The following is a 49,231-nucleotide window of genomic DNA, read 5'->3' as shown; positions in this document are numbered from 1 at the left end:
CCGGACGCCCCACCGGCCCGCGGTCGCGAGTGCTCCTGAGGGGACGTGGCGGTATGTCTGCCCGGAGCACAGGTGCCCACGTGCCGAGGTGCATGACGACGGCCGCGCACCGGAATAGCGAGGACGGACATACCGCCGCGGCCCCGCCCCCAGGACGCCCAAGCGCACCCCCAAGCTCCCTGAGCCAGAGCCCACCCCGGAGCCGGCCCCCGCACCCGCTCCTGCCCCCGCCTCCGCCCCCGCCCTCGCCCTCGCCCCCGACGGGAGACACCCCTTCATGACCGAAGCCGCAGCCCTCCCCGGCCAGCCCCGCGGCAGCGTCCTCAGTGGCCCCGCCACCGACCGCGCAGTCAACGTGCTCGCGCCCAACCCCTCCGCGATGACCCTGGACGGCACCAACACCTGGATCATCGCCGAGCCGGACTCACCGCTCGCGGTCGTCATCGACCCGGGCCCACTGGACGACGCCCACCTGAGCCGGGTCATCGAGACCGCCGAGAGGGCCGGGAAGCGGGTCGCGCTGACGCTCCTGACCCACGGTCACCCGGACCACGCGGAGGGCGCCGCCCGCTTCGCCGAGCTGACCGGCACGCATGTGCGCGCCCTGGACCCCGCACTGCGCCTCGGCGACGAGGGCCTCGCCGCCGGTGACGTGATCACCACGGGCGGCCTGGAGATGCGCGTGGTCCCCACCCCGGGCCACACCGCGGACTCGCTGTGCTTCCATCTCCCGGCCGACCGGGCGGTCCTGACGGGTGACACGGTCCTCGGCCGCGGCACGACCGTCGTGGCGCACCCTGACGGCCGTCTGGGTGACTATCTGGACTCGCTGCGCCGTCTGAGGTCACTGACGGTCGACGACGGCGTCCACACCGTCCTGCCGGGCCACGGACCCGTACTCGAAGACGCCCAGGGGGCGGTCGAGTTCTACCTCGCGCACCGGGCCCACCGGCTCGCCCAGGTCGAGACGGCGGTCGAGAACGGCCACACGGAGGCGTCCGACGTCGTCGCGCACGTGTACGCGGACGTGGACCGCTCCCTGTGGCCCGCGGCCGAGCTCTCCGTAAGGGCGCAGTTGGAGTACCTACGGGAGCATGGCCTGATCTAGCCGTCCCGGTCGTCCCGGTCGTCCCCGCTACCCCCGCCGCCCCGAGCCGCCTTCGTGCCGTGCACGGAGGCGTACTCGGCGGCCAGCCAGGGCCCGGTCTCCTCGGTGTACGAGGCGAGCAGGGCGCGATCCGCGACGGGCTCGTACGCGACGGCCGCCGCGTCGCGGAGCCGCCCGCCCCACTCGGGGTAGTACCGCGCGAAGACGTCGGCCATCTCGGTCAGATCGCTCGTCCAGCCGTTCCAGCGCGGCATGACGAGCGTGAAGGCGGTGCGGACGAGGTGGCGTGCGACGACGCGGCAGACGGCGCGCAGCTCCTCCTCGTCCGCCGCGGCCGCGATCCGCTCGCGCCAGCGGGGCAGGAAGAGCGCCAGGTCGCCGTTGGTCTCGCGGGCGAGCAGTCCGTCGGGCCGGTAGCGAGGAAGGAATTCGGCCAGGTCCTCGCCGAGCAGCGGGGTGCAGAGGCAGGCGACGAACCAGCCGAGGTCGTACGTCTCCGGCTCGCTCAGCAGCCGCCGCCTGCTCGCCAGGAGTACGCCGACGCCGTCGATCTGCCCGAACTCCGCGTCCAGATCCGCCCCGACGGCGTCCGCGTCGGCCCGGTCGGCGTCCGTTCCTCGCGCAGGGCGATCAGCAGATCGAGGTCGGAACGGCCGGACCGTGCGGTGCCGCGTGGAACGGAGCCGTACAGGTAGGCGCTGTCCAGCCGCGCCCCGAACACCGCGAGCACCTGGTCGCGCGCCGCGGCGACGACGGGCCGGAACTCCGCCTGCACCTGCCCGAGGGACCCCTCCCGCTCGATGTAGCCCTGCGCGTCGAGCCCGGTCCCCGCCCTGGAGACGGCGCTGCTGGTGGTCATGGGGCAACTGTGCAGCGAGGAGACGGCGAGGTCACGCTGTTTCGACGGGGCAACCGGGGGAGGCGGAGCGCTTGGCCACGACGAATCGGTGAACGGCCGACGGGCCCCGCCTCTCCGAAGAGGCAGGGCCCGTCACCGTACAGACACAGCGTCAGCGCGACCGCTTGGCGAGCCGCTCCACGTCCAGGAGGATCACCGCGCGGGCCTCCAGGCGCAGCCAGCCGCGCCCCGCGAAGTCCGCGAGCGCCTTGTTGACCGTCTCGCGGGAGGCGCCGACCAGCTGGGCGAGCTCTTCCTGCGTGAGGTCGTGCACCACGTGGATGCCCTCCTCGGACTGCACGCCGAAGCGGCGCGACAGGTCGAGGAGCGCGCGGGCCACGCGGCCGGGCACGTCGGAGAAGACCAGGTCGGACATCTGGTCGTTGGTCTTGCGCAGGCGCCGGGCGACGGCGCGCAGCAGCGCGGAAGCCACCTCGGGGCGTGCGTTCAGCCAGGGCTGGAGGTCGCCGTGGCCGAGGCCGAGCAGCTTCACCTCGGTGAGGGCGGACGCCGTCGCCGTACGCGGGCCCGGGTCGAAGAGCGACAGCTCACCGATGAGCTCACCGGGGCCGAGCACCGCGAGCATGTTCTCGCGCCCGTCCGGTGAGGTGCGGTGCAGCTTCACCTTGCCCTCGGTGACCACGTAGAGGCGGTCTCCGGGGTCTCCCTCATGGAAAAGGGCGTCTCCGCGCGCGAGCGTCACCTCACTCATGGAGCCGCGAAGCTCCGCGGCCTGCTCGTCATCGAGCGCCGCGAAGAGCGGGGCGCGCCGCAGAACGTCGTCCACGAGTTCTCTCCTTGTCGACCTGCATCAGGGGACCGGTCCCCATTTTGCCGGACGGTGCAAAACAGTGTGATCAGTCACAAGGATGCCGCACCGGCGCGGCATGCTGTGCGGGAGGGGGCCAATTGGGGGCCGATCCATGGGGTCAGGGACGGATGTCAGTGTGGGGCCCTAGGCTGGCCGGGTGTCCAAAAAGCCGGTGAGAGCACAGGCCGAGGGGGCTGAGATGGCGGCCGCGTCCCATGATTCCGCTGTGGGCGAACATGCGTCCAGCGCGCCCGGCAAAGCGACAAATCAGACAGCCCTCGGACGACCTAAGGCACTCACGGTGAAGAAGACGACGCCAGCGAAGAAGACGGTGGCGAGCTCCGCGAAGAAGACGGCGGCGCCCCCTTCGAAGAAGTCCGCGGCCACGAAGTCCGCGGCTACGAAGTCCGCGGCCACGAAGTCCGCCGCCACGAAGTCCGCGGCTACGAAGTCCGCGGCTACGAAGTCCGCGACTACGAAGACGGCCGCTACGAAGTCAGCGGCAAAGAAGACGACGGCGAAGTCGACCGAGGCAACGCTCAAGAAGACCGCGTCCAAGAAGGCCGCATCCCAGCAGCCCACCCCCAAGAAGCCCGCCACTAAGCCCGAATCCCACGCCGCCCTCGTCCGCCGCGCCCGCCGCATCAACCGCGAGCTCGCCGAGGTCTATTCGTACGCCCACCCCGAGCTGGACTTCGAGAACCCGTTCGAGCTCCTGGTGGCCACCGTCCTGTCCGCGCAGACCACCGACCTGCGCGTGAACCAGACGACGCCGCGCCTGTTCGCCGCGTACCCGACCCCGGAGGACCTGGCCGCCGCCGTCCCCGAGGAGGTCGAGGAGCTGATCAGGCCGACCGGCTTCTTCCGTGCCAAGACCAAGTCGATCATGGGCCTCGCGAAGGCCCTGCGGGACGACTTCGGCGGCGAGGTCCCCGGCCGCCTCGACGACCTCGTCAAGCTCCCCGGAGTGGGCCGCAAGACCGCCTTCGTGGTCCTGGGGAACGCGTTCGGAGTCCCCGGCATCACCGTCGACACCCACTTCGGACGGCTGGTCCGCCGCTGGAAGTGGACCGAGGAGACGGACCCGGTGAAGGTCGAGGCGGCCATCGCGGAGCTCTTCCCGAAGAGCGAGTGGACGATGCTCTCGCACCGCGTGATCTTCCACGGCCGCCGCATCTGCCACTCCCGCAAGCCCGCCTGCGGAGCCTGCCCGATCGCCGAGCTCTGCCCGTCGTACGGAGAGGGCGAGACCGATCCGGAGAAGGCCAGGAAGCTCCTGAAGTACGAGATGGGCGGGCTGCCCGGCCAGCGCCTCAAGCCGCCGCCGGACTACCCCGGAAAGCCGGCGCCGCCGCTTGCCGCCGGGTGACATCGGGGGCGGGCGGAACGAACCGAGGGGCCAAGAGCGTTCTCCAAGACGGACGGGGGTGCCGATGACGCACGCGAGTGAGACGACGGACGCGACGACGAGCGATACGAACCACATGAGCAGCGGTTTCGAAGAGGCCGACGGAGGCCGCGGACACGACAGCGGGCCCGCAGCCCGGGACGAGGCGCGCGAGGGCACCGTCCCCGCCGCCCGCGCCACGGCCGGCCAGGACGCCAGGGACGCCCTCCTGAGCACCGCGGGCCTGCCCCCGTGGCTCGCCCCCGTCGTCCGCGCCACCGAGACCATCGAGCCGCGCCAGCTGAGCCGCTTCCTGCCCCCGGAGAGCGGCGCGGGCCGTCAGTCCGCCGTGCTCGTCCTCTTCGGAGAGGGCGCCAAGGGCCCCGAGCTGCTCCTGATGGAGCGCGCGGGCTCCCTGCGCTCGCATGCGGGACAGCCCTCCTTCCCCGGCGGCGCCCTCGACCCCGAGGACGGCGACCCGCAGGTGGAGGGCCCGCTGCGCGCGGCCCTGCGCGAGGCCGAGGAGGAGACGGGCCTCGACCCCCGGGGCGTCCAGCTCTTCGCCGAGCTGCCCCGCCTCTTCATCCCCGTGAGCGACTTCGTCGTCACGCCCGTGCTCGGCTGGTGGCGCGCCCCGAGCCCGGTCGGCGTCGTCGACCCGAACGAGACGGCCCGTGTCTTCACGGTCCCCGTGGCCGATCTCACGGATCCGGCGAACCGCGTGACGTCGGTCCACCCGAAGGGTCACCACGGTCCGGCCTTCCTCGTCGAGTCCGCTCTGGTCTGGGGTTTTACGGCCGGTGTGATCGATAGACTCCTGCACTTCGCGGGCTGGGAGCGCCCCTGGGACCGCAGCAGGCAGGTCCCGCTCGACTGGCGCGCATGACAAGGTTGCGGGGAATTGGCGACCGCGATGCGAGGCGAGGATTGAATCGGTGAACGTGCTGGACGTCCTGCTGTTGCTCGCCGCCGTGTGGTTCGCGGTCGTGGGCTATCGCCAGGGCTTCGTGGTCGGCATCCTCTCGGTGACCGGATTTCTCGGCGGCGGGATCATCGCCGTCTATCTGCTGCCGATCGTCTGGGACGCGCTCACGGACGACGACGCGACCGCGGTGAGTACGACCGCTTCGGTGGTGGCCGTCGTCATCGTGATCGTCTGTGCCTCGATCGGCCAGGCCTTCACCACCCACCTCGGCAACAAGCTGCGCAGATACATCACTTGGCAACCCGCCCGCGCCCTGGACGCCACGGGCGGCGCCCTGGTGAACGTGGTGGCGATGCTCCTCGTCGCCTGGCTGCTCGGCTCTCTGGTCGCGGGCGCGACCCTGCCGACGATCGGCAAGGAGCTGCGCAGCTCCAAGGTGCTGCTCGGCGTCGACCGCGCCCTGCCGGGCCAGGCCGACACCTGGTTCACGGACTTCCGCTCGGTCCTCGCGCGCAACGGCTTCCCGCAGGTCTTCAGCCCGTTCTCGAACGAGCCCATCAAGGACGTCCAGCCCCCGGACCCCAAGCTCGCCAAGAGCAAGGTCGCCACGACCGCCAAGCGCTCCATCGTGAAGGTCCGCGGTGAGGCGCGCGGTTGCGGCAAGGTCCTCGAAGGCACCGGCTTCGTCTTCGCGGACCGCCGCGTGATGACGAACGCGCACGTGGTCGGCGGCGTGGACGAGCCCACCGTCCAGATAGGCGACACGAACCAGACGTACGACGCGAAGGTCGTCCTCTACGACTGGGAGCGCGACATCGCCGTACTGGACGTGCCCACGCTGAAGGCACCGCCCCTGCAGTTCACGTCCAAGGACGCGAGCAGCGGCGCGGGCGCCATCGTCGCGGGCTTCCCCGAGGACGGCCCCTACGACGTCCGCCCCGCGCGCGTGCGCGGTCGCATCACGGCCAAGGGCCCGGACATCTACCACCGGGGCACCGTGCACCGCGACGTGTACTCGCTCTACGCGACCGTCCGCCAGGGCAACTCCGGCGGCCCGCTGCTCACGCCCGACGGCAAGGTCTACGGCGTGGTCTTCGCGAAGTCGCTCGACGACCCGGACACCGGTTACGCACTGACGGCGGACGAGGTGCGCGAGGACATCGAGCGCGGCCGCACCGCCAACCAGGAGGTCGACAGCCAGGGCTGCGCGCTCTAGCGGAGCTTCTGGCGGAGCCGTCTCCTGCGGGGGTGTGCCCTACGGCGGCGCACCCCGTGGGGGGTGCGCCCGAGGCCGGCGTCAGTCGCGTGTGTGCCGCAGCCGCGCGGAGACCCAGCGGGCCCTCCGGCGCAGGATGCGGGGAATGCCCACGACTTCTTGAGGGGGCCCGTGATGGCCCGGATCCTGTGGCCCGCCCCTCTCGTGGCTGTTCAGCGCTGTGGCCGAGCGGCGATTGCGTGCTACGTCACTGTAGTCGTGCGTCCAGCCCATACCCCGACGTGTGCCCGTGCCTCATGGTCGGTAATCGCGCCCAAGGGCCCCAATTGGCCTATGCGTCAGGCAATTGGCGTTCGTAGGACAGGCGTTCCCATGGACCCTCGGGAAAGTCCGTGGTAAGCGTCCGCGCGAGGCGGCCGACGGAGCGTCAGGCGGGCGCCCGGCGGCGTGTTCAGCGGTCCGGCTCGGGATCCTTCAGCCAGTTCACCAGCTCCGTGGAGAACGCCACCGGGTCCTCCTCGTGCGGGAAGTGCCCCAGACCGTCGAACAGGCGCCAGCGGTACGGGGCTTCGACGTACTCGCCGGATCCCGCCGCGCTCCTCGTACGCATCACGGGATCGAGCGACCCGTGCAGATGCAGCGTCGGCACCCGCACCGGGCGCTTCATGCGGCGGTTGAACTGGATGCCGTCGGGCCGGGCCATCGACCGCACCATCCAGCGGTACGGCTCGATCGAGCAGTGCGCCGTCGAGGGGATGCACATGGCCCGCTGGTAGGTCTCCACCGTCTCGTCGTCCGGCAGCCGAGGCCCGGACCAGTCGCGGACCAGACGGCCCACCAGGGCACCGTCGTCGGCGACCAGTTGACGCTCCGGCAGCCACGGCCGCTGGAAGCCCCAGACGTACGACCCGGCGGCGGTCTGCCTGCGGTCGGAGAGCATCGCCGAGCGCCAGCGCCGCGGGTGCGGCATCGAGGAGACGGCGAGGCGGCGCACCAGCTTGGGCCGCATCACGGCCGCCGTCCACGCGAGATAGCCGCCCAGGTCGTGGCCGACGAGCGCGGCGTCGGGCTCGCCGAGGGACCGTACGACGCCCGTGATGTCGAGCGCGAGGTTCGCCGGGTCGTAGCCGCGCGGCGTGCGGTCGCTGCCGCCCACGCCCCGCAGGTCCATCGCGACGGCCCGGAAGCCCGCGTCGGCGAGCGCCACCAGCTGGTGCCGCCAGCTCCACCAGAACTGCGGGAAGCCGTGCAGGAGGAGGACCAGCGGCCCGTCCCCCATCTCGGCGATGTGGAAGCGCGCCCCGTTGGCGGCCACGTCCCGGTGGGTCCAGGGCCCCTCGATGCGTACGACCGAGGCGGGGGATTGGGCCGATTGGGCGGCGGGGTCCGTCATGAGGACGAGCGTGCCACAGTCGCCTCCGCCTCACCGACTCGAACCTCGAGGGCACCCGCAGGGCTCACCGCGCGGGGGTGCGGCTTGACGTTCCCCAGTACGGCAGCCGTCTCCTTGGCCGAAGCGGCGACCTTCTGCGGGCCCTGGCCCTTCTTGGCCTTCTTCGCGAAGACGACACCGATCAGCGCGAGCAGCCCGGCCACCAGCACGTTGGCGGCGAAGGACAGCACGAAGCAGATCGCGAGGTTCCAGCCGCTCCAGGTGCGGATGCCGTACGCCAGCGCGAAACTCAGCATCGGCAGCGAGAAGATGAGGACCGCGCCCGCCGCGGCGAAGGCGGCGCCGCCCACCGCACCGCGCTTGACGTCCTGTCGCAGTTGGGCCTTGGCCAGCGCGATCTCGTCGTGCACCAGCGCGGACATCTCGCTGGTCGCCGTGGCGACCAGTTGGCCGAGGCTGCGCTCGGCGCCGACGGGGCCGTCGGGTGCGCTCATCGCGTTCTCCCCTTTTTCTCTTCTGATCTCTTCTGAGATATGTCTGCTCAGATCATGCCGGACCGTTGCCATCCTCGCGTTCCCCACCCGAGACTTCGGCAAGCCTCCGATGCTCCGCGGCCTTCTTCTCGTAGATGGCGGCCATCCGGAGGTGGTAGTCCGGCTTGTCCTGTTCGTAGATGTCGGGGATGCCGTCGAGGTCGTCGTCGCGCTCCTCGTCCTCCCACAGCTTGCGGTACTTGGCGTTCCGGACCTTCAGGAGGATGCCGGAGAACACGGCCGCGACGAGCGAGCCGATCAGGACGGCGGCCTTGATCTCGTCGGTGAGCAGCGGGTCCTCGGTGAAGGCGAGTTCGCCGATCAGCAGCGAGACGGTGAAGCCGATGCCGGCGAGCGAGGCGACGGCGAACACGTCCGGCCAGGCCAGGTCCTCGTTCAGCTCGGCCTTGGTGAAGCGCGCGGCGAGCCAGGTGCCGCCGAAGATGCCGACCGCCTTGCCGACGACGAGACCGAGCACCACACCGAGCGTCTCCGGCCGCGTGAACACATCGCCGATCGCGCCGCCCGAGACCATCACGCCCGCGCTGAACAGGGCGAACAGCGGTACGGCGAGGCCCGCGGAGAGGGGACGTACGAGGTGTTCGATGTGCTCGCCGGGGGAGTGCTCCTCGCTCTCGTCCTCCTTGTGGCAGCGCAGCATCAGGCCCATGGCGACGCCCGCGATGGTGGCGTGGACGCCGCTGTTGTACATCAGGCCCCAGATGACGAGCGCCAGCGGAACGTAGATGTACCAGCCGCGGACCCGCTTCCTGAGCAGCAGCCAGAAGACCGCAAGGCCGAGGACGGCGCCGCCGAGCGCGGCGAAGTTGAGGTCGCTGGTGAAGAAGACCGCGATGATCAGGATCGCGAAGAGGTCGTCGACGACGGCGAGGGTGAGCAGGAAGGCGCGCAGCGCGGACGGCAGCGAGGTGCCGATGACCGCGAGGACGGCGAGCGCGAAGGCGATGTCGGTCGCGGTCGGCACGGCCCAGCCGTCCGTCGAGCCGCCGCCGACGGTGTTGACCAGGACGTAGACGAGCGCGGGCACGGCCATGCCGCAGAGCGCCGCGACAACGGGGAGCGCGGCGGCCTTGGGGTCGCGCAGGTCGCCCGCGACCAGTTCGCGCTTGAGCTCGATGCCCGCGACGAAGAAGAAGACGGCGAGCAGGCCGTCGGCGGCCCAGTGCTGGATGGAGAGGTCGAGTCCGAGCGAGCCGGGTCCCAGATGGAAGCTCCGTACGGATTCGTACGAGCCGCCGGCTGTGTTGGCCCAGATCAGGGCGGTGACGGCGGCGATGAGCAGCAGGACGCCGCCGACGGTCTCGGTGCGCAGCGCGTTGGCGACGAAGGTCCGCTCAGGCAGGGAGAGGCGTCCGAGCACCTTGCGGTTGTTGCTGGGGGTGGGAGTGGGCGCGGCCACGTGAGTCGACCTCCGGTCGGGTAGGCAGGACAAAGCTCATGCCGACCAGACTTCCCGGCGCACCCAGATCTTTCTTGTCGCGTTGTTGACGCGATCCTTAGCGTACCTAACGTGCGACCGGACGTATCCAGTGATCTTCACCTTAAGCACAAAAAGGGCACCCGGCGCGCTTGGCGCCGGGTGCCCTTTCGTCGCTCGGGGAGGCTCGAAGGGCCTCGGGGGGCCTCGGAGAGCCGGGGGATCAGTCCTCGCTGGACGCCGCGGGCAGCTTCGTCTGGATCAGATCCATCACGGAGGAGTCCGTGAGCGTGGTGACGTCACCGAGCTCGCGGTTCTCCGCGACGTCCCGCAGCAGGCGCCGCATGATCTTCCCGGACCGGGTCTTCGGCAGCTCGGCCACCGGCAGGACCCGCTTCGGCTTGGCGATGGGGCCGAGCGTGGCGCCCACGTGGTTGCGCAGCTCCGCGACGAGCCCCTCGTCCTCGGCGTTCGCCGTGCCCCGCAGGATCACGAAGGCGACGATCGCCTGTCCGGTGGTCTCGTCCGCCGCGCCCACGACCGCCGCCTCGGCGACCGCCGGGTGCGAGACGAGCGCCGACTCGACCTCGGTGGTGGAGATGTTGTGCCCGGAGACGAGCATCACGTCGTCCACCCGGCCGAGTAGCCAGATGTCGCCGTCGTCGTCCTTCTTGGCACCGTCGCCGGCGAAGTACTTGCCCTCGAAACGCGACCAGTACGTGTCGATGAACCGCTGGTCGTCGCCCCAGATGGTGCGCAGCATCGACGGCCACGGCTCGGTCAGGACCAGGTAGCCGCCGCCACCGTCCGGCACCGCGTTCCCGTCGTCGTCGACGACGGTGGCGCTGATGCCCGGCAGGGCGCGCTGGGCGCTGCCCGGCTTGGTCTCGGTGACGCCCGGCAGCGGCGAGATCATCATCGCGCCGGTCTCGGTCTGCCACCAGGTGTCCACGATGGGGCACTTGTCCCCGCCGATGTTCTTCCGGTACCACATCCAGGCCTCGGGGTTGATCGGCTCACCGACAGAACCGAGCACCCGCAGGCTGCTGAGGTCGAACTTGGCGGGGATGTCGTCGCCCCACTTCATGAACGTGCGGATCGCGGTGGGTGCCGTGTAGAGGATCGTCACCCCGTACTTCTGGACGATCTCCCAGAAGCGGCCCTGGTGGGGGGTGTCGGGGGTGCCCTCGTACATCACCTGCGTCGCGCCGTTGGCCAGCGGGCCGTACGTGATGTACGAGTGCCCGGTGACCCAGCCGATGTCGGCCGTGCACCAGTAGACGTCGGTCTCCGGCTTGAGGTCGAAGACGGCGTGGTGGGTGTAGGCCGCCTGCGTCAGGTAGCCGCCGGAGGTGTGCAGGATGCCCTTCGGCTTCCCCGTGGTGCCCGAGGTGTAGAGGACGAAGAGCGGGTGCTCCGCGTCGAACGCCTCGGGGGTGTGCTCGGTGGACTGCCGCTGGGTGATCTCGTGCCACCACACGTCGCGGCCCTCGGTCCACGCCACGTCCTGCTTCGTGCGCTGGACGACGAGGACCTTCTCGACGCCGGCGACCCGGGTCACGGCCTCGTCCACGGCGGGCTTGAGCGCGGACGGCTTGCCCCGGCGGTAACCGCCGTCGGAGGTGATGACGACCTTGGCGTCGGCGTCCTCGATGCGCTTGGCGATGGCGTCGGCGGAGAAGCCGCCGAAGACCACCGAGTGGGCGGCGCCGATGCGGGCGCAGGCCAGCATCGCGACGACCGCCTCGGGGATCATCGGCAGGTAGACGGCGACCCGGTCGCCCTTCTGGACGCCCAGCTCGGTCAGGGCGTTGGCCGCCCGGCTGACCTCGTCCTTCAGCTCCGCGTAGGTGATGGCCCTGCTGTCGCCGGGCTCACCCTCGAAGTGGATCGCGACGCGCTCGCCGTGGCCCGCCTCGACGTGGCGGTCGACGCAGTTGTACGCGACGTTGAGCTTCCCGTCGGCGAACCACTTGGCGAACGGCGGGTTCGACCAGTCGAGCGTCTCGGTCGGCTCCGTGGCCCAGGTCAGCCGGCGGGCCTGCTCGGCCCAGAAGCCGAGCCGGTCAGCCTTGGCCTGCTCGTACGCCTCCGCCGTGACGTTGGCGGCGGCTGCCAACTCCGCCGGCGGCGCGAAGCGACGCTCCTCCTTCAAGAGGTTGGCCAGGCTTTCGTTGCTCACGACATCTCCCTTGCGCTGCTTTGCCGGGGGGCGCCCGTTGTGTCCGAAGCCACAGCTCATCAGACACAACTCGCGGTGACAAGGGCCTGCCGAAAATTGGTTTAGACCTTTACCCGAAGGGTGTCCGCTAGACCCTGATCCGTGCCGTGGGCGCCACCTGATCGAAGACCTCGTCCGGCAGTTGCTCCGCGTCGGTGCCCTCCGTCAGCAGATAGGCCTGCGCCTCTCCGACGTGGAAGTACATACCGTGCAGCTCAAGATCACCTTCGGCAAGTCGGCGCGCCACCGACTCGTGCGCCCTCAAGTGCTCCAGTTGCTGCACCACGTTGGTCAGACAGAGCTGCTCGACCGCGTCGGCGGGCGCGCGCCCGGAGAGTCGCGCCCATGCCCTCTCCTGCGCGCCCATCCGCTCCAGGCTCGGCAGACCGTGCCGCAGCCACCGCTTCAGCGGCGTCTGGGCGCCGCCGGGCGGGGTGTTGAGCAGCGCCTGCATCGCACCACACCCGGAGTGTCCGCACACGGTGATGGACCGCACCTTGAGCACGTCCACCGCGTACTCGATCGCGGCCCCCACCGAGTCGTCCCCGCTCTCGGCACCCGGCAGCGGCACCAGATTGCCCACATTGCGTACGACGAAGAGGTCGCCGGGACCGCTCGACGTGATCATCGAGGTGACCACCCGGGAGTCCGCGCAGGTCAGGAAGAGCTGCGCGGGCTGCTGCCCCTCCCGCGCGAGCCTGGCGAGCTCGCCGCGCACATGGGGCGCCGTGTTCCGCTGGAACGCGCTGATCCCCGTGGCCAGTTGATGCCCGCTGGGCCGGCCCGTGTGCCGCTCCTCCTCCTGCGGGCGGTCGCAGTGGTGGTTGCGCCAGGGCGTCCAGGGGCGGCAGCAGGAGTGCGAGGTGCTCGCGGGCTCGGCGATCCTCGTCCCCGCGCGCCCGGTGATCTCGACGCTCCCGCCGTGCGCGATGTGCGCGTCCTGCCAGCACTGGAGCGATTCGTACGCGGCGTGGTCCATGAACGAGCCGTCCAGCTCCACGATGGCGTCGGCCTCCTGCGGCACCAGGTGCAGCGTCCTGCTCAGCCGGGGCACCGCGAGGAACGTCAACTGTCCGCGCACGCGCACATGGTGGACTCCCTCCTGCTCTTCGTGCGTGATCCGGGTACGGGCGAGGCGGTGCATGGCGACGGTCACGGCGACGGCGACGCCGAGACCCACGCCTTCGAGGACCCCGAGGAGGACCACGCCGAGGGTGGTGACGGCGTACACGAGGATCTCGCGGTGACGGGTGATCGTGCGGATGTGGTTCAGGCTGACCATCTGGATGCCGACGGCCATGACGAGGGCGGCGAGGGCCGCGAGCGGGATCAGCTCGAGGACGGGGACCAGGAGCAGCGCGGCCACTACTACCCAAACGCCGTGCAGCATCGTGGAGTTCCTGCTGACGGCGCCCGCGCGCACATTGGCCACGCTGCGCACGGCGACCCCGGCGACGGGCAGTCCGCCGAGCGCGCCGGAGACGATGTTGGCGGTGCCCTGGCCGAGCAGCTCGCGGTTGAGGTCGGAGCGGCGCACGCCCGCGTTCAGCTCGGGGCGCTTGGAGAGCAGCTTGTCGACGGCGACGGCGCCGAGCAGCGACTGCACGCTGCACACGAGGGTGATGGTGAGGACGGCCGCGACGAGCCCGAGCGCGGGCCCTTCGGGCAGCCCCGCGAGCGCGTGACTGCGCCACGAGGGCAGGTCGACCTTGTCGACGGGGAGGTGCGCGAACGAGGCGACGACGGTGGCGACGGCCACCGAGACGAGGGCGGCGGGCACGACGCGGGCGGCCCGGCCCACGCGCCCGGGAATCCGCGGCCAGAGCAGCAGGATCGCCAGCGTGAGGACGCTGATGGAGAGCGCCGCCGGATGCAGGTCGGCGAGTTGGGCGGGCAGCGCGCGGAGGTTGTCGAGCACGGCGCTCTGCGGGGTGCCGCCGAGCACGATGTGCAGCTGGGCGACGGCGATGGCGACTCCGATGCCTGCCAGCATGCCGTGCACCACGGCGGGGCTGACGGCGAGCGCGGTGCGGGCCACCCGCAGGCAGCCGAGGGCGAGTTGGGCGAGCCCGGCGAGCACGGTGATGGCGCAGGTGGTCCGCCATCCGTACCGGTGGATGAGGTCGGCGGTGACCACGGTGAGTCCGGCGGCGGGGCCGCTGACCTGGAGGGCGGAGCCGCCGAGCCGTCCCGCGACCAGACCGCCGACGGCGGCGGCGACGAGGCCCGCCTGGAGCGGGGCGCCGGTGGCCAGGGCGATGCCCAGGGAGAGCGGCAGGGCGATCAGGAAGACGGCGATCGACGCGGAGAGGTCGGCGCCCGCGATGCGGAACTTCTTGCGGGGCGGCGGGGCGTGCGGATTGTTGTCGCTCGGCGTGTGGGCCGAGTCGGTGGTGCGAGTGGGGACGCAGGCAGACATGTTTCCCGTCTCCTCCGGGGCAGCGCGGTCGCGGAACAAGGGGTCCTCCGGAGGTTTCCGGAGGGCGGGTCGCGGCCGTGGGTCACGGCGTGCAGCGGCGGGATATCTCAACGCTCGGTAAACGAACCGTAATGCAGAGTAAAGGTCGTGGATGGATTTTAAGGGCAAATAGGGTAATCAATCACCTCAACGAGTGAATAAAAACTTTCGTCGGCTTGTCGGAACGTGTCATTTCGGACTCCGTGCGAGTTTGCAGGCGATCTGTCCCGACTTGCACGGAAAGAAGGTGGGCGGAACATGGCCGCCACCCGGAGGATCGCCGCGAGCCTCACCGCCCTCGTGGCCTGCATCGCGGCACTGGCCGGCTGTGCCGGCCGCGACACCGGTGCCGAGGAAGGCGCTCACGGCGCGAAGAAGGCCCCGGGCGCCCCGGCGCCCAAGGCCCCGGTCCGCATGATCGGTGACGGCTCCACGGCGTTCACCGGCCAGCAGCCGCACCTGCCGAGACCCGAGCGCCTCAAGCCGGGCCAGAAACCACCTCAGTTCGTGGTCTTCTCCTGGGACGGCGCGGGTGAGGACAGCCAGAAGCTGTTCTCCCACTTCCGCAAGGTCGCCCAGCGGAACAACGCCACGATGACCTACTTCCTCAGCGGCGTGTACATGCTTCCCGAGGCGAAGCGGAAGCTCTACAAGCCGCCGCAGCACCTGGCGGGCAGCTCGGACATCGGCTTCAACGACCGCAAGGGAATCAAGGACACCGTGGACCAGCTCCGCGGCGCCTGGCTCGAGGGCAACGAGGTCGGCACCCACTTCAACGGCCACTTCTGCGGCGCGGGACGCGGCGTCGGCGAGTGGTCCGTCGAGGACTGGAAGAGCGAGATCAACCAGGCCAAGTCCTTTGTGAAGGGCTGGAAGACGAACACGGGCATGAAGAAGGCGCAGCCGCTTCCCTTTGACTACGACAAGGAACTGGTCGGCGCCCGCACCCCCTGCCTCGAAGGCCAGAAGAACTTCATGCGCGCCGCCCGGGAGCTGGGCTTCCGCTACGACACCAGCGGGGTCAACAACCAGCTGTGGCCCAAGAAGAAGGAAGGGCTCTGGGACCTGTCGATGCAGCTCGTCCCGGTCCCTGGGCGGCAGTTCGAGACGCTCACCATGGACTACAACTTCATGGTCAACCAGTCCGGTTCGACCTCCCACGGTGATCCCGCCAAGCACGAGTACTGGGGTGACCAGATGCGCGACGGCCTCCTCCAGGGCTTCGACCGCGCCTACAAGGGCAACCGTGCGCCGCTGATCATCGGCAACCACTTCGAGTCCTGGAACGGCGGCACGTACATGCGCGCCGTCGAGGAGACCATCGAGTCGGTCTGCACCAAGCCCGAGGTGCGCTGCGTCTCCTTCCGCCAGCTCTCGGACTGGCTGGACGCGCAGGACCCGAAGACCCTGGAGAAGCTGACGAAGCTCCCGGTCGGCAAGGCCCCGAAGGAGGGCTGGCCCGCCTTCCTTTCGGCCCGACCCGCACCGGCCCCGAAGGGCGTCCCGGGCGCCCCGGCGGTCAAGCCGTAGCACCCGGCGACACCGTCGAGCGGCGGCTCACGCCGAAGCGGTGATCCGCTCGCGCAGGACGAACGCGGGGTCGACCTGGTCCGCCAGGTCGGCCCCCGTCCGCTCGTTGCCCCAGCTCTGCGCGTTCTTCAGGTGGAAGTGGACCATCTGGCGGGTGTAGCGCTCCCAGTCCCTGCGCTCGTACGAGGCGTCCACGGCGGCCTGAAGCGCTTGCAGGGAGCGGTGGTTGTCCTCCTCCAGGAGCTCGAAGCGGGGCGGGCGGCCCTTCTCCATGGCGCGCACCCAGTCCGAGTGCCCGACGGTCACCAGGAGGTCGTCGCCCACCTGTTCGCGCAGGAAGTCCAGGTCGTCCTCGCCCTGCACCTTGTTGCCCACGACCTTGAGGTCGACGCCGAAGTCGCGTGCGTACTCCTTGTACTGGCGATAGACGGAGACCCCCTTCTTGGTCGGCTCGGCCACCAGGAACGTCATGTCGAAGCGCGTGAACATGCCGGAGGCGAAGGAGTCCGAGCCGGCGGTCATGTCCACGACCGCGTACTCGTCGCGGCCGTCCACCAGGTGGTTCAGGCACAGCTCCACCGCTCCGGTCTTGGAGTGGTAGCAGGCGACACCGAGGTCGGCTTCGGTGAAGGGCCCGGTGACCATCAAACGCACGGTGCCACCGTCGAGTTCCACCGGTCGTGCGCACGCGTCGTAGACGGGGTTGTCCTCGCGCACCCGGAGCAGCCGCGAGCCCTCTCCCGGGGGCGTCGTCTTGATCATCGTGTCGGCGGAGGCGATCCGGGGGTTGGAACCCCGCAGGTAGTCCTTGATGAGCGGCAGGCGCGCGCCCATGGCAGGCAGCTCGGCGGCCGCCGCGTCGTCGAGGCCGAGCGCGGGGCCCAGGTGCTGGTTGATGTCGGCGTCGACCGCGATGACCGGCGCACCGGTGGCGGCGAGGTGTCGGATGAAGAGCGAGGACAGCGTGGTCTTGCCGCTGCCGCCCTTCCCTACGAAAGCGATTTTCATGACCACAAAGCGTAGCCGCTCGACTACGTGCCGTACTCGGTCCGCGTGAAGAAGACCACTCCATCGTGGAGCGGCGCCCCGGAGTACGTAGGGTCGTACTCATGAGTACGACAGCTGATCCGGGAGACCCGCTCGCGACCCTCGCCGGGCTGCCCGGCGTGGCCGACTCCGTGGACTCCGTGCGCAAGGCCGTGGACCGGGTCTACGGACACCGGATCATGCGGCGCCGCAGCAACGAGCTCACCTCCGAGGCGGCGCTGCGCGGAGCCCGCGGCTCCGCGGCGCTCTCCGGCGCGGAGTGGGCCCTGGAGGAGGTCCGCAGGCGCACTGACTTCAGCGTCGAGGGCGAGGCCAGGACCGTCGGCGCGGCCCTGCGTCTGACCGCCGAGTCGGGCCAACTCCTGTCCATCTGGCGGCAGTCGCCGCTGCGCGTCCTCGCGCGCCTGCACCTGGTCGCGGCGGCCGACGCCGACGAGGCGGCGGGTCGGCCGCGCCTCGCGGGCGAGCTCGTCGACGAGCCGCTGGTCGAGCTGGCGCTGCCGGACGCGGACGAGGTGGCGGGCCGCCTCGAGGGCCTCTCGCAGCTGGTCATCGCGGGCAGCTCGGCGCCGGCCCTGGTGATGGCGGCCGTGGTCCACGGCGAGTTGCTCAGCCTGCGGCCCTTCGGTTCGCACAACGGCCTGGTCGCGCGGGCCGCCGAGCGCATCGTCCTGGTGGGCAGCGGCCTCGACCCGAAGTCGATCTGCCCGGCGGAGGCCGGGCACGCGGAGCAGGGCCGGGCGGCCTACGTGGCGGCGCTCGACGGCTACGCGTCCGGCACTCCGGAGGGCATGGCGGCCTGGATCGCGCACTGCGGCAAGGCGGTTGAGCTGGGCGTCAGGGAATCGACGGCGGTCTGCGAGGCGCTCCAGCGCGGCGCGGCGTAGGTACACGCGCGCGTGCGGTCGGCCGCGCGGCGGCCTCAGGGTCCGGAAAAGGGTTGCGGCGGTACGGAAATCCGTACCGCCGCTGGCATGTCCACCGGGTTACCAAGCGTCCTCGAAGTGTTGCCCATCAGGTCGGGAACGTAGCCCGTCACCTGGTGCGGCTGGCCCGTAATCGACGGGTCGACGTCGCGTGGGTGCTCGGTGTTCATGCTTCGGTCCGTGGGGCCTTGGTTGCGTTTAAAGGTAATCCTCTCGGATGTCCTTGGTCTCGCGGGCCGTTGACTCCTTTGTACTCCTGTCCTGGAGGAAGCGGAAGTCCTGGCTGCACTTCTTTACTTTTAGGTTCAAACAGGTGCGAAACGGACGGGCGGTTTCGGCCTGATCAGCCGGCGGTCGCGCGGCGGCGCGTCGCGAACCACACGAGGCCCGCCGTGGCCGCCGCCGCACCGACCGCGGCCGCCGCCACCAGGGCGGGGCGCGGCGGCGCGGGCAGGCGCTGCTTCAGGCGTACGGGCCGGTGGAAGTCGAGGATCGGCCACGCGCGCGTGAGGGCCTCCTTGCGCAGCGCCCGGTCCGGATTGACCGCGAAGGGGTGCCCGACGGACTGGAGCATCGGCAGGTCGGTCGCCGAGTCGCTGTAGGCGAAGCACCGGTCGAGGTCGTACCCCTCGGACCGGGCGAGCTCCTTGATCGCTTCGGCCTTCGTCGGGCCGTACGCGTAGTACTCCACCTCGCCGGTGAAGCAGCCGTCGTCGCCGACCACCATGCGGGTCGCGACCACCCGGTCCGCACCGAGGAGTTCACCGATCGGCTCGACGACCTCGGCGCCCGACGTGGAGACGATGACGACGTCGCGGCCCGCGGTGTGGTGCTCCTCGATGAGGGACGCGGCCTCGTCGTAGATGATCGGGTCGATCAGGTCGTGCAGGGTCTCCGCGACGATCTCCTTGACCTGTTGCACGTTCCATCCGCGGCACAGCGCGGACAGGTACTCGCGCATCCGCTCCATCTGGTCGTGGTCGGCTCCGCCTGCCAGGAAGACGAACTGCGCGTACGCGGTGCGCAGTACCGCTCTGCGGTTGATCAGGCCGCCTTGGTAGAACGACTTGCTGAAGGTGAGCGTGCTCGACTTCGCAATGACCGTCTTGTCCAGGTCAAAGAACGCGGCAGTGCGAGGCAAGGAGTGGTTTTCCACGAGCTCGAGCATAGGCGCCCACCATTCGGCGTAAGCTGAGGCGCGTGGGTTTGCCTGAGAAGGCTCTCGGGTACACCATGGAAGTCACGGATCGTTCGCGACCGTGCTAACCCGGTCTGGCTCCTCCCCCCCCCGAGTCGGACCGTGGGGACGACCCCCGCTCTCCCCCCCGGCGGGGGTCGTCGCATGTCCGGATGGGTTTTTGACCCTCCGATGATCCCTCAATCGGCCTACCGGCCAAGCTGATCGCCCTCGCGGCGCTCTCGTGCTCTGCCCTAGATCCGTCACTGTACGTAGTCGAGAGGCTGCGCTGCGGAAGTCGCCGGGATGTCACTGGTATGGGTGACGGGGATATTCACAGCCATCGCCTTGTCCACAGTTATTGACCAAGATCCACACGATTTTCCGGACCGCTGCACGCTGATTCCACCCGTTCCACTCGCGAAGTTCATGGCCGGATTGCTTTGTCCGGTTCTTCGCGGATGCGGGACGCGGCATTCACAGGGGCTTGCGGTCAGAGGGGGATGAGGATCATGGGTGGAGTCATTTCACAGGACAGGGCGGCGTCGTCCGACGGGCGGCAGAGCGGACCGCTGATCGTCACGGAGGACGTGGAGCTCCTCGACGACCTGCTGCGGCTGTGCGCCGCCGCGGGGGCCAGGCCCGAGGTGCACCACGGCGGGCCCAAGGGCAGAGAAGGCTGGGACTCGGCGCCGCTCGTGCTCGTCGGGGACGACGCGGCGGACCGGGTGCGCGGGGCGCCGCGCCGCCGCGGGGTCGTGCTCGTCGGGCGGGACCAGGACGACCCGGGGGTCTGGCAGCGGGCCGTGGAGATCGGCGCCGACCATGTGCTGCTCCTGCCCGACGGCGAGCAGTGGCTCGTGGACCGCATCGCCGATGTGGCCGAAGGCGTCGGCAGGCCCGCGCTCACCATCGGGGTCATCGGCGGGCGCGGCGGGGCCGGGGCATCCACCCTGGCGTGCGCCCTCGCGGTCACCGCGGCGCGAGCCGGGCACCGCACGATGCTCGTGGACGCCGACCCGCTGGGCGGTGGGCTCGACGTCCTGCTGGGCGGCGAGACCGCCGAAGGGCTGCGGTGGCCCGCCTTCGCCGCCTCGCGGGGCAGGGTCGGCGGCGGCGCCCTTGAGGAGTCCCTGCCGGAGCTGCACGCGCTGCGGGTACTGAGCTGGGTTGTTTCTGCTTAGCTGCAGTGTCGCTTTGAGAGTGAACCCGATGGTCAGCGGTTGTTTGTGGGTACGCGGAATGAGTGTCCCGCCGGGTAGCGTCCAGCGGCATGAAACAAGTGTTCTACGCGTCTTCGGGTTGGGAAACCTGGGGGTTGGAGTTCAAGCCGGTCATCCCCGAGGGCATGTCGTTGATCTTCGACGAGGACCTGCTATTCGAGGATGACCAAGGGCTGCGGCCCTCGGCTGTCGTGAACCGCTGGGCCTGCGAGTTGCCGACCAGCAAGGTCCCGTCGGACAACTCGTGGCCGTCGTACGTCCGGGCCGTACGCGAATGGATGGAGTTCGGCGACGAATACGGAGTGGTCCTGTTCGAGGGCCGAGACCGGCTCAAGGCCCTTCTGAGCGCCTACTCGGTCCACCGCGCGCGAGGCCCCATTGAGGCCCGGTTCAGAGCATCGACGTGGAACCAGCACATGGCCATTCTTGGCAAGTTCTACCTCTGGGCGATCCGCAACGGCTACACCACCGATCTGCCGTTCACCTACGAGCACGCCACTGGTCTCTTCGAGGGCCAGCAGAAGGAGATGAAGGTCAACCAGTCCCGTCGTCGGCAGGCGAAGGGGCACGTGACGATCAAGTACCTGGAGGACGACTTCGCCGATCTCTTCCTCAAGGGACTGGCCCGGCTGGAGCCCGACGGTTCGGAGGAGCGCGGGTACCGGGGGAGGGAGATGGCCCGCAATGCCGCGGTGGGACGGTTCGTGTTCGCCTCAGGGCCCCGCAAGCAGGAGTTCACCTACCTCCTGGCCTGCGAAGTCCCGGCCCTGCCGAAAAGACGAACTGAGATACCGACACCTGTTCCGCTGCCGTGGGCCATCACCAAGGGCGGCAAGTACCGCACCACGTGGGTCGATTACGGCACGTTGGCCGAGCTCCACAACTACCTGGCCTTCGAGCGGGCGACCGCGGTGGCGGGCTCGACCTGGATGCCGCCGGCACGCTGGGGAGAGCCGCTGATCGTCACCGATTCCGACGTCCGGGGCGGTCGGGTCAACGGCGTCCGGATGCAGTGGGAGGACCTGGGCCCCGGCGAACGCCGCCGACTTGTGGCCCCTGGCGGCGGGTCGATGCTCCTGTCGGTCTGCGGCCCTGGTCGGCCGTTCACCGCGTGGAACACGGTCTTCGAGCGGGCCTCGGACCGGATCCGGGAACGCTACGAACCGCGCTTTCCTCATGTTCATCCACACCGAGGGCGCCACACCTTCGCGATGCAGACGATGGCGAAGCTCGTGTCGGGCTACTACGCACGCCTGGCCCAGAAGGTCCAGCCCGGTGACACCGATGCCGCCCTGGCTCTCTACCTCACCAGCCATGAACCGCTGCTGATTCTGCGCGATTTGCTCGGTCACTCCAGTGCCCTGACCACGGAAAAGTACCTGAACCGCCTGGACACGACTCGGATCTTCGCCGACCTGCATGCGCCAGAGGACCGCTCGGCGGTGCGCTCACGGCAGGCGGAACGTGAGGCAGAGGCAGAGTTCGACGACGAAGGTGACATCTGATGCCGGCGACCGTGATCGAGGAACCGCCGGGCATCACCGCAATCTTCAGCGACGGGACCGACTGCACCCGCTGGGTGAACAGCACGGTTCACGGCGAGAAGGTCTCCACCCGCAATCCGGTGCTGGCCCGCGAACTGCTGCACGGCCTCGCCGACCTCGTGCACCCGCACGGCGATGTCGACCAAGAGAACACGCTGGCCGGTTACCTGACAGGGATCAGAGCCTTCACCAACGGTCTGGCCGAGCTGGGCTTCACCGGCGGTGCGTCGGAGCTGACCCGCGGCCGGCTGGCCGCACATTGGATGAGCGGGAAACACCGCCCGGTGCAGGAAGGCCGGGCACGGGCGATGCTCCGACGCCTGGATGATCTCCACGGGCTGCTGGCTCCTGACGTCCGTGAGCTGGTCGACGGCCGCCGCTTCGTCTCCGACCGCCGTCGCGAACGGAAGTCCCTGCAGCCCTACAGCGAGGCCGAGTGGTCGCGTCTGACGGAGGTCTGCAGGTCTGCGGTCAAGGAGTCGTACGCGGGACACCGGCTCGCGGTGAAGACAGCGGAGTCGGGGCAGGACCCCCGCCGGGGCGGGTGGACGGACGAGAACCTGCTCTGGATCTACGCCCGGCTGGGACCGGTCGAGGCGGCCCCGTTCGCCACCTGGTCCTCCGACCACCCCTCGGGCCTGCCGAAGGCGAGGTTTCGGTGGCGTCCCAGGTGGGAGGCGGCCAAGCTGTTCCCCACGGTCAACACCATGCTCGGCTACCGGCTGCTGTTCGGGGTCTACACCGGCATCGTGCCCGACGGCCTGGACGACCTCGGTCTGGGCGACGTCGACTGGGCCGGCGACCAGACCGTCCTACTGAACTACGTCAAGGGCCGTACGGCCGAGGAGAGCCGGACACTGACGTCGCGTGCGACCCGTTTGCTGCAGCAGTGGACCGACCACACGTCACTTTCCCGCCGCTTCGCTCCGCCGCAGGTGCGCGACGCACTCTGGGTCCGCTACATCCCAGCCGCCAGAGGCCCCTGGATCACTGGCCCCGCAGCGGACGAGACGGTCCGCCAGTGGGTGGCCGACCAGGGTCTGAAGGGAGACAACGGTGAGCCGCTGGCCTTGAACATGCACCGCATCCGCACCACCTACGACTCCCTGCGAGACCGCCGTGCGTGGTCGGGCAGCCGACGCGTGACCATGGATCCCAACCGCAGTCCCCAGGTTGAAGGGGATCACTACCTGCGGGCGGACACCCCGACGCAGCGGGCCCTGGTCGACGAGATCATCGCCGAAGCCCAGAACGACATGCTCCGCAAGGCCCAGGCCCCGGTGGTCCTGTCCGGTGAGGACGTCGCCGAGCTGGTCCGCGACTACCCCCAGAAGGTCGCCTCACTCGGCCTGGACGATGCGGCCCTGGCCGAACTGGTCGGCGGTTCACGGGATGTGTTCACCGCCGCCTGCGGCGACCAGCTGTCGGGCCTGCACGGCCCGAAGGGCAAGCCTTGCCCGGCCCGCCCGTGGGTCTGCCTTCTGTGTCCGCTGGCCCTGTTCACCCCGCGCCACCTGCCCAACCTGCTCCGTCTGCGGTCGTTCTTCGCCCGCCAGTGGGACCAGATGCCCCAGGCGGAGTTCATGGGCGTTTTCGGCCGCTACGACCAACGCCTGAACGAGATCCTCACCCCGGACGCCCACTTCACCTCCAAGGCCCTGCTCGCCGCAGCGACGCAGGTCACCGAGAGCGATGCCGAACTGCCGCTGCGGCCGGAAGAAGGAACCCGATGACGACGGTGACCACGACACCGACATCCACTGACACCGGTCAGATCAACAGCCCGCTGACCGGGCTCGATGTCTGCGAGGCAGCCGGGCTGCGGGTGAGACCGGGCGGGACACGGCCGAGGGTGGGACAGCCGGTCTGGGCCTTCACTGATGTTGAGGACCTGCCGGTCAGCCTCAAGCCGAGTGAACGCAAAATGGACTTCTCCACGATCAGAGACCCGCGCTGGCGGGTCGTGGCGGAGGAGTTCGTCTTCGCGCGGCTGGCCCCGCAGCACGAAGCCGTACGCGAACTGCCGCAGGCCTTCCGCTACCCCATCGCGATCAAGACCTGCCACGGCCGCTTCAAGGCTCTGGCCGAGTGGTTCAACTGGCTCACCGAGCGCGGAGTCACCTCCCTGGGCGACGTCACCCAGATGCACTGCCAGGCCTACTACCTGCACCGAAGCGACATCCGGGACCGCAAGGGGAAGATCCTTCGGCCCGCCAGCCCCGAAACCCGGCTGGCCGCAGTCCAGGCCATGCAGGAACCCGCCCTCTACAGTGCCCTGTTCAGCGCTGACCGGTTCGCTGACGGTTTCGTTCCCTGGCCGGGCCGAAGTCCGTTCGAGATAGCCGGCTGCACATCGGGCGGACCAAACGTGACCGATCCGATGCGGCAGGAAGCACTGCAACCGTGGCTGGCCGCCGCCCTCTACATCGTCGAAACGCTCGGACCGCACGTTCTTGAACTGGTCAAAGCGGTCCGCAACGAGGAGACCTCCGTCCGTCGGACCGGCGTCACAACGTGGCAGACCCGGCTCAGCACAGTGATCCACGCCCATATCGCCAGTGGCATCCCCCTGACGGCACTTGACCCCGCCGAGGTCCCCCGACGCCTGGCCGAGGGATGGACCGAAGACGATCCACTGCTGCATGTGAGCCTGCAGGCTCTGTCGCACGAGGCAGGCGAGACCTCCTTTCCCTACCGCTGGATCCCCACCCTGCGCCCGCTGTTGGAGCGAGCGGTCACCGCCGTTGGCGTCGGCCCCCGCTGGGGACGCAGCGCCGCCGCCGTGACCCGCGCCGACGGCGGCGACGAAGTGCCATGGACCCAAGGGCTCACCAGCCTTGCGGATGTGAAATTCCTGGTGCAGCGCGTACGCACAGCCTGCATCCTCGTGACCGCCCTGCTAACCGGAATGCGGGCAAGTGAACTGATGGAGATCCCGACGGATGCCTGCCTGCCGCCAACGGACCTGGGGTCTGGTCGGATGCGCTACCGGCTCAAAACAAAGCTGATCAAGGGACAGGAGCTCGGCGGTGTCTGGGACGAATGGGTCACGGTCGTCAACGCTCACCGCGCGGTCGAGCTCGCTGTCGCGCTCAAGGACCCCCAGGACGCGTCCTCACTCACCTTCGGCCGATTCAAGCTCACCGGACGGTGCGCGAGGCTGCGGGCCTGGGTCAACGGCCCAGAGGGGCAGCGGCTGGGACTGGCCCCGATCCCCGACGACCCGATCAACCTGCGGATCACCCGCCGTACCCTGGCCATGGAACTTGCCCACCGTCCTGGTGGGTTGCTGGCCGCGAAGATCCACCTCAAGCATGTGTCTGTGGTGACCACCGAGGGTTACGCGGCACGACCCGGCGGCGCACAAGCCGAGTTCCTGGCCGACGTCTCTGCCGAAGAGCAGCTCCGCAACCAGGACTTGACGCTGGTGGCCTTCCGCGACTCTCAGAAGGGAATCATGCCGACCGGCTCTGGAGCACGAGACCTGATCGAATTCTTCGCCTCCGTCGACGAGGAACTGCAGCGGATGGAGGCATCCGCGCCGGGGATCAAGCCTGGGGACCAGGAAGTCATTAATCTGCTGTCCAAACGGGCGAAGACGCTGCACTTGGGCATCGCCAACTACTGCTGGTTCATCGATCCGTCCAAGGCCCTGTGCTTGATCCTCGCCGGGACACCAGGGGCGGACAAGCCGCTGGCCGGCATGTGTGACTCCGTCCGCTGCCCGCAGGCCACCCACCATCTGAGCCACCGTCCGGTCTGGGCCAGCAGCGCGGAGAACAAGAAGGTCTTCATCGGCAACATCCGGCGCGGTCAGCAGACGGAGAAGGCCCGTCTGCAAGCCGACTTGGACCGCGACCTGCGAGTTCTGGCCGAGATCGACGCGGCAAGCGGAACGGTGGCCTGACATGGGACGGATCAGCGAAGAGACCCGGAGCCAGAAAGAAGAAGCGATCCGGGCCGCGACGGAACGGTTGCTCCGAGGCGAACTGCCGCCCGGCGGCAAGTGCGACCTCAGCACCCTGGCGGCCGAGGCGGGAGTGACCCGCACCGCGTTCTACCCGAAGAAGAATCGCGACGGAACTGTTCGCCACGGCCCATACCAGCATCTTGCTGAGGAGTTCGAGCGGCGCCTGAAGTTGCTTCAGGATGCTGGGACCGTCGTCGATCCCAGAGCCGCGCAGATTCGTCGGCTCAAGGACAAGAACGCCAAACTCGAAGAACGCCTGAAGGACCAGAACACCGAGATCGATGAACTCAAGGAGTTCCAACAACTGGCGCTGTCCCGGATCGCTGCCCAACACCTCGAGATCGAACGCCTGCGTGCCGAGAAGGTAGTTGGCGGCAAGATCGCTGCCCTGCCTCCGAGAAGGTCGCCGGTGACTGGAACGATTGGTTCCTGCAGCTGACCGCTATCCAAGGGCGCGGCCTTTCCTTGGCAGGAGCCGTCGGCGGTTCGGTCTAGGAACACGCGGTTCCGGCAGTCCTTGAGCTTGGGGATGATCAGGTCGAGCGGCTGCTTTGTCTACAACGCCTTGACAATCTATCTAGCGGCTCGGCTGCCTCCTTTTCTCCATATCCTCAATTGTCCTCGATCTGTGCACGCAGAACTTCTTCCTCCTCCTCACGTCTGCGATCTCGGAAAGTGTCCGAGGCGAGATTCATCCACAGGTCCTCATGGGTGCTGCCGTCGGCGTACGTAAAGGTCGCGGCCGGCCCCATGGGGATGTCTTCGTAGAGGTGGGCGAAGTAGCCGAGGAGGTAGCCGTCGAGGGCGAAGCCACAGACGCTGCACAGGAAGTGCCGGGTGACGATCACAACCTCGGGTTCTTCGGCGGTGAAGTCGGTGTCGAGATCACCGCCGACCCAGCCTTGGTTGGAACATGCGGGGCAATCGCGCATCGCTGCCGCCTGCCCTGCGACCATGCTGTGTATTTGCGCGCTGGCTATGGCCCTGCGTCGCTCCTCGGTGTCGCTTGCACCGAACCGCGTCACGTATGTCTTGTTGGCGCGGATCTTCAACGCCTCGATCCGGATGAGGTCCGCGCGGCGCTTCTCCTCGAGGATCTTGTCGTGGAGAGGCTGGAACTCTCCCCAATACTCAGCAGCGTCCTCCTCGAGCGCGACGAGAACGGCATCGACAACCTTGATCCCATTGCTGAGAAGGTCCTCAATCTTGGCGGTGTCGTGTACTCCGATGTGAGCGACGCCGTTGCGGGCATCAGCGATCACGCGGAACTGAGCCTCTGTCACTGTCAGCTCACTCTTGTCGAGGATCTTGCTGACCCGCGAGAAGGCTTCGACGGCACCGATGGTTTTGATCAGGGACAGTTCCTTCTTGGCAAGGTCACCCCGGTCAGCTGCGTGCAGCAGACTTGGGAGGTCGCGTCCGTCGGCGACGAGCGAGGGGTGGATGGAGCATAGGTGCGCCTTGAGGGCATGCTCAATGGCAACACCTGCGTGAAGGACAACCACGTCAGCTTGTTGTTCGGCGGCACCGAGGTCTGCGAGGGCCAAGTGCATGAGGCGCCGGCTGGAGGCCAGGAGGTCGCTCTTGTTCACGTCTTCTTCCATGGTTGTGATTTGACTACGCAGGGAAACCCGGCCTGGCCACGCGATCCTTGGCTGTAGAGGTTTCTTCTGCCCTCTGAAACTACATTCTCTGGTTCTTGCTAAAGCATGGGTGTCGGGTCCTGCTGGGCCGTCCTTCTCAGTCGCTCCTGATGTAGGCGTGCGGGTTTTTCGGCAGTCTTTAGCCAGCTGTGCCTAGCGGACGGAGGTGGAAGGGAAGGAAGGCGATCTTGATTTCGCGGGACGGGTCGCCGTCGATATGGAAGACGAAGTCGTGACGAGTCCCGAACTCGTCAGTGCGTCCGCGCCGTTTAAAGTTGGGATGGGCTTCCAGTCGCTCTAGAGCTTTGGTGACGATGTCCGAGAAGGCATTGCCTCGGACGAACAACAGCACTGCCGCCTTGGTGTCGCGCCAGGTCAGATAGCCAAGTAGCTGGTCCAGTGTGTTGGTGATGGTCTTCGGACCTTTCCAGAACTTGCACTCGCCGATGAACACGTGCCTATCGTCGACCCGGATGAGGATGTCGGTCTTACCTTTGAAGTTGAACACCTCGCCTGCGGCCGCGCCCTCGAACTGGGAGTTCAGCGCCAAGAGCAATAGGTCGCGGATCTCCTCTTCGTCGAGTTTGCACACCAGCGAGGGTGAGCGCTCCAGCTGGTTGCGAGCGTTGGTCAGAACCCGCAGAGCGTCCTCGTAGTCGGTGTCGGCCAGAGTGGGCTCGGGCTGGAAGGCGGCACCCGTGGAGGACTCGGTGGGCTCGATCTTGATTGTCTTACGGGTCAGCGGGACTTCGTAAGTCTTGGCATCTCTGCGCTTGCGGATCGGGAACCCGAGTGATGCAGCAAGGTCTCTGCCGGCAAGAAGGTCCTGCTTGCGGGCCTGCACTCGCTCAGGGATCAGTCGTTCGACGCGCTTGTTATAGCTGTTGACGTTGTCTCGTGCCCAGCCCAGGCACTTCGTGATCTCGGCGATCTTCTCGTCCAGTGCCCGGCGTACCCGTTCGTGATTGTCACTCTGGCCGGACCAGAGCAACTTGATCTCTGCGTCGGTCACGGTTCCCTCGGGCGCGGGTTCCATGCAGGGGTTGGGTCGGAGGGTGAAGACGACGCGGTCTCCCGTGTAGGGGATCAGTAGCTGGATCTTGTTCTGCACGATCCTGAAGGAGCCGTTGATCGCCTCGACGCTGTTGTAGACCTGCTTCAGCGGCTCGATCTCGATGCCCTCGTGGTCGAGGGTGGGCACCACGATGCGGAAGCTGTCCATCAGCTCCTCGACGATGTCGGTCTCCGGCATGGTCAAGAGCTGTTCGGGGTCACGGTCCTCGACCGTCTGATTGATCTCTCGGAGGTTCTTGTGCATGAAGTCGCGAAGATCCCCGTGGCTGAAGAGCTTGCCGTTCCCGTGCATCTTCCAAGTCTGCGACATGGCACTGACAAGGAGGGATCCCCATCTGCCCTCGCGTAAACGGATCGTGCCCCTTAAGGGACGAAGCGGTATCTATCGCTGCGGGAGATGGCCATGGCGACTGAGAAGGCGCGTGAAGAAGTCGGTGAGCATCGCCTTCCCCGCTGCGTGGTCGCGCAACTCGTGTCCGCCAATACGGAAGACTTCGTAACCCTGCAGTGTGAGCTGGCGATCCTCCGCCACCATCGGGGCGTAGCGAGCTGGGTCAGCCACCCAGGCGGGGCCAGGCCGGTGCGGCGACATCGCATCGACCTGTCGAGCGTAGTGCTGGATGCCGTCGACTTCGATGACCGCCCGAGCGCGCTGATTCATCAGTAGCAGGAAGTCCATCCGCTGGCGGGTAAGCCGACCAACACCGTCCAGCTCGGCCAAGCTGTACGGGTCGTAGTGAAGATAGACCTGGGGGATGAGTGCCGGGAGTTCGAAGCCGAGCTCGGTGTAGGAGTCGAACACCAGAAGCTCGGCACCGTTGTCGCCCAACGAACGGCGTAGCCGCTCCCGCAGCGAGACACGAGCACGCGTTGGATCGTTCGCATACTCCGGATGCTGGTGAACCCACCAGGCCACCAGGTCAGACCAGCTCAAACCGCGGTCTTCCAGAGGTCGGTCGTACACCAGGCAGTACTTCTCGTTCTTCACGATGCGGATGGTGTTGCTGATTGAATCCGGCAGCACGATCTGCGGCTTGGGGCCATCGGCGGCGAAGATGAGGTTCTTCATTTCCCCGTCGACTCCGCGGGCACCTAGCGTGTTGACCAGGGTCTGCAGGTCCTCGTCGCCATACTCGCTGATCACCCGCCGCGCGATGTCCACAAGCTCGGACAAGGGCTTTCTCTGCAGCCGAGAGCGCACATACACCCGCTTGCTGTTGAACGGATCCTCACCAGCCCTCTGGGGCTCCAGTCCCAGGTACTCGCACGCAGCCGCGAGCTCGTAGGACTTCACCACGTGAAGCGCCCCCGCTATGGCTTCACGAAGAGCAGCCGGAGTGACCGCAGGTGTAGGCGACATCACATCATGATGGACCTGGTCTGCCGTGCCGGTACAGAGGGCAACTGCCGCTTGCAACAACGTTCCTGAGCCGCTCGACCAACCCGGCTGTACCTGTCAGAACCGGCTGCCAGACTACGAGGATGCACATGGATGCCGACGAAGAAGCCAACCTGGTACTGGGGCAGACAGCGATCTTGCTGGATCGCAAGGGAGACCGTGAAGCCGCTCAGCTACTCGCGGACGTCAGTTACCTCGACTTCGAGAATACGGGTGACTCCTACCAGGCCTCCGGTGGCATCCAGACCTACATCATGGCTGCCGTGCTGTACGTAGATGATCACTTGATGTCAGCGTTCACCGACGAGATCCAGGGGCGCATCGCGACTGTCCTGCTCGACGTCGCCCTACGCAACGGCTACACGGCAACCGACCGCATGCATGTCAAACAGGTCCTGCCGACCATCCCGAGCGACTGGCGGAAAGGCCTGAAGGAGCGAGCCCAGGAGCGGCCCACCAACCAGGCCCGCCGGGAGCGGCTGGCGCCCAACCATCCCGTAGAAGATGGTCTCTCGCTTGGCAGCCGCCAAGAGCAGCAGGTCTACCGGGCGCTCAGGCGAATCCAGGCCACGACTCCACCCGACCGCACTGTAGCGATCGCGCCGCTCCCGGGAGTGCGGCTGCAGGCTGGCCACACCTGGACGCCAGACATCATCGTGCTTGGGAACGGGCGGGCAGTCGTTTTTGAAGTGGACGGGCCCCACCACCGAGACCGCCGCCGGTACGCCGATGACAGAAACCGAGACCTTCAGTGGCAGCGCTGCGGGATCCAGGTTGTTCGCCTACCAGTAGAGGATCTACAGGAAGGCGAGCAGCTCATGAACCGACTCAAGGAAGAGTTGGCACGGCACCTTTGGCCTCGGTGATCGGAGTTGAGGGGCCTCACCTTCTGATGGAGGCCTGCTCTCGTGAGATATGGCTTGTGCCTTCAGAGAGGCAAGTCCTCCTGATGCACTATGACTTTCGTCACTTGGTACGCTCCCGGCGAGCTTTCTAAGCGACACCACGCACCGAATGAGCGTGACACGAGCTGGCGCTTCGCTCGTCGCCCAAAGAGACGTGACCTGCGAGGGACACGATCTTTGCGGAAAGAAGCTGGGACAGGGGCGACATGGTGGCCGTCGCCCCGGAAGCCGTACGAGCGGTCCTCGCAGCCGCCCGCAGGCGCGGTGGAGTGGTGGTCGTGGATCTCCCGCGCCGGGTGGACGAGGCGGTCGCGGAGGCGCTCGACCAGGTGGACCTGGGGCTTCTCGTGGTGCCCGGGGAACTGCGCGCCGTGGCCGGGGCCCGGCGGGTGGCGTCGGTCGCGGGGATGGTGCTGCGCGATCTGCGCGTGGTCGTCGCCGGGGGCGCGGGATCCGGTCGATTCGGTGGGCACGGCGGCTCCGGAGGCTTCGAGGCCGAGGAGGTCGCGCGGCTGCTCGGCCTCCCGCTGGTCGGCGAAGTCCCGTGGGAGCCCGACTTGTTGGGCGCACAGTGCGGCGGGATGCCGCCCGGGGGCGCCGCGCGCGGCCCGCTCGCGCGGTTCTGCGCGGCCTTCTGGGACCGGGTGCCGGTGGACAGCGCGGCGGGAGGCGCCGCATGAGCACGGTGGTCGGCGCCCGGATGCTGGACGGGGTCAGGCAGTGGCTCGCGGAGAGCGGCGCGGAGCCCACCCCGGCGCGGGTGGCCGAGGCGCTCAGGGCACAGGGCAAGGTGCTCGGTGACGCCGAAGTCCTCGGGGCGGCGGCGCGGTTGCGCTCGGAGCTGGTGGGCGCGGGACCTCTTGAGCCGCTGCTCGCGGACGAGTCGGTGACCGACGTGCTGGTCTCCGCGCCCGACCGCGTGTGGGTGGACCGGGGCGGCGGCCTGGAGCTCACCGAGGTCACCTTCCGGGACGCGGCCGCGGTGCGCAGGCTCGCCCAGCGTCTCGCGGCCGTGGCGGGGCGCAGGCTCGACGACGCGAGGCCCTGGGCGGACGCCAGGCTCCCGGACGGGACACGGCTGCACGCGGTCCTGCCGCCGGTCGCCGTGGGGTCGACCTGCCTCTCGCTGCGGGTCGTGCGCCCCCGCGCCTTCACCCTCGCGGAACTGGTCGCGGCGGGCACGGTGCCGCCCGGCGGCGACCGGGTGCTGCGGGCGCTGCTGGACGCCCGCTTGTCGTTCCTGATCAGCGGGGGCACGGGCAGCGGCAAGACGACCCTGCTGAGCGCGCTGCTCGGCCTGGTCGGACCCAAGGAGCGGATCGTGCTCGCCGAGGACTCGGCGGAGCTGCGGCCGGACCACCCCCACGTGGTGCGCCTCGAGTCCAGGCCCGCCAATCAGGAGGGCGTCGGTCTCGTCGGACTGGACGACCTGGTCCGCCAGGCGCTGCGGATGCGGCCCGACCGATTGGTGGTCGGGGAGGTGCGCGGCCCGGAGGTGACCCATCTCCTTGCCGCGCTGAACACGGGCCACGAGGGCGGCTGCGGCACGGTGCACGCCAACGCGGCGGGGGATGTGCCGGCCCGCCTGGAGGCCCTGGGGACGGCCGCGGGGCTCGATCGGGCAGCGCTGCACAGCCAGTTGGCGGCGGCCCTCTCCGTAGTGATCCATCTCGTACGCGACCGTGCGGGCCGGCGCCGGATCGCCGAGGTACATGTCCTGGAGCGGGCCGCTTCGGGCCTGGTGGTGACCGTGCCCGCGCTGCGGTGGGGCGAGGGGGAGTTCACCAAGGAGTCGGGTTGGTCGCGGCTGAACTCGCTGCTCGGCGGCGGGGCTTGGGGTGATGCCGCGTGAGTGCGCCGACGTGGGCGGCGGGCCTGTGCGCGGGGAGCGCGGTCTGGCTGCTGGGAGCGCGGGACCTGGAGGCCCGGCGGGCACGGGCGGTGCTCGGGAGCGGTGGACAGGGGCGGGCCGGTGACTGGTCCTGGCGGCGGGCCGTCGCGGCCGGCCGGGGGCGGGTGCGGCACGAATGGTGGTGCCTGGCCGCCGGGTTGGCTCTCTCGGTGATGGGTGACTCGGTGGTGCCGCTGGTCCTGGGGGCGGCCGGAGTGCCGCTGGCGCGGCGCGCGCGAAGGGCCGCGGGAGCACGGTCGGCGCGGGAGCGCCGAGGCGACGCGGTGATCGAGTTGTGCGGCGTGCTCGCGGGTGAGGTGCGGGCGGGGCGGCAGCCGGGGGAAGCGCTGCGGGTGGCGCTGGGAGAGGTGAAGGGGGCTGATGGCGGAGGCGCTGGGGGTGGTGCGGCGCGGAGTGCGGTGTTGGCGGCGGCGCGGTTCGGCGGGGACGTTCCGGGGGCGCTGCGGGACGCGGCGAGGGCGCCCGGTGCCGAGGGGCTGCTCGGGCTCGCCGCGTGCTGGCGGGTGGCGGTGGACCGCGGTGCGGGCCTCGCGACGGGGCTTGAGCGCCTGGAGGCGGCGCTGCGATCGGAGCGTGATCAACGGGGCGACTTGCGGGCCCAGTTGGCGGGCGCGCGGTCGACGGCCGTGATGCTCGCGGGCCTGCCCCTGCTCGGACTGCTGATGGGCACCGCGCTCGGCGCGGACCCGCTGAAGGTGCTGCTGCATACGGGAGCGGGCCTCGGCTGCCTGGTGGTGGGCGGAGTGCTTGAGGGCGTCGGGGTGTGGTGGGCGCTGCGGATCGTACGAGGGGCGGAGGGGCGATGAGTGATGTCCACGGGCTGGGGATGGCTGTGTGGAGTGCGGTGGCCGTGGTCTGGCTGGTGCTGACGGTGGCCGCGGCGCGGCGTGAGAGGGCGCTGCGGAGGCGGGCCGAGGAGGCGTTGGGGGCGGCGATGAGGTCCCCGGCGCGACGGCGGAGGCAGGGGTGGGAGCGGTGGCTGAGGCGGCGGGGCGAGGCGCGCGGATGGCTTGCGGTGGCCGGGGCGGTGAGTGCGGGATACGTGCTGGTGGGCGGGGTTCCGGGGGTTCTGGTGGGGGTGGCCGTCGGGTACGGGGTGTGGCGTTGGCGGCGGGGACGTGCGGCCGGGGCTGACGCCGATGGGCGTTCCGATGGCGCCGAGGCTGCACGACAACTCCCACTCGCTGCTGACTTGTTGGCGGCCTGCGTCGCCGCAGGGGCGAGCCCCGTGGTGGCCGCGCAAGCCGTCGGGGAGTCGCTCGGTGGGCCGGTGGGGGTGTGCCTGGCACGGGGAGCGGCCGAGGTGAGGTTCGGTGCCGAACCAGCCGACGCGTGGCGGAAGTTGGGCGCGATACCGGGCGCCGGGGCGCTGGCGCGGCTCCTGGAGCGGATGGGTGAGTCCGGCGCTCCGGCCGCGGAACCGGTGGCGCGCGTCGCCGCGGACGCGCGGGCCGAGCGGGGACGCACGGCGACGGCAGAGGCGCGGCGAGCGGCGGTGCTGATGACGGCCCCGGTGGGCCTGTGTTTCTTGCCTGCGTTCGTGACCGTCGGGGTGCTGCCGGTGGTGATCGGTCTCGCGGACGGACTGCTGAGCGTCGACTGAGGGTCGGCGCCGAGACATTCAGACAACTGGGTTGATCTTCATGGGGGTTGAGATGTGGGGACAGGTGTGGGTGCGAGCGGGGCTTCGGTGGGCTCGTGTGACGCGTACGGGGCGGTCGGGGCGGTCGGCAGGGCCGGCGCGGTCGGTTCATCCGGCTCGCCCGGCTCGTTCGGTGGGGCGGGATGCCGGGATGGTCACTTCCGAGTACGCGATGGGGCTGATCGCGGCGGTGGGGTTCGCCGGGCTGCTCTACAAGGTGGTGACGAGCGGGCAGGTCAGGGCGGCGTTGCAGGCGGTGGTGGAGAAGGCGCTCGATGTCCAGTTCTGAGCGTTCCGGCGGTGCTGGGCGGCGGTGGCGGCCGGGTGCCAGGGGTCGGCTCGGGGACGGCGGGTTCGTGACGGCGGAGGCGGCCGTGGTGCTGCCCACGATGGTGCTGTTCACGATGGCGCTGGTCTGGGTGTTGCTGGCCGCGTCCGCGCAGATCCAGTGCGTCGACGCGGCCAGGGCGGGGGCCCGAGCCGTGGCCCGGCAGGACCCCGAGGACGCGGCGGTGACGGCGGCACGGCAGGCGGCACCGCGCGAGGCGAGCGTGTCCGTCCGGCGCGACGGCGACCTGGTGCGCGTGGAGGTCGCGGCGGACTCACCGGGCCCCGGGGCACTCGGCATCGGGCTGCGCCTGCGGTCGGAGGCGGTGGCGTTGGCGGAGGAGACGGTGGGGGTGGGGGAGTGAGGGGCGGACGTACGAGAGGCGGGCCGTTGTGGGGTGCGAGAGGGCGTGGGGCAGGTCGGGACCGGGGTGCGGCCACCGTGTGGGTGGTCGTCGTGATGGCGGTGCTCTGCGTGGTCTGCGCCGCGGTGCTGGCGATGTCGCAGGTGATCGTGGCCCGACACCGGGCCGGTGGCGCGGCGGACTTGGCGGCGCTCGCGGCGGCGGACCGCTGGGGCGAGGGCCGGGACGGGGCGTGTGACGCGGCGGGGCGGGTGGCGCGGGCGCAGGCGACGCGGATGGTGCGGTGCGTCGTACGTGGACAGGTCTCCGAGGTCAGGGTGTCGGCGCGAGCGGGGCCGTTCACCGCGAAGGTGGATTCTCGGGCGGGGCCTGCGGGGCCTGCGGGGCCTGCGGGGCCTGCGGGGCCTGCGGGGTCCGTCGGGCCGGGTGGGCCGGATGGGATGGTCGGCTCCGTGGAGCCGGTGCGCCCGGGTGCGCGTGGTGGCTGACGCGCCGGGGCGGCCCGCGCCTCGCGTCCTACTCGGTCGCCTGGTCCACCGGGTCCGCCGACGCGCCCTCGGTGCTCGCTGTGCCCGATGGGTCAGTCGGGTCCGCCGAGTCGGGTGCGTCCGGGGCGTCCGGTGCGTCCTTGAGAAGCGTCGTGAGGAGGCGGACGGCGCCCCGCTTGTGGAGCGGGTCGTTGCCGTTGCCGCACTTGGGGGACTGGATGCAGGACGGGCAGCCCGCCTCGCATTCGCAGGAGGCGATCGCCTGGAGGGTGGCGGTCAGCCATGCGCGGGCCGTGTGGAAGGCCCGTTCGGCGAAGCCCGCGCCGCCGGGATGGCCGTCGTAGACGAAGACCGTGGGAAGGAGGGTGTCCGGGTGGAGCGGGACCGATACGCCGCCGATGTCCCAGCGGTCGCACGTCGCGAACAGCGGCAGCATGCCGATGGACGCGTGCTCGGCGGCGTGCAGGGCGCCGCCGAGGATCTCGGGATTGACGCGGGCGGCGTCCAGTTGGTCCTCGGTGACGGTCCACCAGACCGCGCGGGTGCGCAGCGTACGAGGGGGCAGGTCGAGCTTGGTCTCGCCGAGCACCTCGCCCGTGATGAGTTTCCTGCGGAGGAAGGAGACGACCTGGTTGGTGACTTCGACGGAGCCGTAGCAGAGGCGTCCCGCGCCCCAGGGGACCTCGACGTCCGTCTCCAGGATGGAGATCGCCGTGGTGTCGCGCGCGGTCGTGGAGTACGGCGGTACGGCCTCTTCGACCAGGGCGGCCGAGTCCTCCAGGTCGAGGTGGCGCACGAGATACGTGCGGCCTTGGTGGAGGTGGACAGCGCCCTCGTGGACGGTCGTGTGGGCGGCGGAAGCGTCGACCGTACCGAGCAGGCGGCCCGTGCCCTCCTCGACGATCTGGACCGGCTTGCCGCCCTCGCCGCGGATGTCGGTGAGGTCGGCGGCCCGCTCGCGGCGGGTCCAGTGCCAGGCCTTGGTGCGGCGGCGCAGCAGCTTCGCGGCCTCCAACTGCGGGAGCAGTTCATCGGCCGCCGGGCCGAAGAGGAGCAAGTCGTCGTCCGTGAGCGGGAGTTCCGCGGCGGCGGCGCACAAGTGGGGTGCGAGGACGTAGGGGTTGTCGGGGTCCAGGACCGTGGATTCCACGGGCTGTTCGAACAGGGCCTCGGGGTGGTGGACGAGATAGGTGTCCAGTGGGTCGTCGCGGGCGACGAGTACGGCGAGGGCGCCCTGTCCGGAGCGGCCCGCCCGGCCCGCCTGCTGCCAGAGCGAGGCGCGGGTGCCCGGGTAGCCGGCGATGAGTACGGCGTCCAACCCCGAGACGTCGACGCCCAGTTCGAGGGCGGTGGTGGCGGCGAGGCCGAGGAGTTCGCCGGAGTGCAGGGCGCGTTCGAGGGCGCGGCGTTCCTCGGGCAGATAGCCGCCTCGGTAGGCGGCGACGCGGTGCGTCAGGGAGCGGTCGACCTCGGCGAGCCGCTCCTGGGCGATCACCGCGATCAGTTCGGCGCCGCGCCGGGAGCGTACGAAGGCGACCGAGCGGACGCCCTGCACGGTGAGGTCGGTCAGCAGGTCCGCCGTCTCGGCGGTGGCGGTGCGGCGGACGGGGGCGCCCTTCTCGCCGTGGAGTTCGGTGAGCGGGGGCTCCCAGAGGGCGAAGACGAGGTCGCCGCGGGGCGAGGCGTCGTCGGCGACCTCGTGCACGGGAAGCCCGGTGAGGCGCTGCGCCGAGAGGGCGGGCTCGGCGGAGGTCGCGGAGGCGAGGAGGAAGACGGGCTCGGAGCCGTAGCGGGCGCAGAGGCGGCGCAGTCGGCGCAGGACCTGGGCGACGTGGGAGCCGAAGACGCCGCGGTAGGTGTGGCACTCGTCGATGACGACGTAGCGCAGGGCGCGCAGGAAGGAGGACCAGCGCGGGTGGGAGGGAAGTATCCCGCGGTGCAGCATGTCCGGGTTGGTCAGGACGTAGTTGGCGTACTGGCGCACCCACTCGCGTTCCTCGACGGGGGTGTCGCCGTCGTACACGGCGGGCCTGACCGCGTTGCCGAGCGGCTCCGCGAGTTCGCGGACGGCCCGGCGCTGATCGGCGGCGAGGGCCTTGGTCGGGGCCAGGTACAGGGCGGTCGTGCCGCGTCCGTTGGGGGCCTCGGAGCCGTCGAGCAGGGCGGAGAGCACGGGGGCGAGATAGGCCAGGGACTTGCCGGACGCGGTGCCGGTGGCGACGACCACGGATTCCCCGTCGAGGGCGTGCTCGGCGGCGCGTGCCTGATGGGCCCAGGGGTGCTCGATGCCCGCGGTCTGGACTGCGGAAATGACCTCGGAGCGGATGCGGTCGGGCCAGACTGCATACCGGGCCGCACGTGGGGGCAAGTGCTCCGTATGAGTGACGCGCGAAGCACGGCTCGGCCCCGCGGTGAGCCGGTCCAGGACCGTCCGCGGGGGCGTGTGTGCCGGGGCGCCCGAAGAGGGTCCTCCGGGAGGGGAAATTTTGGCCATCGGCACCGAGTGTGTCACTGGCGGGATGGACAATGGTCCGAAGGCGTCGTGCTCGCCCGCCGGTAAGTGATTGAATGCCATCGCGGCTGGCGATCCGTCCTGGGGGCTCTGCCGAGGTGTCCCGAGGGATGACCGCTCGATAGCAAGGTGCTGGAGGATCCGTGGACCTGTCCCTGTCGACCCGTACCGTCGGCGATCGTACGGTCGTCGAGGTCGGTGGCGAAATCGACGTATATACCGCGCCCAAGCTGCGCGAGCAGCTGGTCGAGCTGGTGAACGACGGCAGTTTCCATCTTGTCGTCGACATGGAGGGCGTGGACTTCCTCGACTCCACCGGACTCGGCGTGCTGGTCGGCGGCCTGAAGCGAGTGCGTGCCCATGAGGGCTCGCTGCGCCTGGTCTGCAACCAGGAGCGCATTCTGAAGATCTTCCGTATCACCGGCCTCACCAAGGTGTTCCCCATTCACACCTCGGTCGAGGAAGCGGTGGCGGCCACCGACTGAGGGCCGGCCGGCGTCAGGCCGGCCGACCGAGAGCCGGACGCCCCGGGCCCAGGCCCGGGGCGGCAGTACAGCAGGGGACCGGGCCTGCGGCCCGGCCCCCTGACAGCACGCGCGTATGTCGAGGGGGATGCATGGCCACCGTTGAACTCCGCTTCAGCGCGCTGCCCGAGCACGTCAGGACCGCCCGCCTCGTGGCGGCCGCGGTCGCGCGCAGGGCCGGGGTGGACGAGGCCGTTCTCGACGAGGTCAGGCTCGCGGTCGGCGAGGCCTGTACGCGTGCCGTCGGACTCCATCAGAGCAGCGGTGTCACGGAGCCGGTGCGGGTCGCGCTGATCGAGGACGAGAAGCAGTTCTCCATCGAGGTCGGCGACGAGGCGCCACGTGCCGCTCCGGGCGACCGGGCGCCGGGTGCGTCCGCGGGCGCCGGGGTGGATCTGGAGGCCGAGGGCGAGGACGAGATGGGTCTCGCCGTCATCAGCGGCCTCGTGGACGACGTGGAGGTCACCGCGGGCGCGTCCGGTGGCTTGATCCGGATGAGCTGGCCGACCGCTCCCGTACCGCTTCTGCCCTGACATCCGACGACTTCCGCGCCGATCCGTCCGGCGGTTCGGCCCCGGCGGCGCGACACTTCCGTCCGGCTCTCCCGGAGCTTTCGCAGGCCGACAGAGGCCCTGTCACCACCACGGTGAACAGGGCCTTTTCTTTTCTGATCATTTTGCGGCCTAGATCGACGATCTTTCGTCAACGCTTTTGAGGCATTACCGCTTTCGGGGTCAATCCATGCCGACGATCATTTGCTGAGTAGCAATCTCCGGTCAATTCCGTTTGTGGCGCTCTGTTTTGATCAGGTTCCGCTCCCTACAATCCGTCCACATCTTGAGCTCAGCCCCAGCGTCAAGGAGGACGAATGGCGGGGCTTTCTACCCCTCATCAGATCGACCACCCCTCAACCTTCGCAGCCGCAGTACTGACCGACGACAACCGCCTCATCGTGATGGTCATCGCGGTCGTCGCGCTCGCGGCGCTCGTGGTCGCCGGTGTCCTGGTGCGCCAGGTGCTCGCGGCCGGCGAGGGCACCGACAGCATGAAGAAGATCGCGGCAGCGGTCCAGGAAGGCGCCAATGCCTATCTGGGACGGCAGTTGCGCACTCTCGGCGTATTCGCCGTCGTGGTGTTCTTCCTGCTCATGCTGCTGCCCGCGGACGACTGGAATCAGCGCGCCGGAAGATCGATCTTCTTCTTGATCGGTGCGGCGTTCTCGGCGACCACCGGCTATATCGGTATGTGGCTCGCCGTGCGCAGCAATGTGCGCGTGGCGGCCGCCGCCCGGGAGGCCACTCCGGCGGAAGGTGAGCCCGAAAAGGATCTCACCGACGTCTCGCACAAGGCCATGAAGATCGCTTTCCGCACGGGCGGCGTCGTCGGCATGTTCACGGTGGGGCTCGGTCTTCTGGGCGCCTCCTGTGTGGTGCTCGTCTACGCGGCCGACGCACCGAAGGTGCTGGAAGGTTTCGGCCTGGGTGCCGCGCTGATCGCGATGTTCATGCGTGTGGGCGGCGGCATCTTCACCAAGGCCGCCGACGTCGGCGCCGACCTGGTCGGCAAGGTCGAGCAGGGCATTCCGGAGGACGATCCGCGCAATGCCGCGACCATCGCCGACAACGTGGGCGACAACGTCGGCGACTGTGCAGGTATGGCCGCCGACCTCTTCGAGTCGTACGCCGTCACGCTGGTCGCCGCGCTGATCCTCGGCAAGGTGGCCTTCGGCGACTCCGGGCTCGCGTTCCCGCTGCTCGTCCCGGCCATCGGCGTCGTCACGGCGATGATCGGCATCTTCGCGGTGGCGCCCCGGCGCTCCGACCGCAGCGGCATGAGCGCCATCAACCGCGGCTTCTTCATCTCCGCGGTCATCTCGCTGGCGCTCGTGGCCGTGGCCGTCTTCGTCTACCTCCCGTCCTCGTACGCGGATCTGGACGGCGTCACGGACGCGGCGATCAAGGGCCACGACGGCGATCCGCGGATCCTCGCGCTCGTCGCCGTCGCCATCGGCATCGTGATGGCGGCGCTGATCCAGCAGCTCACCGGCTACTTCACCGAGACCAGCCGGCGTCCCGTGAAGGACATCGGCAAGACCTCGCTCACCGGTCCTGCCACCGTCGTGCTCGCCGGTATCTCGGTGGGTCTCGAATCGGCCGTCTACACCGCGCTGTTGATCGGGCTCGGCGTGTACGGGGCGTTCCTGCTCGGCGGTACGTCGATCATGCTCGCCCTGTTCGCGGTGGCGCTCGCCGGGACCGGCCTGCTCACGACCGTCGGTGTCATCGTGGCGATGGACACTTTCGGCCCCGTTTCCGACAACGCTCAGGGCATCGCCGAGATGTCCGGCGACGTCGAGGGTTCGGGCGCGCAGGTGCTCACCGACCTGGACGCCGTCGGCAACACCACCAAGGCCATCACCAAGGGCATCGCCATCGCGACCGCGGTCCTCGCGGCGTCGGCGCTGTTCGGGTCGTACCGCGATGCCATCGCGACCGCGGCCAAGGACGTCGGCGAGAAACTGGGCGACGGCGCTCCGATGAACCTGGTGATGGACATCTCACAGCCCAACAACCTGGTGGGCCTGATCCTCGGCGCCGCGGTCGTCTTCCTCTTCTCGGGGCTCGCGATCAACGCGGTGTCGCGGTCGGCCGGTGCCGTGGTCTATGAGGTGCGGCGGCAGTTCCGCGAGCACCCCGGGATCATGGACTACTCCGAGGAACCGGAGTACGGGCGCGTCGTCGACATCTGCACCAAGGACGCGCTGCGCGAGCTGGCCACGCCGGGTCTGCTCGCCGTGCTCACGCCGATCGCGGTCGGCTTCTCGCTGGGCGTCGGCGCGCTCGGCTCGTTCCTCGCGGGCGCGATCGGCACCGGCACCCTGATGGCGGTCTTCCTCGCCAACTCCGGTGGCGCCTGGGACAACGCGAAGAAGCTCGTGGAGGACGGGCACCACGGCGGCAAGGGCAGCGAGGCCCATGCCGCGGTCGTCATCGGCGACACCGTGGGCGACCCGTTCAAGGACACCGCGGGCCCGGCGATCAACCCCCTGCTGAAGGTGATGAACCTCGTGGCGCTGCTCATCGCGCCCGCGGTCGTCAAGTTCAGCTACGGGGACGACGCCAGTGTCGGGATGCGGGTGCTGATCGCGGTGCTCTCCATCGCGGTCATCGTCGGCGCGGTCTACATCTCCAAGAGGCGGGGCATCGCCGTCGGGGACGAGGGCAACAACGAGCGGGTGGCCAAACCGGCCGACCCGGCCGTCGTGTCGTAACTCCGGGTCGGGCTCTGCCCAACACACGGCCCGGAGCGTGCATCGACACGCGGGCCAACGTGCGGGCGGACGGCGCTTTTTGACGCGCCGTCCGCCCGTTGGCGTGCCCGGGGTGCGCCGTGAGCCTTCTCTCGCGCTCCGCACCCTTCTGTCCCTTGGTGCAAATGGCTGCAATAGCGGTTGTATGGGACCCCCGACATGCGGTTGTCGCCCAGTTGGCGTGTAAGTTCCGGGGCCGAGAGCCATGGAAGGGACCAATCCGGTGAACAAGAAGCTTGCAGCCGCACTGTCCGGCGGTGCGGTACTGGTACTCGCGTTGTCCGGGTGCAGCGACGACGGCGACAAGAAGTTGGACGACTGGGCCAAGAAGGTCTGTGACTCCGTCCAGCCGCAGTCGAAGAAGATCGCGGACGCCAACGCCGCGATCCAGAAGGAGACCTCGGACAACAGCGCGCCCGCCGACGTCCAGAAGACGGACTCCAAGGCGTTCCAGGACATGTCCGACGCCTACAAGGCGATGGGTGCCGCCGTGAAGGGCGCGGGTGCGCCGCCGGTCGACGGGGGCCAGAAGAAGACGGACGACGCCGTCAAGGAACTCAACGCCATCTCCAAGTCGTACGAAGGCCTCAAGAAGCAGGTCGACGATCTCGACACCAAGGACCAGGCGGACTTCGCGGACGGCCTCAAGAACATCGCGGGCGACCTCGACAAGCTGAGCAAGAGCGGGAACGAGGCGCTGGAGAAGCTTCAGGAAGGGGAGGTCGGCAAGGCGATGGGCGACCAGGACAGCTGCAAGAGCGCGTCCGCCGCGCCGTCGGCCAAGAGCTGATCCCCTTATTGACGTTGCCTCGGCGCCGGGGGGTACTGACCCTCCGCGTCGGGGCTGTGTCGTCTTTTGCCGTCGGCCCGCACCATGGGCACAGCGGCGCGGAACGCCTGCCCGCACCATGGGCACAGCGGCGCGGAACGCCGGCCCGCAGCAGTAGGGCGCCACAATGGGGGCGTGAGTAACGCCAGTCTCCCTCTGCCCTCGTCCGACCGCGTCGATGTCGCCGCCGCCCTGCGCGGTGCGCTGATCGCTGCCGACTTCACCGCCGACGGGCTGCTCGACCTGCTCGGCGCGCCCGCGTATGCCGCGCTCGCCCGCAGCGAGACCGTGCCCGCGCTACGGGCCACCCGTGACGGCGGGGCGCTCGCGGCGCTCGTACGCCTCTTTCTGTTGCAGGAATCCGTGCCCCACGCGCGCGTGGCCGACGTTCTGCCCGTCGACGCCCTCCTGGAGAGCGGGTGGCTGGCCGAGGACGGTGGTGCGCTGCGCGCCGCCGTGGACGTACGGCCGTACGGCGGTCCGAGCGGTGAGGACTGGTTCATCGTCTCCGACCTGGGCTGCGCCGTCGGTGGCGCGGGCGGCATCGGGAGCCACGAGGAAGGCGTCGTGCTCGGCGTCGGCGGCGCGTCCACGACGCTCGCCGGGATCACCGTGCGCACGCCCGTCGCGAGCGCCCTCGACCTCGGCACCGGGTCCGGCATCCAGGCGCTGCACGCCGCGCAGCACGCCACGCGCGTGACCGCGACCGATCTCAATCCCCGCGCGCTGCACTTCACCCGGCTCACGCTCGCCCTTTCCGGGGCCCCGGAGGCGGACCTGCGGGAGGGCTCGCTCTTCGAACCGGTGGGCGAGGAAACGTACGACCTGATCGTGTCGAACCCGCCCTTCGTCATCTCGCCGGGGGCGCGGCTCACCTACCGCGACGGCGGGATGGGCGGGGACGATCTGTGCCGCTCGCTCGTTCAGGAGGCGGGGGAGCGACTGAACGAAGGGGGATACGCGCAGTTCCTCGCCAACTGGCAGCACGTGGAGGGCGAGGACTGGCAGGACCGGCTGCGGTCCTGGGTGCCGCGCGGCTGCGACGCCTGGATCGTGCAGCGCGAGGTGCAGGACATCACGCAGTACGCCGAGCTGTGGCTGCGCGACGCGGGGGACCACCGCACGGACCCCGCGGCGTACGCGGCGCGGTACGACGCGTGGCTGGACGAGTTCGAGGCGCGGGGCACGCGTGCCGTCGGGTTCGGCTGGATCACCCTCAGGAAGACCGGATCCGCCGATCCCTCCGTCACGGTCGAGGAGTGGCCGCACCCCGTCGAGCAGCCGCTCGGCGAGGCGGTGCGGGAGTTCTTCGAGCGGCAGGAGTACCTGCGCACGCACGACGACGCCGCGCTGCTCGCCGCGCACTTCAAGCTGGCCGACGAGGTCGTGCAGGAGCAGGTGGGGCTGCCGGGTGCCGAGGACCCGGAGCACGTGGTGCTGCGTCAGCACCGCGGGATGCGGCGGGCCACCAAGGTGGACACCGTGGGCGCCGGGTTCGCCGGGGTGTGCGACGGGTCGCTGAGCGCCGGACGGATCCTGGACGCGATCGCCCAACTGGTCGGCGAGGACCCGGTGTTGCTCCGCGACCGCACGCCCGCGCAGATCAGGCTGCTGGTGGGACAGGGGTTCCTGTTGCCGGTGGGGGAGTAGCGCTGCCGGTTTCGGGATGGGAAACCGGCCAACATCCGCGCCGGATCGGGGATTTCGGCCTGATCCGGTCCCCGGCGGCGATCCCCTAACGGGTGACGCGGCGGGGCCGGAGCCGGAGCCGGAGCCAGGGCCCGGGTGCGGACCTGAGGGTCTGAAGCCCCGAGGTCCCTCAGGGGTGCCGTCCTGAGGGGCGACCGGTGTGGGCCGCCCTGCGTTCACCCGGATTTCGCGCTCCCGATTCCCGTGCGTGTCAGCCTCCAGGCCGGGAGACCGGTACGGGAATCCGGTACGGGGAGGCAAGGACATGGAGAGCGCACCAGCGATCTTCGCCGGAACGGTGTTCGCGCTGTTCGGCGCGGTACTGCTGCTGTGGACGGGAGTCCGCGTCGCGCACCGCGCGCCGGTCGCCGAGGGTGTGAACCCCGTCGCGTCGGCGACCTTCGCGGCCGCCGCCGGGATGGGCGCTCTGGCGCTCGGTGTGTGGTGCTTCACTCGGCTGTGACGGCTGTGACGGCTGTGACGGCTGTGACGGCTGTGACGTTGGTGGCGGAAGTGACATCAGTGGCGTCGGCGACGGCAGTGACATCCGCGACCGTAGTGACATCGGTGACATCCGCGGCGCCCACGATGTACGGGATGCTGGCGACGTAAGGGCGAGACCCGGTCGGATGCCGACGCGGAGGCCCGGCCTCCGTGGACGCGCACCGCGTGGCCGGTACGCGACCGGCGCACGGACGGTCAGCAACCGGCGCACAGGCGGCGCACGACCGCCGCGGACCAGCGGATTCCCCGGGCGACGGCACGCCATCCGCCACACGCCACAGTTCGTCCGAACCGCCGCGCTCCCCTCTTACCGGTCCGGTCCGCCCCTCTTTACCGGCCACCGGACCCCTCGATTCCCCCCTCACCGGACTCCGCTCTTCCGCGCTGCGGAAGACCTCACCCACCAGCGCCCGCGCCGGTCCGGGCGCGCCGCGGCGGTGGTACGGCGGCGGTAGTACGGAGACGCGACGGCCCCCGGCCCGTTCCCCGCGCCGAAACAGCAGGTCGACACTCCGGGCGGCAGGAATGGCGGTAGTCGGGTTACCGTTCGAGTGGCCGTTGCGGGCTTTTCCCGTTTGACACGGGGGCGGGATGTACCGTCACACTCCGCAGCGTCAGCGCAACGCAAGCCGTGCGAGCGCTGCCACCGCACAGCCACGAGCACTGCCACCGCGCACTGCCACCGAGCGTCGACCGGAGAGAAGAGCGAAGTTGTCCCCGACCAGCGAGACCGCACAGGGCGGCCGCCGACTCGTCATCGTCGAGTCGCCTGCCAAGGCGAAGACGATCAAGAGCTACCTCGGCCCCGGCTACGTAGTCGAGGCCAGCGTCGGGCACATCCGTGACCTCCCCAACGGCGCCGCGGAGGTGCCCGAGAAGTACACCGGCGAGGTGCGCCGCCTCGGTGTGGACGTCGAGCACGACTTCCAGCCGATCTATGTCGTGAACGCCGACAAGAAGGCGCAGGTCAAGAAGCTCAAGGACCTCCTGAAGGACTCCGACGAACTCTTCCTCGCCACCGATGAGGACCGCGAGGGCGAAGCCATCGCGTGGCACCTCCTCGAGGTCCTGAAGCCCAAGGTCCCGGTCCACCGGATGGTCTTCCACGAGATCACCAAGGACGCGATCCGCGCCGCCGTCGCCAACCCGCGCGAGCTCAACAAGCGCATGGTCGACGCCCAGGAGACCCGCCGCATCCTCGACCGCCTGTACGGCTACGAGGTCTCGCCGGTGCTGTGGAAGAAGGTCATGCCGCGTCTGTCGGCGGGCCGCGTGCAGTCGGTGGCCACCCGCCTCGTCGTCGAGCGTGAGCGCGAGCGCATCGCCTTCCGTTCCGCCGAGTACTGGGACCTGACCGGCACGTTCGGCACCGGCCGCGCCGGTGACGCCTCCGACCCCTCGCAGCTGGTCGCCCGTCTCACCACGGTCGACGGCAAGCGCGTGGCGCAGGGCCGCGACTTCAACTCGGTGGGCCAGCTGAAGCCCAACAGCGCGGGCACGCTGCACCTGGACGAGGCCAACGCCCGCGCCCTGGCCGCCGCGCTCCAGGACACCGACTTCTCCGTACGTTCGGTCGAGTCCAAGCCCTACCGCCGCTCGCCGTACGCACCTTTCCGTACGACGACGATGCAGCAGGAGGCCTCGCGCAAGCTGGGCTTCGGCGCCAAGGCGACCATGCAGGTGGCCCAGAAGCTGTACGAGAACGGCTTCATCACCTATATGCGTACGGACTCCACGACGCTGTCCGACACGGCGGTCAACGCCGCCCGCGCCCAGGTCACCCAGCTCTACGGCAGCGACTACCTGCCGGAGAAGCCGCGTGTGTACGCCGGGAAGGTCAAGAACGCGCAGGAGGCGCACGAGGCGATCCGTCCGTCGGGTGATCGTTTCCGCACGCCCGCCGAGACCGGCCTGACCGGTGACCAGTTCCGGCTCTACGAGCTGATCTGGAAGCGGACCGTCGCCTCCCAGATGAAGGACGCGACGGGCAACTCCGTCACGGTCAAGATCGGTGGCCGTGCCGCCGACGGCCGCGACGCCGAGTTCAGCGCGTCCGGCAAGACCATCACCTTCCACGGCTTCCTCAAGGCGTACGTCGAAGGCGCCGACGACCCGAACGCCGAGCTGGACGACCGCGAGCGCAGGCTCCCGCAGGTCAACCAGGGTGACGCGCTCACCGCCGAAGAGATCTCGGTCGACGGTCACGCGACCAAGCCTCCGGCCCGCTACACCGAGGCCTCGCTGATCAAGGAGCTCGAAGAGCGCGAGATCGGCCGCCCCTCGACGTACTCGTCGATCATCGGCACGATCCTGGACCGCGGCTACGTCTTCAAGAAGGGCACGGCCCTGGTGCCGTCCTTCCTGTCGTTCGCCGTGGTCAACCTCCTGGAGAAGCACTTCGGCCGGCTAGTCGACTACGACTTCACCGCCAAGATGGAGGACGACCTCGACCGCATCGCACGCGGTGAGGCGCAGGCCGTGCCGTGGCTCAAGCGCTTCTACTTCGGCGAGGGCGAGGGCTCCGGCGGCGCCGCAGACGCGGGCAACGGAGACGGCGACCACCTCGGTGGCCTCAAGGAGCTCGTCACCGACCTGGGCGCGATCGACGCCCGCGAGGTGTCGTCGTTCCCGGTCGGCAGCGACATCGTGCTGCGCGTCGGGCGCTACGGCCCCTACATCGAGCGCGGCGAGCGCGACTCCGAGAACCACCAGCGCGCGGACGTCCCCGACGACCTGGCCCCTGACGAGCTCACCGTCGAGTACGCGGAAGAGCTGCTCGCCAAGCCGAGCGGTGACTTCGAGCTCGGCGCCGACCCCGAGACCGGCCGCCAGATCATCGCCAAGGACGGGCGCTACGGCCCGTACGTCACCGAGGTGCTCCCCGAGGGCACCCCGAAGACCGGCAAGAACGCGGTCAAGCCGCGAACGGCGTCGCTCTTCAAGTCCATGTCGCTCGACACGGTCACCCTCGCCGACGCCCTCAAGCTGATGTCCCTGCCGCGCGTGGTGGGTGCCGACGCCGAGGGCGTGGAGATCACCGCGCAGAACGGCCGGTACGGCCCGTACCTGAAGAAGGGCACCGACTCGCGCTCCCTGGAGAACGAGGAGCAGCTCTTCAACATCACGCTGGAACAGGCTCTGGAGATCTACTCCCAGCCGAAGCAGCGTGGCCGGGCCGCCGCCAAGCCGCCGCTCAAGGAGCTCGGCGAGGACCCGGTCAGCGGAAAGCCGGTGGTCGTCAAGGACGGTCGCTTCGGCGCGTACGTCACCGACGGCGAGACGAACGCGACGCTGCGCGCGGCCGACTCCGTCGAGGACATCACTGCGGAGCGGGGCTACGAGCTGCTCGCGGAGAAGCGCGCGAAGGGCCCGGCGAAGAAGACCGCCAAGAAGGCTCCCGCGAAGAAGACCGCCGCCAAGAAGACGGCGGCCAAGAAAACCGCTGCCAAGAAGACGACGGCCGCGAAGAAGACGACTACGAAGAAGGCCGCCACGAAGAAGACGGCCGCGGCGAAGACCGCTTCGTCCGACTCCGAGTAGCTCCGAGCACCACGGCGGATCACGCTCTACGTAGTACGGCAGGTTCCGCTTGGCGTCGGCTTCGTCCGGTGCCGAGCGGTACGTCCAGAACGCCGGTACGCCGAGAGCGTGAGACGCACCCCGAAGGGGCGCCCGTTTGTTCGGGCGCCCCTTCGGGGTGTCACACCTTCCGGATAGGCTGGACGGATGACGCGTGCCGAGCAGCCAACGGCCGGAACCCCGGCCCCCGACGACGCCCTGGTCGCAGATTCCCGAGAGCGTGCCGTTCGCGCCTTGCTGCGCGTACCGCAACTGAAGCGACTGTGGAGCGCCCAGCTCGTCGGCAGTGTCGGCGACGCGCTCGCACTGCTCGTTCTGGTGATCCTCACGCTCCAGGCGGCCATCTCCGAGGCGGCCTTCGGCGGCGGCTACCGGGGCGTGGCCCTCGCCGTCACCGCCGTCTTCGGTGCGCGCGTCCTCGCGACCCTGCTCTTCGGAGCGGTGCTTCTGGGCCCGCTCACCTCCCTCACCTCACCGGACGGCCCGCTCGACCGGCGCTGGACCATGGTCGGGGCCGACGCCGTGCGGGCCGCGCTCCTGATCGTCGCGCCGCTGTGGATCGACTGGACCCCGGACAACGCCCTCGCGATGATCCTGGTGACCTCCTTCGTGATCGGCGTCGCCGAGCGCTTCTGGACCGTCGCCAGGGAGAGCGCCGCACCCGCGCTGCTGCCCGCGCCGCCCCTGGAGGGCGCGACGGTGCGGCCGCTGCCGGACCACATGG

The 49,231-nt window shown here is 69.5% G+C and carries 39 protein-coding genes and 3 pseudogenes (1 of these 42 cut by a window edge); 27 read left to right on the top strand and 15 right to left on the bottom strand.

Translation table 11 applies throughout. From position 1 onward, the window contains the following. Window positions 1-277: 277 nt before the first annotated feature. Window positions 278-1,108 carry an MBL fold metallo-hydrolase gene (locus ACIO9J_RS25550; RefSeq protein ID WP_402003975.1) on the top strand — a complete coding sequence of 277 codons (831 nt, stop codon included), beginning with the start codon at window positions 278-280 and terminating at the stop codon, window positions 1,106-1,108. On the opposite strand, the pseudogene ACIO9J_RS25545 reads toward ACIO9J_RS25550, so the two are convergent. Further along, window positions 1,105-1,967, bottom strand: a pseudogene (locus ACIO9J_RS25545) (nucleotidyltransferase domain-containing protein). The gene ACIO9J_RS25550 and the pseudogene ACIO9J_RS25545 sit on opposite strands and share 4 nt — an antisense overlap. Before the next feature lie 151 nt (window positions 1,968-2,118). Then, complete coding sequence (locus tag ACIO9J_RS25540) at window positions 2,119-2,793, bottom strand: Crp/Fnr family transcriptional regulator (protein WP_055553109.1); 675 nt, start codon at window positions 2,791-2,793, stop codon at window positions 2,119-2,121. 325 nt (window positions 2,794-3,118) lie between these two features. On the opposite strand from ACIO9J_RS25540, the gene nth reads away from it, so the two are divergent. From nth to ACIO9J_RS25525, 3 genes are all read left to right on the top strand, one after another. Continuing rightward, the gene (gene nth / locus ACIO9J_RS25535) at window positions 3,119-4,186 is read left to right on the top strand and encodes an endonuclease III (protein ID WP_402003971.1); all 1,068 of its coding nucleotides are present in this window, start codon (window positions 3,119-3,121) and stop codon (window positions 4,184-4,186) included. 115 nt (window positions 4,187-4,301) lie between these two features. Beyond that, window positions 4,302-5,090, top strand: a complete 789-nt coding sequence (locus ACIO9J_RS25530; RefSeq protein WP_402005386.1) for an NUDIX hydrolase — start codon at window positions 4,302-4,304, stop codon at window positions 5,088-5,090. A 49-nt stretch (window positions 5,091-5,139) separates the two neighbouring features. Then, entirely contained in the window at window positions 5,140-6,345 is a 1,206-nt protein-coding gene (locus ACIO9J_RS25525; protein WP_402003968.1) for a MarP family serine protease, read from the top strand. Window positions 6,346-6,426: 81 nt separating this feature from the next. On the opposite strand, the gene ACIO9J_RS25520 is transcribed toward ACIO9J_RS25525, so the two are convergent. The 6 genes from ACIO9J_RS25520 to ACIO9J_RS25495 all read right to left on the bottom strand — a co-directional run bounded on the left by ACIO9J_RS25520 (window position 6,427) and on the right by ACIO9J_RS25495 (window position 14,349). Next, window positions 6,427-6,618 carry a hypothetical protein gene (locus ACIO9J_RS25520; RefSeq protein ID WP_402003965.1) on the bottom strand — a complete coding sequence of 64 codons (192 nt, stop codon included), beginning with the start codon at window positions 6,616-6,618 and terminating at the stop codon, window positions 6,427-6,429. Window positions 6,619-6,796: 178 nt separating this feature from the next. Beyond that, complete coding sequence (locus tag ACIO9J_RS25515) at window positions 6,797-7,738, bottom strand: alpha/beta fold hydrolase (protein ID WP_402003962.1); 942 nt, start codon at window positions 7,736-7,738, stop codon at window positions 6,797-6,799. Then, on the bottom strand, window positions 7,735-8,232 hold the full coding sequence (locus tag ACIO9J_RS25510) for a phage holin family protein (RefSeq protein ID WP_402003959.1): 498 nt from the start codon (window positions 8,230-8,232) through the stop codon (window positions 7,735-7,737). The genes ACIO9J_RS25515 and ACIO9J_RS25510 overlap by 4 nt, the downstream gene beginning before the upstream one ends. 52 nt (window positions 8,233-8,284) lie before the next feature. Further along, the gene (gene nhaA, locus ACIO9J_RS25505; protein ID WP_402003956.1) at window positions 8,285-9,691 is read right to left on the bottom strand and encodes a Na+/H+ antiporter NhaA; all 1,407 of its coding nucleotides are present in this window, start codon (window positions 9,689-9,691) and stop codon (window positions 8,285-8,287) included. A gap of 241 nt (window positions 9,692-9,932) precedes the next feature. Further along, window positions 9,933-11,891 carry an acetate--CoA ligase gene (gene acs / locus ACIO9J_RS25500; protein WP_402003953.1) on the bottom strand — a complete coding sequence of 653 codons (1,959 nt, stop codon included), beginning with the start codon at window positions 11,889-11,891 and terminating at the stop codon, window positions 9,933-9,935. A 127-nt stretch (window positions 11,892-12,018) separates the two neighbouring features. Then, entirely contained in the window at window positions 12,019-14,349 is a 2,331-nt protein-coding gene (locus tag ACIO9J_RS25495; RefSeq protein WP_402003950.1) for a bifunctional SulP family inorganic anion transporter/carbonic anhydrase, read from the bottom strand. Window positions 14,350-14,646: 297 nt separating this feature from the next. On the opposite strand from ACIO9J_RS25495, the gene ACIO9J_RS25490 reads away from it, so the two are divergent. After that, complete coding sequence (locus tag ACIO9J_RS25490) at window positions 14,647-15,918, top strand: hypothetical protein (protein WP_402003948.1); 1,272 nt, start codon at window positions 14,647-14,649, stop codon at window positions 15,916-15,918. A 27-nt stretch (window positions 15,919-15,945) separates the two neighbouring features. Here ACIO9J_RS25490 and ACIO9J_RS25485 read toward each other — a convergent pair whose 3' ends face one another. Further along, on the bottom strand, window positions 15,946-16,926 hold the full coding sequence (locus ACIO9J_RS25485) for an ATP-binding protein (protein WP_402003945.1): 981 nt from the start codon (window positions 16,924-16,926) through the stop codon (window positions 15,946-15,948). A gap of 101 nt (window positions 16,927-17,027) precedes the next feature. Here ACIO9J_RS25485 and ACIO9J_RS25480 point away from each other — a divergent pair, with 101 nt between their 5' ends. Further along, window positions 17,028-17,852 (top strand): oxidoreductase, encoded by an 825-nt coding sequence (locus ACIO9J_RS25480; protein ID WP_402003942.1) that lies wholly within the window; start codon window positions 17,028-17,030, stop codon window positions 17,850-17,852. A gap of 35 nt (window positions 17,853-17,887) precedes the next feature. Here ACIO9J_RS25480 and ACIO9J_RS25475 read toward each other — a convergent pair whose 3' ends face one another. Both ACIO9J_RS25475 and ACIO9J_RS25470 read right to left on the bottom strand, forming a co-directional pair. Then, entirely contained in the window at window positions 17,888-18,061 is a 174-nt protein-coding gene (locus ACIO9J_RS25475) for a hypothetical protein (protein ID WP_402003939.1), read from the bottom strand. A 173-nt stretch (window positions 18,062-18,234) separates the two neighbouring features. After that, window positions 18,235-19,059: an HAD family hydrolase gene (locus ACIO9J_RS25470; RefSeq protein WP_402003936.1), complete on the bottom strand. Its 825-nt coding sequence runs from the start codon at window positions 19,057-19,059 to the stop codon at window positions 18,235-18,237. A gap of 521 nt (window positions 19,060-19,580) precedes the next feature. On the opposite strand from ACIO9J_RS25470, the pseudogene ssd reads away from it, so the two are divergent. The 5 genes and pseudogenes from ssd to ACIO9J_RS25445 form a co-directional block, all read left to right on the top strand. Continuing rightward, a pseudogene (gene ssd, locus ACIO9J_RS25465) lies at window positions 19,581-20,237 on the top strand (septum site-determining protein Ssd); the annotation flags it as partial. Window positions 20,238-20,341: 104 nt separating this feature from the next. Further along, window positions 20,342-21,796 (top strand): site-specific integrase, encoded by a 1,455-nt coding sequence (locus ACIO9J_RS25460; RefSeq protein WP_402003934.1) that lies wholly within the window; start codon window positions 20,342-20,344, stop codon window positions 21,794-21,796. Beyond that, window positions 21,796-23,568, top strand: coding sequence for a hypothetical protein (locus ACIO9J_RS25455; RefSeq protein ID WP_402003931.1), 1,773 nt, complete (start codon window positions 21,796-21,798; stop codon window positions 23,566-23,568). The genes ACIO9J_RS25460 and ACIO9J_RS25455 overlap by 1 nt, the downstream gene beginning before the upstream one ends. Continuing rightward, window positions 23,565-25,742 (top strand): site-specific integrase, encoded by a 2,178-nt coding sequence (locus ACIO9J_RS25450; protein ID WP_402003929.1) that lies wholly within the window; start codon window positions 23,565-23,567, stop codon window positions 25,740-25,742. Before ACIO9J_RS25455 ends, ACIO9J_RS25450 begins: the two co-directional genes overlap by 4 nt. 1 nt (window position 25,743) lies before the next feature. Further along, window positions 25,744-26,244: a hypothetical protein gene (locus tag ACIO9J_RS25445; protein ID WP_402003926.1), complete on the top strand. Its 501-nt coding sequence runs from the start codon at window positions 25,744-25,746 to the stop codon at window positions 26,242-26,244. 172 nt (window positions 26,245-26,416) lie between these two features. Here the strand turns inward: ACIO9J_RS25445 and ACIO9J_RS25440 are convergent, their stop codons facing one another. The 3 genes from ACIO9J_RS25440 to ACIO9J_RS25430 form a co-directional block, all read right to left on the bottom strand. After that, the gene (locus tag ACIO9J_RS25440) at window positions 26,417-27,409 is read right to left on the bottom strand and encodes a hypothetical protein (RefSeq protein WP_402003923.1); all 993 of its coding nucleotides are present in this window, start codon (window positions 27,407-27,409) and stop codon (window positions 26,417-26,419) included. A gap of 178 nt (window positions 27,410-27,587) precedes the next feature. Next, window positions 27,588-28,814, bottom strand: coding sequence for a hypothetical protein (locus tag ACIO9J_RS25435; protein WP_402003920.1), 1,227 nt, complete (start codon window positions 28,812-28,814; stop codon window positions 27,588-27,590). Window positions 28,815-28,904: 90 nt separating this feature from the next. After that, a complete protein-coding gene (locus ACIO9J_RS25430; RefSeq protein WP_359655623.1) occupies window positions 28,905-29,819 on the bottom strand; it encodes a hypothetical protein in 915 nt (304 codons plus the stop codon). 191 nt (window positions 29,820-30,010) lie between these two features. On the opposite strand from ACIO9J_RS25430, the gene ACIO9J_RS25425 reads away from it, so the two are divergent. From ACIO9J_RS25425 to ACIO9J_RS25390, 8 genes and pseudogenes are all read left to right on the top strand, one after another. Beyond that, window positions 30,011-30,787 carry a hypothetical protein gene (locus ACIO9J_RS25425; protein ID WP_402003917.1) on the top strand — a complete coding sequence of 259 codons (777 nt, stop codon included), beginning with the start codon at window positions 30,011-30,013 and terminating at the stop codon, window positions 30,785-30,787. Window positions 30,788-31,014: 227 nt separating this feature from the next. Further along, a pseudogene (locus tag ACIO9J_RS25420) lies at window positions 31,015-31,506 on the top strand (septum formation initiator); the annotation flags it as partial. After that, entirely contained in the window at window positions 31,503-32,678 is a 1,176-nt protein-coding gene (locus tag ACIO9J_RS25415; protein WP_402003914.1) for a TadA family conjugal transfer-associated ATPase, read from the top strand. The pseudogene ACIO9J_RS25420 and the gene ACIO9J_RS25415, both read left to right, overlap by 4 nt. Then, window positions 32,675-33,544: a type II secretion system F family protein gene (locus ACIO9J_RS25410; protein WP_402003911.1), complete on the top strand. Its 870-nt coding sequence runs from the start codon at window positions 32,675-32,677 to the stop codon at window positions 33,542-33,544. Before ACIO9J_RS25415 ends, ACIO9J_RS25410 begins: the two co-directional genes overlap by 4 nt. After that, window positions 33,541-34,341 carry a type II secretion system F family protein gene (locus tag ACIO9J_RS25405; RefSeq protein WP_402003908.1) on the top strand — a complete coding sequence of 267 codons (801 nt, stop codon included), beginning with the start codon at window positions 33,541-33,543 and terminating at the stop codon, window positions 34,339-34,341. Before ACIO9J_RS25410 ends, ACIO9J_RS25405 begins: the two co-directional genes overlap by 4 nt. A 190-nt stretch (window positions 34,342-34,531) precedes the next feature. Next, window positions 34,532-34,669, top strand: coding sequence for a DUF4244 domain-containing protein (locus ACIO9J_RS25400; protein WP_234362807.1), 138 nt, complete (start codon window positions 34,532-34,534; stop codon window positions 34,667-34,669). Continuing rightward, complete coding sequence (locus ACIO9J_RS25395) at window positions 34,656-35,072, top strand: TadE family type IV pilus minor pilin (RefSeq protein WP_402003905.1); 417 nt, start codon at window positions 34,656-34,658, stop codon at window positions 35,070-35,072. The genes ACIO9J_RS25400 and ACIO9J_RS25395 overlap by 14 nt, the downstream gene beginning before the upstream one ends. Then, window positions 35,069-35,560 (top strand): Rv3654c family TadE-like protein, encoded by a 492-nt coding sequence (locus ACIO9J_RS25390; RefSeq protein WP_402003902.1) that lies wholly within the window; start codon window positions 35,069-35,071, stop codon window positions 35,558-35,560. The genes ACIO9J_RS25395 and ACIO9J_RS25390 overlap by 4 nt, the downstream gene beginning before the upstream one ends. 28 nt (window positions 35,561-35,588) lie before the next feature. Here the strand turns inward: ACIO9J_RS25390 and ACIO9J_RS25385 are convergent, their stop codons facing one another. Continuing rightward, entirely contained in the window at window positions 35,589-38,135 is a 2,547-nt protein-coding gene (locus tag ACIO9J_RS25385) for a DEAD/DEAH box helicase (RefSeq protein ID WP_402003899.1), read from the bottom strand. An 80-nt stretch (window positions 38,136-38,215) separates the two neighbouring features. On the opposite strand from ACIO9J_RS25385, the gene bldG reads away from it, so the two are divergent. The 8 genes from bldG to tmk form a co-directional block, all read left to right on the top strand. Further along, on the top strand, window positions 38,216-38,557 hold the full coding sequence (gene bldG / locus ACIO9J_RS25380) for an anti-sigma factor antagonist BldG (RefSeq protein WP_003975386.1): 342 nt from the start codon (window positions 38,216-38,218) through the stop codon (window positions 38,555-38,557). A 131-nt stretch (window positions 38,558-38,688) separates the two neighbouring features. Beyond that, window positions 38,689-39,129, top strand: a complete 441-nt coding sequence (locus ACIO9J_RS25375) for an ATP-binding protein (protein ID WP_402003896.1) — start codon at window positions 38,689-38,691, stop codon at window positions 39,127-39,129. Between the two features lie 335 nt (window positions 39,130-39,464). After that, window positions 39,465-41,867, top strand: a complete 2,403-nt coding sequence (locus ACIO9J_RS25370; protein WP_402003893.1) for a sodium-translocating pyrophosphatase — start codon at window positions 39,465-39,467, stop codon at window positions 41,865-41,867. 244 nt (window positions 41,868-42,111) lie between these two features. Beyond that, a complete protein-coding gene (locus tag ACIO9J_RS25365) occupies window positions 42,112-42,696 on the top strand; it encodes a small secreted protein (RefSeq protein WP_402003890.1) in 585 nt (194 codons plus the stop codon). A gap of 174 nt (window positions 42,697-42,870) precedes the next feature. Continuing rightward, window positions 42,871-44,385: a methyltransferase gene (locus ACIO9J_RS25360; protein WP_402003887.1), complete on the top strand. Its 1,515-nt coding sequence runs from the start codon at window positions 42,871-42,873 to the stop codon at window positions 44,383-44,385. A gap of 304 nt (window positions 44,386-44,689) precedes the next feature. Continuing rightward, window positions 44,690-44,887 carry a hypothetical protein gene (locus tag ACIO9J_RS25355; protein WP_402003884.1) on the top strand — a complete coding sequence of 66 codons (198 nt, stop codon included), beginning with the start codon at window positions 44,690-44,692 and terminating at the stop codon, window positions 44,885-44,887. Window positions 44,888-45,639: 752 nt separating this feature from the next. Next, the gene (gene topA, locus ACIO9J_RS25350; protein WP_402003882.1) at window positions 45,640-48,468 is read left to right on the top strand and encodes a type I DNA topoisomerase; all 2,829 of its coding nucleotides are present in this window, start codon (window positions 45,640-45,642) and stop codon (window positions 48,466-48,468) included. Between the two features lie 186 nt (window positions 48,469-48,654). After that, window positions 48,655-49,231: the 5' end (the start) of a dTMP kinase gene (gene tmk, locus ACIO9J_RS25345; RefSeq protein WP_402003879.1), read on the top strand. It continues 2,696 nt past the right edge of the window; 577 of the gene's 3,273 nt are visible here — the first part of the coding sequence; its start codon is at window positions 48,655-48,657; the stop codon falls past the right edge of the window.

Source organism: Streptomyces sp. NPDC087300, assembly GCF_044744425.1.
GTDB lineage: Bacteria > Actinomycetota > Actinomycetes > Streptomycetales > Streptomycetaceae > Streptomyces.
Note: the sequence above shows the minus strand (reverse complement) of the source record. Positions and strands in the feature narration are given on the sequence as shown.

Coding starts and splice junctions, on each gene's coding strand:
- ACIO9J_RS25515 (WP_402003962.1), bottom strand. CDS start 7,738: ATGACGGACCCCGCCGCCCAATCGGCCCAATCCCCCGCCTCGGTCGTA.
- ACIO9J_RS25355 (WP_402003884.1), top strand. CDS start 44,690: ATGGAGAGCGCACCAGCGATCTTCGCCGGAACGGTGTTCGCGCTGTTC.
- ACIO9J_RS25385 (WP_402003899.1), bottom strand. CDS start 38,135: ATGGCATTCAATCACTTACCGGCGGGCGAGCACGACGCCTTCGGACCA.
- ACIO9J_RS25510 (WP_402003959.1), bottom strand. CDS start 8,232: ATGAGCGCACCCGACGGCCCCGTCGGCGCCGAGCGCAGCCTCGGCCAA.
- ACIO9J_RS25415 (WP_402003914.1), top strand. CDS start 31,503: ATGAGCACGGTGGTCGGCGCCCGGATGCTGGACGGGGTCAGGCAGTGG.
- ACIO9J_RS25470 (WP_402003936.1), bottom strand. CDS start 19,059: ATGCTCGAGCTCGTGGAAAACCACTCCTTGCCTCGCACTGCCGCGTTC.
- ACIO9J_RS25495 (WP_402003950.1), bottom strand. CDS start 14,349: ATGTCTGCCTGCGTCCCCACTCGCACCACCGACTCGGCCCACACGCCG.
- ACIO9J_RS25405 (WP_402003908.1), top strand. CDS start 33,541: ATGAGTGATGTCCACGGGCTGGGGATGGCTGTGTGGAGTGCGGTGGCC.
- ACIO9J_RS25395 (WP_402003905.1), top strand. CDS start 34,656: ATGTCCAGTTCTGAGCGTTCCGGCGGTGCTGGGCGGCGGTGGCGGCCG.
- ACIO9J_RS25475 (WP_402003939.1), bottom strand. CDS start 18,061: ATGAACACCGAGCACCCACGCGACGTCGACCCGTCGATTACGGGCCAG.
- ACIO9J_RS25400 (WP_234362807.1), top strand. CDS start 34,532: ATGGTCACTTCCGAGTACGCGATGGGGCTGATCGCGGCGGTGGGGTTC.
- ACIO9J_RS25450 (WP_402003929.1), top strand. CDS start 23,565: ATGACGACGGTGACCACGACACCGACATCCACTGACACCGGTCAGATC.
- ACIO9J_RS25460 (WP_402003934.1), top strand. CDS start 20,342: ATGAAACAAGTGTTCTACGCGTCTTCGGGTTGGGAAACCTGGGGGTTG.
- ACIO9J_RS25550 (WP_402003975.1), top strand. CDS start 278: ATGACCGAAGCCGCAGCCCTCCCCGGCCAGCCCCGCGGCAGCGTCCTC.
- ACIO9J_RS25480 (WP_402003942.1), top strand. CDS start 17,028: ATGAGTACGACAGCTGATCCGGGAGACCCGCTCGCGACCCTCGCCGGG.
- ACIO9J_RS25365 (WP_402003890.1), top strand. CDS start 42,112: ATGGAAGGGACCAATCCGGTGAACAAGAAGCTTGCAGCCGCACTGTCC.
- ACIO9J_RS25445 (WP_402003926.1), top strand. CDS start 25,744: ATGGGACGGATCAGCGAAGAGACCCGGAGCCAGAAAGAAGAAGCGATC.
- ACIO9J_RS25435 (WP_402003920.1), bottom strand. CDS start 28,814: ATGCACGGGAACGGCAAGCTCTTCAGCCACGGGGATCTTCGCGACTTC.
- ACIO9J_RS25530 (WP_402005386.1), top strand. CDS start 4,302: ATGAGCAGCGGTTTCGAAGAGGCCGACGGAGGCCGCGGACACGACAGC.
- ACIO9J_RS25485 (WP_402003945.1), bottom strand. CDS start 16,926: ATGAAAATCGCTTTCGTAGGGAAGGGCGGCAGCGGCAAGACCACGCTG.
- ACIO9J_RS25370 (WP_402003893.1), top strand. CDS start 39,465: ATGGCGGGGCTTTCTACCCCTCATCAGATCGACCACCCCTCAACCTTC.
- ACIO9J_RS25425 (WP_402003917.1), top strand. CDS start 30,011: ATGGATGCCGACGAAGAAGCCAACCTGGTACTGGGGCAGACAGCGATC.
- ACIO9J_RS25375 (WP_402003896.1), top strand. CDS start 38,689: ATGGCCACCGTTGAACTCCGCTTCAGCGCGCTGCCCGAGCACGTCAGG.
- ACIO9J_RS25455 (WP_402003931.1), top strand. CDS start 21,796: ATGCCGGCGACCGTGATCGAGGAACCGCCGGGCATCACCGCAATCTTC.
- ACIO9J_RS25490 (WP_402003948.1), top strand. CDS start 14,647: ATGGCCGCCACCCGGAGGATCGCCGCGAGCCTCACCGCCCTCGTGGCC.
- ACIO9J_RS25520 (WP_402003965.1), bottom strand. CDS start 6,618: ATGGGCTGGACGCACGACTACAGTGACGTAGCACGCAATCGCCGCTCG.
- ACIO9J_RS25440 (WP_402003923.1), bottom strand. CDS start 27,409: ATGGAAGAAGACGTGAACAAGAGCGACCTCCTGGCCTCCAGCCGGCGC.